The organism is Streptomyces sp. NPDC048659, assembly GCF_040650575.1.
In the GTDB taxonomy this organism is placed as follows: domain Bacteria; phylum Actinomycetota; class Actinomycetes; order Streptomycetales; family Streptomycetaceae; genus Streptomyces.
In genome coordinates this window covers 57672-100059 of sequence record NZ_JBEZHM010000030.1, presented here as the reverse complement: position 1 = coordinate 100059, position 42388 = coordinate 57672, and the positions used below count along the sequence as shown (strand labels likewise).

The following is a 42388-nucleotide window of genomic DNA, read 5'->3' as shown; positions in this document are numbered from 1 at the left end:
TGTAGATGGAGCGGGAGACGACGTCACGGGACGCGAGGTCCTTCATGACCGGCGCGTACTTCTCCATGAAGCGCTCGCCGTCCTTGTTGCGCAGGCATGGTGGGCGGAGGACCGTACTCCGCCGGGGCCCGCGCCGGGCCGTGGGGTGGGTGGGGCTCAGGCGAACCGGGCGATCGGGTTCACCAGGTCGCCGACGAGCTGGAGCGCCGCCGACGGGTCCGCCAGGTCCACCATCTGGCGGTTGTTGCGGAGCTGGAGGCGGTTGAGGGCCGACAGCGCGAAGGTCTCCGCGAACACGTCGTACTGGGCGAAGCGGTCCGCAAGGGCCGGGTTGGCCGCCTGGTAGCGCTTCACGCAGTCCGCGACCGCGCGCCAGAACTCGTCCTCCGGCACCGTCCCCTCGGCCGCCAGCGTGGCGCCCAGGAAACGGAAGAAGCAGTCGAAGACGTCCGTGAAGACCGAGAGCAGCTTCATGTCCTCGGGGACCTCGGCGCGCACCCGCTCCACCGCCGGCGGCAGGACCGCGTCCGGGTCCATCACGCAGATCTCCTCGGCGATGTCCTTGAACACCGCGCGGGCCACCGCGCCCTTCTCGTCCAGGACCAGGATCACGTTCTCGCCGTGCGGCATGTAGACCAGGTCGTAGGCGTAGAAGCAGTGCAGCACCGGCAGCAGGTACGCGTCGAGGTAGCCGCGCAGCCACTCCGCCGGGGCCAGGCCCGACTCCTTGACCAGGGCGCCCGCGAACGAGGCCCCCGCGTGGTCCACGTGCAGCAGCGAGGCCATCGTGGCCAGCCGCTCGCCCTCGCCCAGCGAGGCCACCGGCGACTCGCGCCACAGCGCCGCCAGCATCTTGCGGTAGGGCGAGTAGCGGTCGGTGGCGGCCTCGTACTCCAGGTGCCGGTAGCCGACCGCCGCGCGCTCGCGGATGATCGAGAAGCGGGCCGCCCTGAGGACGGAGTCCGACTCGATCAGGCCCGCCAGCCAGTCGTTGATGGCCGGGGTGGCCTCCATGTAGGCCGCCGAGAGGCCGCGCATGAAGCCCATGTTGAGGACCGACAGGGCCGTCTTGACGTAGTGCTTCGCCGGGTCGGCCGTGTTGAAGAAGGTACGGATGGACTGCTGCGCCAGATAGGCGTCGTCGCCCTCGCCCAGGTACACCAGCCGCTGCTGGGCCACCTCGGCGGCGAAGGTGACGGACAGCTTGTTCCACCACTGCCACGGGTGCACCGGCACCAGCAGGTAGTCCGCGAAGTCCAGGCCGCGGGCCGCCAGGACGGCCGCGAAGCCGTCCACGGCCGCGTCGCCGAGCTCCGCGCGCACGAAGGTCTCGTACTCGATCCCGGCGCCCGCCGTGAACGTGGTGCGCTCGCGGTGCGCGGCCAGCCACACCAGGTGGATCGGGGACGCCGCCTCCGGGGCGTACGCCCGGTACTCGTCCACGCCGAAGCCGAGCCGCCCGTTGTTGGCGACGAAGCAGGGGTGGCCCTCGGTCATCCCCGTCTCGATCGCCTGGAAGTCGGCGCGCGCCAGCTCCGCGGCCGTCACCCGCGGCTTGGTCGCCTTGTACGCCGTGCCGGCCAGGGTGGAGGAGATCTCCTCCAGGTAGACCGGCAGGATCTCGTCGCTCAGCCCCAGCGCGCCGCGCAGCTCGGTGATGAACCGCAGCGCGTCCAGCGGGAGCTGCTCGCTGCTCCGGTGGCAGCTGATCGAGTCCGGGTAGATCTGCCAGTGGTCCAGTGCGAAGCGGTCGGCGGTGAAGCGGTACTCGGTGCGCCCGTCGTCGCTGAGCACCCGGTAGCGTCCCTCGCCCAGCTCCTGCGGGTCGAGCAGCCGCTCGTGGGCGAACTCGGCGAGGCCCTTGCGGATCAGCGCCCGGTTGGCGTCGGCCCAGCGCTCGGGGGTGAGGTGGGCGACGGGGTCGGCGAAGGCGCTCATGCGGTGGCTCCCGTGGCGGCCGTGGCGGCCTCGAACTGGGCGCGGGTGCAGAAGCTCAGCAGCGCGGCCTTCTCGGGCTTCTGTATCTCCCGCTCCGGAACGAATCCGACGGCGGCGTTGAGCGCGTGCACGGCGGTGTTGCGGACGTCGGGCTCGACGACCACGCGGGCGGTCGCCGGGTCGGCGAACAGCTCGTGCATCACGGCGGTGATCACCAGGCGGGTGAAGCCGTGCACGGGGGTGTCGGTCGGCGCGACGAGGAAGTGCATGCCGACGTCGCCGGGCTGCGCCTCGTAGAGGCCGACGAGCTCGGCCTCGGCCGGGTCGTAGCGCTCCATGAGGAAGGCGGGCGCACCGTCCACGAGGCCGATGAAGGCGTCGTGGTGCGGGTGGGCGGCGATCTCCATGTAGGCGCGCTCCACGTCCTGGAGCTTCGCGTCCTGCATCATCCAGAAGGCGGCCTTGGGGTGGGTGACCCACGGGTGGATCAGCTCCGCGTCCTTGAGCGGATCGAGCGGGCGTATCGACACGGTCATACCGAAAACTCCTGGAAAGCGATGGTCTTCTCGACGGGGTAGTACTCGGAACCCAGCATCTCCCCGATGATGTACGCGTTGCGGTACGCGCCCATGCCCAGGTCGGGCGAGGTGACCGAGTGGGCGTGCACGGCGGCGTTCTGGAGGAAGACGCCGTGGCCCGTCGTGTCGATCGAGTAGTTGCGGGCCACGTCGAAGCGGCCCTGGGTGTCCCAGCGGAGACGGTCCTTGACCGGCTCCAGGAAGGCGGGGACGGCGTACTTGTAGCCGGTCGCGAGGATCAGGCCCTCGGTCTCGACGGTGAAGTCCTTCTCCTGCTCCTCCTGGCGGAAGCCGAGCGCGTAGCTCCCGGTGGCCTCGTCGTACGCGGCGGTGCGCAGCGCGGAGTTGGTGAGCAGGCGGGTGGGGACCGGGCCGTTCAGGTTCTTCTGGTAGAGCAGGTCGAAGATCGCGTCGACCAGCTCGCCGTCGATGCCCTTGAAGAGGCCCTTCTGCGCGGTCTCCAGGCGGGAGCGGGTGGCCTCGGGGAGGGCGTGGAAGTAGTCCACGTACTCGGGGGAGGTCATCTCCAGGGTGAGCTTGGTGTACTCCAGCGGGAAGAAGCGCGGGGAGCGGGTCACCCAGTTGAGCTGGTAGCCGTGGACGTCGATCTCGCTCAGGAGGTCGTAGTAGATCTCGGCGGCGCTCTGGCCGCTGCCCACCAGGGTGATCGACTTCTTGCGCTGCAGCGCCTCCTTGTTCGGGAGGTAGCGCGAGTTGTGGAGGAAGTCGCCGCCGAGGTCCGCGCAGGAGTCGGGGATGTGCGGCGGGGTGCCGGTGCCGAGTACGAGGCGGCGGGAGCGGAACGTTTCGCCGGACTCGGTGGCCACCACGTACTCCTCGGCGGCCTCGTCGAAGGCGACGGCCGAGACGGTGGTGGAGAAGCGCACGTTGGAGAGTTTCGCGGCGGCCCAGCGGCAGTAGTCGTTGTATTCCGTCCGCAGCGGATAGAAGTTCTCGCGGATGTAGAAGGAGTAGAGCCGGCCCTTCTCCTTCAGGTAGTTCAGGAAGGAGTACGGGGAGGTCGGGTCGGCCATCGTGACCAGGTCCGACATGAACGGGGTCTGGAGGTGGGCGCCTTCGAGGAACATCCCCGAGTGCCACTCGAAGTCCGGCTTGGACTCCAGGAACACGCCGTTCAGCTGGTCGATGGGCTCCGTCAGGCAGGCCAGGCCGAGGTTGAACGGACCGAGACCGATGCCGATGAAGTCGTAGGTCGTCTCAGGCGTGGACAAGGTTCTCTCCCAGGTACTGCTCGGCGTGGCCGGCTATCAGATCGAGGACGGCGGCGATGTCGGCCACGGTCGTCTCGGGGTTGAGCAGGGTGAACTTCAGGTACTGGCGGCCGTCGACCTTGGTGCCCGCGACCACGGCCTCGCCGGAGGCGAACAGGGCCTTGCGGGCGTAGAGGTTGGCGCGGTCGATCTCCTCGGGCGAGGTGACGGCCTCGGGGATGTAGCGGTAGACCAGGGTGGACAGCTGCGGCTCGACGACCACGTCGTAGCGCGGGTCGGCGGCGAGCAGCTCGAAGCCGGCCCGGGCCAGGTCGCAGACCTCGTCGAAGAGCTCGCCGACACCGTCGGCGCCCATCACGCGCAGGGTCATCCACAGCTTGAGCGCGTCGAAGCGGCGGGTGGTCTGGAGGGACTTGTCGACCTGGTTGGGGATCAGCTCGGTGACCGCCCGGCGCGGGTTCAGGTAGTCGGCGTGGTAGGTCGCGTGGCGCAGGGTGGCGCCGTCGCGGACCAGCAGGGCCGAGGAACTGACCGGCTGGAAGAAGGACTTGTGGAAGTCGACGGTGACCGAGTCGGCCCGCTCGATGCCGGCCAGCAGCTCGCGGCGGGTGCGGGAGGCGAGCAGCCCGCAGCCGTAGGCGGCGTCGACGTGCATCCAGGCGCCGTACTCGGCGGCCAGGGCGGCGACCTCGGGCAGCGGGTCGATGGAGCCGAAGTCGGTGGTGCCGGCGGTGGCGACGATCGCCATCGGGACCAGGCCCTCGGCGCGGCACGCCTCCAGCTCGGCGGCGAGGACGACGGACTGCATCCGCTTGTCGCGGTCGACCGGGATGGAGATGACGGCGTCGGCGCCGAGACCGAGGAGGGTGGCCGACTTCTGGACGCTGAAGTGGCTGCACTCGGAGGAGAAGATCCGCAGTTTCGCCAGGTCGGCGGGGCCGGAGAGGCCGGCCGGGGCCTTGGCCTCCTCGCGGGCCAGCAGCAGCGCCTGGAGGTTGGACTGGGTGCCGCCGCTGGTGAACACGCCGTCGGCGGCGGGGCCGAGGCCGATCCGGCCGGTGGTCCAGTCGATCAGCTTGCGCTCGATCAGGGTGCCGCCTGCGCTCTGGTCCCAGGTGTCCAGGGAGGAGTTGACGGCGGAGAGCACGGCCTCGCCGAGGACGGCGGGGATGACCACGGGGCAGTTGAGGTGCCCGAGGTAGCGCGGGTGGTGGAAGTAGACCGCGTCGCGGAGGTACACGTCCTCCAGCTCGTCGAGGACGGCGGAGGCGTCACCGAGCGGCCGGTCGAGGTCGACGGCGTCGACGACGGGAGCCAGTTCGGCGGGTGTGACGCCGGTGAACGGGCCGCGCGTCGTGGCGAGTTTCCTCGCCACCCGCTCCACTCCTTCGGTGACGGAGCGTCGGTATGACTCCGCCGTCGTGTCGTTGAGCAGGTGGGAACGCATGTGGGGGCCCTTCCGGGTTTGGGGGACACGGTCGGTCAAGGCGAAAGTAAGGTTAGCCTAACCTAATGACCACGCACAACAACGGCCCCCCAACCCGCGAGGGTTGAGGGGCCGTCGGCCCTGTGGGGGGATCGAGGATGCCGAAGGGTGCCGAGTGGTACGGCGCTCCCGGCGCTCCCGGGACGGCGCGGCTACACCGCCGTCGGGGTGCCGTCCCGCTCCGCGTCCTGGACCGTCTCGTCCGGCACCTCGCGCAGGGAGTCCTCCGAGAGGCCCTTGCGCCAGTAGCCGACGAAGGTGACCCGCCGCCGGTCGAGACCGCGCTCCCGCACGAAGTGCCGGCGCAGCGCCTTCACCGCGCCGGACTCGCCCGCGATCCACACGTACGGGGCCTCGCCCGGGAGTTCGGCGCTCGTCACGGCCTCGACGGCGGACGGCGCGCCCTCCTCCCGTACCAGCCAGGTGATCGTCGCGTCGGCCTCGGTCGCCAGCTCCATGCGGTCGCCGGAGTAGGGGACTTCGAGGTAGACGTGGGCGCGGGTCTCGGCCGGCAGCCACTCCAGGATCCCGGAGACGGCGGGCAGGGCCGTCTCGTCGCCCCAGATCAGCACCGAGTCCGCGTCCTCGGGGAGCCGGAAGCGCACCCCGGTGTTGTCGGCGACCGCCGGGCCGAGCACGACCACCCGGTCGCCGGGCTTCGCGTGCTGGGCCCAGCGGCAGGCGGGCCCGCCGTCCTCGTGCACGGCGAAGTCGATGTCCATCTCGGGCACGGGGGAGTGGCGCTGCTCGCGGACGGTGTACGAGCGCATCACGGCCCGCTCGTCGTGCGGCATGGCCCGCCAGGCGCCGAGGATCGCGTACATGTCCGGGTCGTCCAGCGGCGGCAGGACCGGGGCGTCCTGCCCCGGGTGCGGCAGGAAGAGCGAGAGCGACTGGTCGCGGCCCCCGGCGGCGAAGCCCTTCAGGTCCTCACCGGTGAAGGTGACGCGGACCAGGGTGGGGCCGAGCCGCCGGGTCCGGTCGACCTGGAGGCTGAAGAACTGGAACGGGGCGGTCTCGGCGTGCGTCATGGGTCAGGACACCTTCTTGGCGTTCTCGAGGGCCTTGGCCAGGTCCTCCAGGAGCGGGGCGCACTTGGCGTACGAGTAGATGGGCTCGGTCACGCGGGGGATGACCTGGCCGGCCTTGACGGCGGGCAGCGCGGCCCAGGTGGGCTTCGACTTCAGGGCCTCGGGCTGCAGGGCCGAGCTGCGGTTGTCGAGCATGATGACGTCGGCCTTGTACTTGTCGACGTTCTCCCAGCTCAGGCCCTCGAACCAGCCGGCCTGGTCCAGGCCGGTGGGCGTCACGATGTTGACGCCGAGGCTCTGGAAGAAGAGCGTGTCGGTCGGGCGGACCGGGGTGGAGACGTAGAAGAGGTCCGGGGAGGCGGAGCCGATCAGGACCTTGATGTCCTTCTTGCCGGCGGCGGCCTTGCGGACGCGCTCGGCGGCGGCCTCGAAGCGGGCCTTGTCCTTCTTGATCTGCTCGGTGTTCACGTCGGCGCCGAGCGAGGCGGCGAGGTCGGCGTGGCGCTGGAGGACCTCGGGCATGGTCTTGTCGGCGGCCCACAGGGCGACGCTCGGCGCGATCTTGGCGATCTTGTCCTTCTGCTCCGCCGGGACGTACCAGAGGTCGTTCTTCTCCCACATGTCGGTGACGAGCAGGTCGGGCTGGAGCTTGAGGTACTCCTCCGTCTTGAACTCGCCCCAGACGTTGCCGATGACCTTGACCTTGTTGATGTCGAGGTCGCCGGCCTGCACGTCGGCGGTGACCGCGCCGGTCTTCGGGTCCTTGACCGTGGTCGGGCCGAAGACGCCCTTGACCTCGACGCCGAAGTCCTTGAGGGCGGCGGCGGTGCCGGTGAAGGCGACGATGTTCTTCGGGGTGCTCTTCGCCTCGACGACGGTGCCCCGGTCGTCGGTGAACTTCCACGGGCCGGACTTCTCGGCGGCCTTGGCGGGCGCGTCGCCGCCCTTCGCGTCGCTGCCACCGCAGGCGGTGAGCGTGGCGACGAGCCCGAGGGCGCCGCCCGCGGCGATCAGGCCGCGGCGGGTGAGGAGGGAGGCTCGGGCGGTGCTGGGCATGGCGAAGTCGCTTTCGGTACGAGCCGGGGTCGGCCGGGGGTAGACGAAGGTAGGTTAGCCTAACCTCATCAGGACCGACAGGGGCGGGTCCGGAAGCGGCCCGGGAGCGGCCCGGAGGCGGCTCGGAATCGGCCCGGAAGCGGCCGGGAACAGCGGGAAGCCCGCCGCCCCGAAGGGACCGACGGGCTCCGCCGCGCGCGTACGGGTCAGGCCGACAGGCCCAACTCCCGCGCGATCAGCATCCGCTGGACCTCGCTCGTGCCCTCGCCGATCTCCAGGATCTTCGAGTCCCGCCACATCCGCGCCACCGGGTACTCGTTCATGAAGCCGTAGCCGCCGTGGATCTGGGTCGCCTCGCGGGCGTTGTCCACCGCGACCGTCGACGAGTACAGCTTCGCCAGCGCCGCCTCCTTCTTGAACGGCTCGCCCAGGACCAGCCGCGAGGCCGCGTCCCGCCAGCCGACCCGGGCCATGTGGGCCCGCAGCTCCATGTCGGCGATCTTGAACTGGATCGCCTGGTTGTCGCCGATCGGGCGGCCGAAGGCGTGACGTTCCTTCGCGTACTTCACCGACTCGTCCACACAGCCCTGCGCCAGCCCCGTCGCCAGCGCCGAGATCGCGACCCGGCCCTCGTCCAGGATCCGCAGGAACTGCGCGTAGCCCCGGCCCTCCTCGCCCAGCAGGTTCGCCGCCGGGACGCGCACGTCCTGGAAGGACAGCTCACGGGTGTCCGAGGCGTTCCAGCCGACCTTCGAGTACGGCGCCGCGACCGTGAAGCCCGGCGTGCCCGAGGGCACGATGATCGACGAGATCAGCGGGCGCCCGTCCGGCTTCCGCCCGGTCACCGCCGTCACCGTCACCAGACCCGTGATGTCCGTACCGGAGTTGGTGATGAAGCACTTCGAGCCGTTGATCACCCAGTCGTCGCCGTCCCGGACGGCCGTCGTGCGGGTGCCGCCCGCGTCCGAGCCGGCGCCCGGCTCGGTCAGGCCGAACGCGCCCAGCGTCTCGCCCGAGCACAGCTTCGGCAGCCACTGGCGCTTCTGCTCCTCGGTGCCGAAGCGGAAGACCGGCATCGCGCCCAGCGAGACCCCCGCCTCCAGGGTGATCGCCACCGAGGAGTCCACCCGGGCCAGCTCCTCCAGCGCGATGCCCAGCGCCAGATAGTCGCCGCCCATCCCGCCGTACTCCTCGGGGAACGGCAGCCCGAACAGGCCCATGCGGCCCATCTCGCGGACGATCTCGTACGGGAACTCGTGACGCTCGTAGAAGTCGCCGATCTTCGGGGCGACGACGTCGTGGGCGAACTCCTCGACAGTGCGGCGGAGTTGCTCGTGCTCTTCGGAGAGCCGGTGGTCGAGGGACATGCTCAGGACTCCTTGTGGGAGAGCGCGCGGACGGTACGGGACGGACTCGGCCGCCCCAGCTGTTCGGCCATCCACCCGCTGGTGGCGGTGAGGGCGGCCAGGTCGACCCCGGTCTCGATGCCGAGGCCGTCGAGCATCCACACGAGGTCCTCGGTGGCCAGGTTGCCGGTCGCGCTCTTCGCGTACGGGCAGCCGCCGAGGCCGCCCGCGGACGCGTCGACCGTGGTCACGCCGTGCCGGAGCGCGGCGAGCGTGTTGGACAGGGCCTGCCCGTACGTGTCGTGGAAGTGCACCGCGAGCCGGGAGGTCGGCACCCCCGCCTCGTTCAGCGCCGTCAGCAGCGTCTGGACGTGCCCCGGGGTGGCGACGCCGATCGTGTCGCCCAGGCTCAGCTCGTCGCAGCCCATCTCGGCGAGCGCCTTCGTCACCCGCACGACCTGCCCGATCGGCACGGCGCCCTCCCAGGGGTCGCCGAAGCACATCGACAGATAGCCGCGGATCGTGAGGCCCTGCTCTATCGCCCGGGTCACCACCGGCTCGAACATCGCGAGGGCCTCGTCCACGGTCCGGTTCAGGTTGGCCTTCGCGAAGGACTCGGTGGCCGACGCGAACACGGCGACGTGCCGGGCGCCCAGCGCGAGCGCCCGGTCGAGCCCCCGCTCGTTCGGCACCAGCACCGGCAGCCGCGCCGGGAGGCCCGAGACGAGGGGGAACAGCTCCTCCGCGTCCGCGAGTTGGGGCACCCACTTCGGGTGCACGAAACTCGTCGCCTCGACCGTCGAGAGGCCCGCCGCCGCAAGACGGCGCACGAACTCGGCCTTCACCGCCGTCGGGACGACCGTCTTCTCGTTCTGCAGCCCGTCCCGGGGCCCCACCTCGTGGATCCGCACCCGGGCCGGCAGCGCCGGATCGGCCACCCGCATCGGCAGACCGCTCATGCCGTCTCCTCCACCTTCTCGTCGGGCCTCGCGGACGCCTCGGGCCGCGCGGGCTCGTCGGGCTTCGCGGGCTCCTCGCGCGGGGCGACGACCGCCAGGACCTGGTCCATCGCGACCGTCGTGCCCGGAGTGACGTCGAGCTCGGTGACCGTGCCGTCGTGCGGGGCGGAGATGACGTGCTCCATCTTCATCGCCTCCACCACCAGCAGGCTCTGCCCCGCCACCACCTCGTCGCCGACCGCCACCTTCACCACGGTCACCGTCCCCGGCATCGGCGCGGCCAGCGTGTCCGCCCCGCCGTGCCGCGCCCCCGACAGCGCCGCGGCCACCGGGTCGTGGTCCAGCACCTGCCAGGAGTCGCCGTCCCGGCCGAGCCAGCCGCCCGCCCGGTGGAAGCGGTGGGTGACGCCGTCCACGGTGACGGTGACCGACCGGTCGGCGACCGTGGCGTGCGCGGGCGCCTCCACCGTCACCGGCTCCTGCCCCGGCACCCGCAGCGGGAACGCCGTCGGCGCGGGCGTCCCGCCCAGCCGCCAGCCGCTCGGCACCGAGAACGGATCCGTCCAGCCGTCCCGCGCCACCGGCGCCAGACCCGCCAGCCGCACCGCCGCCGCAGCCGCGTACACCTCCTCCGGCACGCCCTCCGGGATCAGGGACCCCGCGTCCCGCTCCACCAGACCCGTGTCCAGCTCGCCCGACACCACGTCCGGGTGGGCCAGCAGCCGGCGCAGGAAGCCCGCGTTGGTCGGCACACCCAGCGTCACCGTCTCCGCCAGCGCCGCCCGCAGCCGGCGCAGCGCCGTCGCCCGGTCCGGCGCGTGCACGATCACCTTCGACAGCATCGGGTCGTACAGCGAGGACACCTCCGTGCCCTCGCTCAGCCCCGAGTCCGTCCGCGCCCCGCCGCCCCGCGGCTCCCGCAGCGCCAGCACCGTGCCGCCCGAGGGCAGGAAGCCGCGCGCCGGGTCCTCCGCGCAGATCCGCGCCTCCACCGCCCAGCCGTCCAGCCGCACGTCCTCCTGCGCGAAGCCCAGCGGCTCGCCCGCCGCCACCCGCAGCTGCCACTCCACCAGGTCCAGGCCCGTGACCAGCTCCGTCACCGGATGCTCCACCTGGAGCCGGGTGTTCATCTCCATGAAGCAGTACGCCGAGGGGTCGCCGCCCGGCACGATGAACTCGACCGTGCCCGCGCCCACATAACCGCAGGACCGCGCCGCCTCCACCGCCGCCGCGCCCATCGACGCCCGCAGCTCCTGTGTCAGCAGGACGCTCGGCGCCTCCTCGATGACCTTCTGGTGCCGCCGCTGCAGCGAGCACTCCCGCTCGCCCAGGTGCACCACGTTGCCGTGCGCGTCCGCCAGGACCTGGATCTCGATGTGCCGCGGCCGGTCGATCCAGCGCTCCACCAGCAGCGTGTCGTCGCCGAACGAGGACCGCGCCTCGCGCCGCGCCGCCGCGATCTCCTCCTCCAGGACCGACAGGTCCCGCACCAGCCGCATCCCCTTGCCGCCGCCGCCCGCGCTCGGCTTCAGCAGCACCGGCGCGCCCAGCTCCCGGGCGGCGTCCACGATGTCGGGGTCGGCGGCGCCCGGCACGACGGGCACGCCCGCCGCCTTCACCGTCTCCTTGGCCCGGATCTTGTCGCCCATCAGCGCGATCGCCTCGGCGGACGGCCCGATGAAGACCAGGCCCGCCGCCGCGCACGCCCGTGCGAACCCGGCGTTCTCCGCGAGGAACCCGTACCCCGGGTGCACGGCCTGCGCGCCCGTGCGCCGGGCCGCGTCGAGCAGCGCCGGCACGCTCAGATACGACTCGGCGGCCGGCGGCGGCCCGATCCGCACCGCCGTGTCCGCCTCCCGTACGTGCAGGGCGTCGGCGTCCGCGTCGCTGTAGACGGCGACCGAGCGGACGCCCAGCTCCCGCAGCGTGCGGATGACCCGGACGGCGATCTCGCCGCGATTGGCGACGAGGACGGTGTCGAACATCTGCTGCATCTCCTGGGGGCCCTTCACATCCGGAAGACGCCGAACTGGGGGTCACCCAGGGGCGCGTTGGCACAGGCGGTCAGGGCGAGGCCGAGGACCTGCCGGGTCTCCATGGGGTCGATGACCCCGTCGTCCCAGAGCCGGGCGGTGGCGTAGTAGGCGCTGCCCTGCGTCTCGTACTGCTCGCGGATCGGCGCCTTGAAGGCGTCCTCCTCCTCGGCGCTCCACGCGTCGCCGAGCTGGTCGCGCTTGACCGTGGCGAGGACCGAGGCGGCCTGCTCGCCGCCCATCACCGAGATCTTGGCGTTCGGCCACATCCACAGGAAGCGCGGCGAATACGCCCGGCCGCACATCGAGTAGTTGCCCGCGCCGTACGAACCGCCCACCACCACCGTCAGCTTGGGCACCCGCGTACTGGCCACCGCCGTCACCATCTTGGCGCCGTGCTTGGCGATGCCGCCGTGCTCGTACGCCTTGCCGACCATGAAGCCGGTGATGTTCTGAAGGAAGACCAGCGGGATGCCGCGCTGGTCGCACAGCTCGATGAAGTGCGCGCCCTTCTGCGCCGACTCCGCGAACAGGATGCCGTTGTTGGCGACGATGCCGACCGGGTGCCCGTGGATCCGGGCGAAGCCGGTGACCAGCGTCTGCCCGTACTCCGCCTTGAACTCCTGGAAGCGGGAGGCGTCCACGACCCGGGCGATCACCTCGCGCACGTCGTACGGCGTCCGCGAGTCGACCGGCACCGCCCCGTACAGCCCCGCCGGGTCCACCTTCGGCTCCTCGGCCGGCTCCACCGCCCAGGGCAGCGGGCCGCGCTCCGGGAGGGTCGCCACGATGTTCCGCACGATCCGCAGGGCGTGCGCGTCGTCCTCCGCGAGGTGGTCGGTGACGCCGGAGATCCGGGAGTGCGTCTCGCCGCCGCCGAGCTCCTCCGCCGTCACGACCTCGCCGGTCGCCGCCTTCACCAGCGGCGGGCCGCCGAGGAAGATCGTGCCCTGGTTCCGGACGATCACGGCCTCGTCGCTCATCGCCGGCACGTACGCCCCGCCGGCCGTGCACGAGCCCATGACCGCCGCGATCTGCGGGATGCCCGCGCCGGACATCCGGGCCTGGTTGTAGAAGATCCGCCCGAAGTGCTCCCGGTCCGGGAACACCTCGTCCTGCATCGGCAGGAACGCGCCGCCCGAGTCCACCAGGTAGAGGCAGGGGAGCCGGTTCTCCAGCGCCACCTCCTGCGCCCGCAGGTGCTTCTTCACCGTCATCGGGTAGTACGTGCCGCCCTTGACGGTCGCGTCGTTCGCCACGATCACGCACTCGCGCCCGCTCACCCGGCCGATGCCCGCGACCACCCCGGCCGCCGGGGCCTGCTCGCCGTACATCCCGTTCGCCGCGAGCGGGGCCAGCTCCAGGAAGGGCGAGCCCGGGTCGAGCAGGGTGTCCACCCGGTCCCGGGGCAGCAGCTTGCCGCGCGCGGTGTGCCGGGCCCTGGCCCTCTCGCCGCCGCCCAGCGCGGCGGCGGCCAGCTTGGCGCGGAGCGTGGCGGCCAGCTCGTGGTGGGCCGCCTCGTTGGCCTGCCAGGCCGGCGAGGCGGGGTCCGCCGCACTCGTCAGCACAGGTGCCTGCTGCATCCGTCGAGCTCCCTTGCTCGGTCCACTCGGTCCGCTTGGTTAATGAGCGTTAACGCGTAGGGCTTCAGGTTAACGAGCGCTAACGGGGTTGTCTAGAATCGAATCCATGACCACGACGCCGACCCCGACCGGACGGACCGACGCCCCGACGCGACGCGAGCAGATCCTCAAGGAGGCCGCCCGCCTCTTCGCCGAGCGCGGCTTCCACGGCGTGGGAGTGGACGAGATAGGAGCAGCCGTCGGCATCAGCGGCCCCGGGCTCTACCGCCACTTCCCCGGCAAGGACGCGATGCTCGCCGAGCTGCTCGTCGGCATCAGCGAGCGCCTCCTCGACGGCGGCCGGCTGCGGGTCGCCGAGTCCGCCGGGGACCCCCGCGCCCTCCTCGGCTCCCTCATCGACGGCCACATCGACTTCGCCCTCGACGACCGGCCGCTGATCACCCTCCACGACCGCGAGCTCGACCGGCTCAAGGACGAGGACCGCAAGCGGGTCCGGCAGCTCCAGCGGCAGTACGTCGAGCTCTGGGTCGCCGTCGTCCGCGACCTGTACCCGGCCGCCCCCGAACCCGAGGCCCGCGCCGCCGTCCACGCCGTCTTCGGCCTCCTCAACTCGACCCCGCACCTCGGCGCTCCGCTGGGCCGCACCGACACCGAACGCCTCCTGCGCGCGCTCGCCCACGGGGCCTTCGGCTCCCTGGCCTGACGCCGACGACGGCGGGGAGGGGTACGGGTGCGGAGCGGGGGCAGGGGGTGTCCGGACGTGGCGGCGCCCGGAGCGAGCGAAGCGACGCGGAGGTCGCAGTCCGGACACCCCCTGCCCCCGCGGAGCGCCCGTACCCCGTCGGCCACCGGGTTCCGGGCGCGCCCGCGCCTCGCCGGGCGCCGGGTTCCGGACGCGGACCCCGTAGGGCGCCGGGTTCCAGGCGCGCCCGTACCCCGTCACGGCACAATGGCCCCCATGCCGATACTCAGCCGCCCCGCCCTAGTCGAGCACCTCGTCCGGACCCGCATCGCGGGCGACGTCGCCACGCCCCGCGACAACAACCTGGCGCACTACCGCAGCCTCGCCAACGGCGACCGGCACTACTGGCTCGGCCTGGAGTTCGGCGACCGCTGGACCGACGAGCAGGACGTGCTCGCCGTGATGGCCGAGCGCTGCGGCGTCGTCGACGACCCGGCGCACCGCGCCGGGCAGGACACCATCGACCCCGAGCTGACCGTCGGCGCCCTGGACCGCATGGCCGCCCGGCTCGCCAAGGCCGCCGCGGCCAAGGAGCGGGTGCTGTTCGCGACCGGCCACCCCGGCGCCCTGATCGACGCCCACAGCCGGGTCGCCGCCGCGCTGCGCGCCCGGGGCTGCGACATCGTGCGGATCCCCGGCGGGCTGACCGCCGACGAGGGGTACGTCGTGCAGTTCGCCGACGTCGCCGTCTTCGAGCGGGGCGCCAGCCTGTGGCACACGCACTCGCCGGAGCCCATGAACGCGGTCCTGGACGCGCTGGCCGCGTCCGGCGAGGCCGCGCCGGACCTCGTGGTCGCCGACCACGGGTGGGCCGGGCGGGCGGCGCAGCGGGGGATCGACTCGGTGGGGTACGCGGACTGCAACGACCCGGCGCTGTTCCTGGCGGAGGCGGAGGGGACCATGCAGGTCACGGTGCCGCTGGACGACCACGTGGTGGACCCGCGGTTCTACGAGCCGATGACGGCGTACGTGCTGGACGCGGCGGGCCTCACGGCCTGAGCCGGCCGAAACCCGTGGTGGGGCGGGGGCCGGAACCTCCGCGGGGGCAGAGGTGTCCGGACTGCGACCTTCACTTCGCTTCGCTCGTTACGGGCGCCGCCACGTCCGGACACCTCTACCCCCGCTCCGGCTCCGGCCCCCTCGCGTCCGGCTGCTGGGTGCGGCCCGGGGTCGGGTCGAGGTAGACGCGGCGGATCGCCGGGAAGCGGGCGCGGAGGCGGGCCTCGGCCGTCTCGCAGGCGCGTTCCACGTCGGCGGCGGTGGACACGTCGCGGAAGTCGACCTTCGCCGCGATCATCACCTCGTCCGGGCCCTGGATCAGCGTCGTCAGGTCCAGGACGCCGACCACGTGGTCCACGGCGAGCAGTTCTTCGCGGACACCCTGCCGCATGGGGCGGGGGAGCGGGCGGCCGATGAGGAGTTCGGCGTTGGCGTGGCCCAGCACCCAGGCCACGTAGACGAGGAGGAGGCCGATGAGGATGGACGCCACGCCGTCCCAGACGCTGGAGCCGGTGATCTCGACGCCCAGCAGGCCGCCCGCCGCGAGCAGCAGTCCGGCGAGGGCGGCCGAGTCCTCCATCACGACCGCCTTGACGGTGGTGTCGGGGGTCAGCCGGAGGTAGCGGGAGAAGGGGGTTCGCATGCGGCTCGCCTCGGCCTGGACCTGCTTGACGGCGGTGCGCAGGCTGAAGCCCTCCAGGAGGAAGGCGACGCCCAGGACGATGTACGAGATCAGGGGGTCGCCCACCTCCTCGCCCTCGACGAGGGTGTGGATGCCGTCGTAGAGGGAGAAGACGGCGCCGCCGACGAAGGTGGCGACGGCCGCGAGCATCGCCCAGACGTAGCGCTCGTTGGCGTAGCCGAGCGGGTGGTCCTCGTCGGCGGGCTTCTCGCTGCGCTTGAGGGCGGTCAGCAGCATGAACTCGGTGACGGTGTCGGCGAGGGAGTGCGCCGCCTCCGACAGCATCGCGCTGGAGCCGCTGATCACACCGGCGACGGCCTTGGCGACGGCGATGCCGAGGTTGGCCATCGCCGCCACGATCACTGTGAAGGTGCTCTCGCCGTTCTCCGCCATGATCGGACGGTATGTCCGGTCATGGGCGCGGGACGCGAACGACACCCTCCTGGATGACCGAGATGGCGAGCCGGCCGTCCTGGGTGAAGATCCGGGCCTGGCCCAGGCCCCGGCCGCCGGAGGCGGTGGGCGACTCCTGGTCGTACAGCAGCCATTCGTCGGCCCGGAAGGGGCGGTGGAACCACATGGCGTGGTCCAGGGACGCCCCGACGACGTCGCCGACGGCCCAGCCGCCCCGGCCGTGGGCCAGGAGTACGGAGTCGAGGAGCGTCATGTCGGAGACGTAGGTCGCGAGGGCGATGTGCAGGAGGGGGTCGTCGGCCAGTTTGCCGTTGGCGCGGAACCAGACCTGGGAGCGGGGCTCGCGGGGCCGGCCGACCGTGCCCCACGGGGGGACCTCGGCGTAGCGGAGGTCCACGGCGGCGCGGGCCTCGATCAGGCGGCTCGCGACCTCGGCGGGGAGGTGGCGGGGCAGCATCTCGGCCGCGGTCGGCAGGGACTCCGGGTCCGGGGCGGGCGGCATGTCCGTCTGGTGGTCCAGGCCCTCCTCGTACGTCTGGAAGGACGCGGAGAGGTGGAAGATCGGCTGCCCGTGCTGGACGGCGACCACCCGGCGGGTGGTGAAGGAGCGGCCGTCGCGGATGCGGTCGACCGTGTAGACGATCGGCGCGCCCGGGTCCCCGGCGCGCAGGAAGTACGCGTGGAGGGAGTGGGCGAGGCGGTCGGGCGGGACCGTGCGGCCGGCCGCCACCAGCGCCTGGGCGGCCACCTGGCCGCCGAAGACGCGGGGGACGATCGACCGGCGGGACTCGCCCCGGAAGATGTCCCGCTCGATCCGCTCCGGGTCGAGCAGATCGAGCAGGGCATCCAGTGCCGTGTGCGGTTCGGGCACCTACTTACAGGCCCATCGACTTCGCGATGATCGACTTCATGATCTCGCTGGTGCCGCCGTAGATGCGGTTGACGCGGTTGTCGGCGTAGAGGCGGGCGATCGGGTACTCGTTCATGTAGCCGTAGCCGCCGTGCAGCTGGAGGCAGCGGTCGATGACGCGGTGCGCGACCTCGGTGCAGAACAGCTTGGCGCTGGCGGCCTCGGCGGGGGTCAGCTCGCCCGCGTCCAGGGCCTCCAGGGCGCGGTCGGCGACGGCCTCGGCGGCGTCGACCTCGGCCTGGCAGGCGGCCAGCTCGAACTTGGTGTTCTGGAAGGAGGCGACCGTCTTGCCGAAGACCGTGCGGTCCGTGACGTACTGCTGGGCGAACCGGATGGCGGCCTTGGCCTGCGCGTAGGCGCCGAAGGCGATGCCCCAGCGCTCGGAGGCCAGGTTGTGGCCGAGGTAGGAGAAGCCCTTGCCCTCCTCGCCCATGAGGTCCTCGACGGGGACCTTCACGTCGACGAAGGCCAGCTCGGCGGTGTCCGAGGTGCGCAGGCCGAGCTTGTCCAGCTTGCGGCCGATCGAGTAGCCCTCGGACTTGGTGTCCACGGCGAAGAGGGAGATGCCGAAGCGGCGGTCCTCGGCCGAGGGGGCGGAGGTGCGGGCGCAGACGATCACGCGGTCGGCGTGGACGCCGCCGGTGATGAAGGTCTTGGCGCCGTTGAGGACGTAGTGGGTGCCGTCCTCGGAGAGCTTGGCGGTGGTCTTCATGCCCGCGACGTCGGAGCCGGTGCCCGGCTCGGTCATGGCGAGCGCCCACATCTCCTCGCCGGTGACGAACTTCGGCAGGTAGCGCTTCTTCTGCTCGTCGGTGGCGAGCATCTTGATGTACGGGAGGGCCAGCAGCACGTGCACGCCGGAGCCGCCGAACTGGACGCCCGCGCGGGAGGTCTCCTCGTAGAGGACGGCCTCGAACTTGTGGGTGTCCAGGCCGGCGCCGCCGAACTCCTCCGGCACGTTGATGCCGAAGATGCCGAGCTCGCCGAGCTTGTCGTAGAAGTCGCGGGGGGCCTGGCCGGCCGCGAACCACTCGTCGTAGACCGGGACGACCTCGGCCTCGATGAAGGCGCGGATGGTCTCCCGGAACGCCTCGTGGTCCTCGTTGAATACGGTACGGCGCACGGTGCGTCTCCTCCGGTGTGCGGGCGGCCGGCTGGCTAAGCGCTTGCTCAGTGTGTCCTGATTGAAGTTACCCAGCGGTCACCCGGCCTGTCCAGACTCCGGGTCTGTGATCCAGGTCCGGCGGGTGGAGTCGTACGTGTACGAGGGGCGGCCGGCCGCCCCGCTCGTCCGGAACGGCGCGCCGGACTCGTCGCCGATCCTGACCGTGCCCCGGCGCCCCTCCGAGCTCCACTCCAGCTCCAGATACCAGCGGCAGTCGCACCCCGCCGTCCGGGCGGACACCAGCAGCTCCTCCGGGTCGGTCACGCTGACGGCGTACGGGAAGGAGACCGCCGGGAGCGTCCTGCCCTCCTGCCCGGAGGCGTCGTAGCCGTCCAGCGACCGCGCCACCGGACGCGGCCGGTCCAGGTCCACCTCGAAGCGGCGCGGCGTGACGGCGCCGCCGCACCCGCCGTCCATCCGGTACGCCGCCCAGGACGGCGGCGTGCCCCGGTCCACCACCCGCACGTGCAGGGCCTGGAGCACCACCGCCGCCGCGCCCTTGCCCTGCACCGACACCCGCACCAGCGTCTCCCCGCCGTCCACGGCCCCCCGCGCCGCCGCCCAGCGCCGCGCGTCGGCCGGCTCCGGCGGGGGCGGGGGCGTCCGGTCCACGAGGTAGGTGTGGCCGCAGCCGTTCTGCCAGAGGTCGGAGGCGACCGTCCAGGTCAGTGGGAGTGGTGTGGGGGCGGGGGGCGACTGGGACTTCGTCGCCGTCGCCGTCGCCGTCGCCGTCGCCGATGCCTTCGCCTGGGGCGTGGCCGTCCCCTTCCGGGCCGTCCCGGGCAGGAGTACGGCGCCGAGTGTCACCGCCGCCACGGACGCCAGCGCCCCGGCGATCACGCCCACCCGGCCCCACCGGCGCCTCCGCCGCTCGGGCGGGGGGTTGGGGGCGGGCGGTGCGGGCTCGGGCGCGGGCTCCGGGTCGGGTCCGGGCTCCGCGCCGCTAGTCGCGTCGCCCGCCGCGCCGTCCGCCGCGCCCGGCTCCGGCGCCGGGGGGCGGCGTGTCGCGTCCGCGCGGGTCCAGGCCGTCTCCAGGGCCCGCCGCTCCTCCTCGTCCGCCCCGCACAGCAGGGCGAGGCGCTCGACCACGGCGAACTCCTCGGGGACGGTCGCGCCGGAGCAGTAGCGGTGGAGGGTGGACGCGCTGACGCTCAGCCGCCTCCCCAGCGCCTCGTAGCTCCTCCCGTCGCGCGCCTTCAGCGCGCGCACGAGCCGCGCGAACTCCTCGACGGCGGCGTCCTTCGGCATTCCATCCCCCTCGGCCCTGCGTCCCACCCTTCACGTTCTTGCACGTCAGCGGGGGTGGAATGGTTCCGGGACGGGGGACGGCGCGAGAGCGTTGCGGGGCGCCGGGCGGCGGGCCGACGCTGGTGGGGCAATCGACCGAACCACCCGACGGGGGATCCACCAGCATGAGCAAGCTCCGTACCGCCTTCGCCGCCTGCGCCACCGCCGCCCTGGGCCTCGCGGCCCTCGCCACGGCCCCGGCGCAGGCCGCCGCCCAGCCCGCCTTCCTCGCCGCCTCCCAGATGCCCCGGTCGGCGACGCCGTGGACCGCGACCCAGGTCTTCGGCGGCGTCCCGGAGAACGGCGGCGCCCTCTGCGCCCCGTACAAGATCCCGGCGCAGAACAGCCGCTACCGCGAGTTCCGCACCGAGCTCGACACCAACGGCGTCCAGATCACCACGGTCGCCCGCACCGAGGCCGAGGCCGTGAAGCTGGTCGACACGCTGCGGACCTCCCTCGCCGGCTGCGGCCCGGTGCTGGAGAAGCAGAACCCTGGCCTGAAGGCCGTCAGCGCCTTCCACGGCAAGCTCGCCGTGGAGGAGGGCGCCTGGGTCTACAGCCTGGACACCGCCGACCCGCAGGTCGGCAACACCGACATCCACCTGTTCGCCGTGGGGCGCGACGGCAAGACCGTCACCTTCGTGCGGTGGGGGCAGATGGGCGACCTGAAGGACGCGCCGCTGGCCGGGTTCAAGACCACGGCCACCACCGCCGTCAACAAGCTGTGGTGATCCCCTGGCCTCTCCGGTCCGTCCGGCTCATCTGAGGGCGAACCACAGTTCCATCCGTACGTCAGGGTCGTCCAGGTCGCGGGCGAGGAGCGCCGTGCAGCGGGCGATGCGCTGGCGGACCGTGTTGCGGTGGAGGCCCGTCGCCGTCGCCGTCCGGTCCCAGCTGCCGTGCAGCGACAGCCAGGTCCGGAGGGTCTCGGCGAGCGGCGGGGTCAGCGGGGCGAGGAGCTCGCGGGCGTACGCGGCGGCCTCGTCCTCGTCCATCAGCCCGGCCAGGCCCGAGGCCCGGTGCCGCACCAGGGGCGTCCGGGTCGCCTCGGCGCGGCGCAGGGCGCGGGCCGCTTGGGCGTCGGCGGCGGTCAGGGCGTCGGGTGCGGCGGGGGCGGCGGCGCCCAAGGTCCAGCCGGGCTGGGGGGTGAGCGGGGCGGTGGGCGGCAGGACCAGGCGGACGGGGGTCTCCTGGTCCTGCGGGGTCCCCGGGGTCCGCGGGCTCCGCGGGGGTGGGGGTGTCCGGACTGCGTCCTCCGCTTCGCTTCGCTCGCTCCGGGCGCCGCCACGTCCGGACACCCCCACCCCCGCTCCGCCCCCGGACCCCTCCCCGCCGTCGTCGGCTCCCGGGTCCATCAGGGGGGTGCCCAGGGCCGCCGCCAGGCTCGTCGCCGCGAACGGGGTGCCGTCGCCGCCCCGGGCGTGGACCACGGTCCAGGGGCCGGGGCCGAGCGCCTCGGCCGGGGCGGCGCCCAGCAGGAGGCGGGTCAGGGCGGTGTCCCGGGCCGTCACGTCGGCCGCCCGGTGCGGGGCGGTGAGCAGGGACAGCAGGACGACCGCCACCCCCGCGATCGTGTGGTCGCCCGGCTCGCGCGCCTCCGTCGCCACGCCGAGGGTCAGGTTGTTCTCGCCGCCCAGCGCGTACGCGGTGAGCCGCAGCCCCGCCCCGTCGCCGCTCGCCGTCGCCGGGCCGCCGGGGCGCGGGCCGACCACCCCGGCCAGGTCGGCGAGGGCGCGGGCCGCGCCGGCCGGGAGCTCGCGGCCGGCCGACGCCGACTCCGTGCCGTCCTGCGCGAGGAGGACCGCCCGCCCGCCGAGCCGGGCCGCGAGGGCGCTCAGCACCGCCGGGACCGGGGCGGGCCGGGCGGCGGCGGCGGCCAGCGACCGCTGGGCCTCGCTGACCCGGCGCAGCTCCGTGGTGCGGGCCTCGGCCATCAGCCGCCACAGGGCGCGCGCGACCGCGGTGAAGGGGGTCGCGGGCGGCACTTCGAGGAGCGGCAGGCCGTGCCGCTCGCAGGCTTCGACGAGGGCCGCGGGCACCGTGTCGTACACCGGGGTCACGCCGAAGCCCAGCGCCGCCGCCCCCGCCTCGACCACCCGGGCCACATAGCGCGCCGGGTCGCTGAGCTGCACGCCCGCCGTCATCAGCAGCTCGCCGCCGAGCAGGTACGGGTACGGGTCGGCCATCTCGGAGGTGTGCACCCAGTGCAGCGCGGCCTCCCGGGGGCCCGCCAGCAGCCGCAGGCCGAGCTCGGCGCGGGCCAGCAGGGCCGTCAGCGGGACGGGGGGTGTGGGCGGGGCGGGCTCCGGTGCGGGCACGGCCTGGACCTTTCGCACAGCTGACAGGTGAACAGTGGAGGAAACGTACACTTCAGCGTCGCATTCCGGCCACCTACTGTCGTGCCATCCGGAGGCCGCGGGTACGGGCGGATGTCCCCGCGACCAGCCTCCGGTCACATCCCCCGCACGACACGCCACCGAGGTGCGCGAAGGAGGGCCCCATGGCCGTCGACTACACAGTGATCGTCCTGTATCTGGCCGGGATGCTGGCGATGGGCTGGTGGGGCATGCGCCGCGCCAAGTCCAAGAGCGAGTTCCTGGTCGCCGGACGCCGCCTCGGGCCCTGGATGTACTCCGGCACGATGGCCGCGATCGTCCTCGGCGGCGCCTCCACCATCGGCGGCGTCGGCCTCGGCTACAAGTACGGGCTCTCCGGCGCCTGGATGGTCTTCACCATCGGCCTCGGGCTGCTCGCCCTGTCGGTGTTCTTCTCCGCGCGGATCGCGCGCCTGAAGGTCTACACCGTCTCCGAGATGCTCGACCTGCGGTACGGCGGCAAGGCGGGGGTGATCTCGGGTGTGGTGATGTGGGCCTACACGCTGATGCTCGCCGTCACCTCGACGATCGCCTACGCGACCATCTTCGACGTCCTCTTCGACCTGCCCCGCACGCTCGCGATCGTCCTCGGCGGCGCCATCGTCGTCGCCTACTCGACGCTCGGCGGCATGTGGTCCATCACCATCACCGACATGGTGCAGTTCGTCGTGAAGACCATCGGCGTGCTGCTCCTGCTGCTGCCGATCGCCGTCGTCAAGGCGGGCGGCTTCGCCGAGATGAAGGCCGCGCTGCCCACCGCGTACTTCGAGCCGCTCGGCATCGGCGGCGAGACGATCTTCACGTACGTGCTGATCTACACCTTCGGCATGCTGATCGGCCAGGACATCTGGCAGCGCGTCTTCACCGCCCGCACCGACAAGGTCGCCAAGTGGGGCGGCACCGTCGCCGGCACCTACTGCCTCGTGTACGCGCTGGCCGGCGCCGTCATCGGCACCGCCGCCAAGGTCATGTACCCGAACCTGCCCAGCGCCGACGACGCCTTCGCCACCATCGTCAAGGACGAGCTGCCGATGGGCGTCCGGGGCCTGGTCCTCGCCGCCGCGCTCGCCGCCGTCATGTCGACCTCCTCCGGCGCCCTCATCGCCTGCGCCACCGTCGCCAACAACGACATCTGGTCACGTCTGCGCGGAGCCGTGGCGAAGCGGGACGGGGGCGAGGCGGGCGACCACGACGAAGTGAAGGGGAACCGGCTCTTCATCCTGATCATGGGCATCGCCGTCATCGGGATCGCCATCGCCCTCAACGACGTCGTCCAGGCCCTCACCGTCGCCTACAACCTGCTGGTCGCCGGGCTGCTCGTGCCGATCCTCGGCGGGCTGCTCTGGCGCCGCGGCACCGCCCAGGGCGCGCTCGCCGCGGTCGGTGTCGGCGGGCTGGCCGTGATCGGCCTGATGTGGACTTACGGAATCCTGGCAAATGAGCCTGTTTACTATGGTTTGTTGGCCTCGTTCGCCGTCTATGTGATCGTTTCCCTGGCGACCCGCCCCACGGACGCCGCCGTGCTCGCGAACTGGCGCGCCCGGCTGGCCGGCCAGGACACCCCCGCCGAGCCCGACCCCGCGGTCCCGGCACCCGCGACCGCCTGACGGCGGCCGCGTCGCAGACGCCCGGCGGGCCCCGTGACCCGGGGCCCGCCGGAACCACCGATACACCCCAGGAGGACCCGACCATGAGCAGCAGCGACCAGAACGCCTTCCGCGGCCCGACCGACTCGTCCCGCGTCCCGCGGTACGCCGGTCCCGCGACGTTCGCCCGGCTGCCGCGGCTCGACGAGGTCGGCACCACCGACGTCGCCGTGGTCGGCATCCCCTTCGACAGCGGCGTCTCCTACCGCCCCGGCGCCCGCTTCGGCGGCAACGCCATCCGCGAGGCGTCCCGCCTGCTGCGCCCCTACAACCCGGCGCAGGACGCCTCCCCGTTCGCGCTCGCCCAGGTCGCCGACGCCGGCGACATCGCGGCCAACCCGTTCAACATCAACGAGGCCGTCGAGACCATCGAGGCCGCCGCCGACGACCTGCTCGCCACCGGCGCCCGCATGATGACCCTCGGCGGCGACCACACCGTCGCGCTGCCCCTGCTGCGCTCGGTCGCGAAGAAGCACGGCCCCGTCGCCCTGCTCCACTTCGACGCCCACCTCGACACCTGGGACACGTACTTCGGTGCCGAGTACACCCACGGCACCCCGTTCCGCCGCGCCGTCGAGGAGGGCATCCTCGACACCTCCGCCCTCTCCCACGTCGGCACCCGCGGCCCGCTGTACGGCAAGCAGGACCTCACCGACGACGAGAAGATGGGCTTCGGCATCGTCACCTCCGCCGACATCTACCGCCGCGGCGCCGACGAGGTCGCCGACCAGCTCCGCCAGCGCATCGGCGACCGCCCGCTGTACATCTCCATCGACATCGACTGCCTCGACCCGGCCCACGCGCCCGGCACCGGCACCCCCGAGGCGGGCGGCATGACCTCCCGCGAGCTCCTGGAGATCCTGCGCGGCCTGTCCTCCTGCAACCTGGTCTCCGCCGACGTCGTCGAGGTCGCCCCCGCGTACGACCACGCCGAGATCACCGCCGTCGCCGCCTCCCACACCGCGTACGAGCTGACGACGATCATGTCCCGCCAGATCGCCGCGAGCCGCGAGGCCAAGTAGCGCCACGAGGGCGGTGTGGGTGATCGTTCCGCGGGACGGAACGATCACCCCGCCCCCTCCACCGGGCCGCACCCGACCACCGAGCCACGCCAAGGGACCTCATGACCCACGACCACGACCTCGTGCTGCGCCCCACCGCCGCCCAGACCGAGGCCGCCCTCAACCCGCCCGCCGGGCGCAACGGCGGCGACCTCGTCGTCGAGACCCTCGCCGGGCTCGGCGCCACCACCGTCTTCGGCCTCCCCGGCCAGCACGCCCTCGGCATGTTCGACGCCCTGCGCCGCTCCGCCCTGCGCTACGTCGGCCTGCGCGTCGAGAACAACGCGGGCTTCGCCGCCGACGCGTACGGCCGCGTCACCGGCGAGGCGGCCCCGCTGCTGCTCTCCACCGGCCCCGGCGCCCTGATGTCGCTCGCCGCCCTCCAGGAGGCCGCCGCCGCCTCCGCGCCCGTCCTCGCCATCGGCAGCCAGGTCCCGGTCGCCGGGCTCGGCGGCGGCCGGCACGGCTATCTGCACGAGCTGCGCGACCAGCAGGCGTCCTTCCGGGACATCGTGAAGTCCGTCCACACCGTGCGCACCCAGTCCCAGATCCCGTCCGCGATCGCCGCCGCCTGGGAGTCCGCGCTCACCGCCCCGCACGGGCCCGTGTGGGTGGAGATCCCGCAGGACGTGCTCCTCGCCGAGACGGCGCTGCCCGTCGTCACCGCCATGGACGCCACGCCCGAGGAGGTCGTCCCGCGCCCCGAGCTGACGGCCGTCGCCGCCGACCTGCTGGCCCGCGCCGAGCGGCCCGCGGTCATCGCGGGCGGCGGAGTCGTCCGCGCCGACGCCTCCGGCAAGCTCCTCGCGCTCGCGGAGCGCCTGAACGCCCCCGTGGTCACCACCTTCGGCGGCAAGGGCGCCTTCCCCTGGGAGCACCCGCTGTCCCTCCAGTCCTGGCTGGAGGACCGGCACACCACCGACTTCCTGGAGGACGCGGACGTCCTCCTGGTGGTCGGCTCCGGCCTCGGCGAGCTGTCCTCGAACTACCACACCTTCGCCCCGCGCGGCCGGGTGATCCAGATCGAGGCCGACCCCGGGAAGCTGGAGTCCAACCACCCGGCCCTCGGCATCCACGCCGACGCCCGGCTCGCCCTCCAGGCCCTCCTGGAGACGGTCCCGGAGCGCCCCGACCCGACGGCGCCCGAGCGGGTCGCCGCCGTCCTCGGCAAGGTGCGGGAGCGGCTCGACGCCCAGGACCTGGGCCTGGAGCGGCGGATCGTGGACGCGGTCCGGGCGGCGCTGCCGGACACCGCGCCGAGCTTCTGGGACATGACGATCCTGGCGTACTGGGCCTGGTCCGCCTTCGACGCCCGCCACCCCAACACCATGCACTCCGCGCAGGGCGCCGGCGGCCTCGGCTACGGCTTCCCGGCGGCCCTCGGCGCGGCGGCGGCCGACCCGAGCCGCCCGGTCCTCGCGGTCTCCGGCGACGGCGGCGCCATGTACTCGATCGCGGAGCTGGCGACCGCGAGGCAGTACGGCCTCGACGTCACCTGGCTGATCGTCGACGACGGCGGCTACGGCATCCTGCGCGAGTACATGACGGACGCCTTCGGCGAGGCCACCGCCACCGAGCTGGCCCGGCCGGACTTCGTCGCCCTCGCCGCCTCCTTCGGCGTGCCGGGCACCCTGTCCTCCCCGGAGACCCTCACGGACGACCTCGCGGCGGCCCTGAAGACCCCCGGCCCCTCGGTCGTGGTCCTGCCGGCCCTGCTGCGCATGTTCGAGCCCACGCACCTGTGAGCCCCTCCCGCCACTTTGTTGCGGCGGGATGAAATCGCACGTCGCCCGCGTTGGCCCTTCCGGTAGAGCAGCACGGACGGGAGGCGCCACGTGGCGGCGGTGGGGCAGGGACAGACGGGGGAGCGGGGCTGGGCGCGCCGGCTGACCGGCTACGCGTGGCGCTACAAGGCGAACGTGGTGCTCGCGCTGGGGTCCTCCCTCGCGGGCATGGCGGTCCTCGCGCTCGTCCCCCTGATCACCAAGGTGATCATCGACGACGTGATCGGCGCGAAGAGCGGCTCGATCGGCCTGTGGACCGGGCTGCTCGTCGCCTCCGCCGTGGTCGTGTACGCGCTGACGTACGTGCGCCGCTACTACGGCGGGCGGCTCGCCCTCGACGTGCAGCACGACCTGCGCACCGAGATGTTCCGGACGATCACCCGGCTCGACGGGCGCCGCCAGGACGAGCTGTCCACCGGGCAGGTCATCGGCCGGGCCACCAGCGACCTCCAGCTGATCCAGGGCCTGCTCTTCATGCTCCCGATGACCATCGGGAACGTGCTGCTGTTCCTCATATCGCTCGCCGTGATGGCGGTGCTCTCGCCGCCGCTGACCCTCGTCGCCGTCGCCGTCGCCCCCGCCCTGTGGTGGATCGCCCGCCGCAGCCGCACCCGCCTCCACCCCGCCACCTGGTACGCGCAGGCGCAGGCCGCGAGCGTCGCCGGCGTCGTCGACGGGGCCGTCAGCGGCGTCCGCGTGGTCAAGGGCTTCGGCCAGGAGGACCAGGAGACCGGCAAGATCCGGGAGGCCGGGCGGAAGCTGTTCGCCGGGCGGCTGCGCACCATCCGGCTCAACGCGAAGTACACCCCCGCCCTCCAGGCGGTGCCCGCGCTCGGCCAGGTCGCGGTCCTCGCCCTCGGCGGCTGGCTTGCCTACCAGGGCCAGATCACCCTCGGCACCTTCGTCGCCTTCTCCTCCTACCTGGCGTCCCTGGTCGGCCCGGTCCGGATGCTCGCCATGGTGCTGACCGTCGGCCAGCAGGCGCGGGCCGGCGTGGAGCGGGTCCTGGAGCTGATCGACACCGAGCCGAGCCTGACGGACGGCACGAAGGAGCTCCCGGCCGACGAGCCCGTCGGCGTCGAGTTCGACGACGTGTCCTTCGCGTACCAGGACGGGCGCCCGGTCCTGGACGGCTTCTCGCTGGAGATCCGGCCCGGCGAGACCGTCGCCGTCGTCGGCGCCTCCGGCTCCGGCAAGTCCACCGTCTCGCTGCTGCTGCCCCGCTTCTACGACGTGACCCACGGCGCCGTCCTGGTCGGCGGGCGCGACGTGCGCGAGCTCACCCTCGACTCGCTGCGCGCCGCCGTCGGCCTGGTCCCCGAGGACAGCTTCCTGTTCTCCGACACCGTCCGCGCCAACATCGCGTACGGCGTCCCCGACGCCACCCGGGAGCAGATCGAGACGGCGGCCCGCGCCGCCCAGGCGGACCGTTTCATCGCCGAGCTGCCCGAGGGCTACGACACCAAGGTCGGCGAGCACGGCCTGACCCTCTCCGGCGGCCAGCGGCAGCGGATCGCGCTGGCCCGCGCGATCCTCACCGACCCCCGGCTGCTGCTCCTCGACGACGCCACCTCGGCCGTCGACGCCAAGGTCGAGCACGAGATCCACGAGGCCCTCAAGTCCGTCATGGCGGGCCGCACCACGCTGCTGATCGCGCACCGCCGCTCCACCCTCGGCCTCGCCGACCGGATCGCCGTCCTCGACGGGGGCCGGCTCGCCGACCTCGGCACCCACGAGGAGCTCGCGGAGCGCTCCGAGCTCTACCGGCGGCTGCTCACCGACCCCGACGAGCTGGGCGCCGTCTCGCCCGGCCACGCGCCGCCCGCCGAGGTGCCCGAGGACCGCACGCTGCGGGCCGAGCTGGACGCCGAGTTCGACGCCGAGCGGGGCATCACCCCCGCCCTGTGGGTGCGCGGGGAGACCGACGACCGGGACGCGCCGGCCCCCGGCGCCACCCCCGAGCTGCTGGCCGCCGTGGCCGCGCTGCCGCCCGCCGTGGACACCCCCGGCATCGACGAGGGCCGCGCCGTCGCCCCCGAGGAGTCGTACGGGCTGCGCCGGCTGCTGCGCGGCTTCGGCAGGCCGCTGCTGATCAGCCTCGGCCTGGTCGCCGTGGACGCGGGCGCCGGACTGCTGCTGCCGGTGCTCATCCGGCACGGCATCGACAAGGGCGTGAACCAGCTCGCGATCGGCGCCGTCTGGGCCGCCTCCGCGCTGGCGCTGCTGACGGTGCTGGTCCAGTGGGTGGCGCAGACCGCCGAGACCCGGATGACCGGGCGCACCGGCGAGCGGATCCTGTACGCGCTGCGGCTGAAGATCTTCGCGCAGCTCCAGCGGCTCGGCCTGGACTACTACGAGCGCGAGCTGACCGGCCGGATCATGACCCGGATGACCACGGACGTCGACGCGCTGTCCACGTTCCTCCAGACGGGCCTGGTCACCGCCTTCGTCTCGGTCGTCACCTTCTTCGGCATCATGGGCGTCCTGCTCGTCCTCGACGTCGAGCTGGCGCTGGTCGTCTTCGCGACGCTGCCGGTGCTGGCCGTCGCCACGTACTACTTCCGGCGCGCCAGCGTGAAGGCGTACGAGCTGGCCCGCGAGCGGATCAGCGGGGTCAACGCCGACCTCCAGGAGTCGGTGACGGGCCTGCGGATCGTGCAGGCGTTCCGGCGCGAGCGGGCGGGCGCGGAGCGCTTCACGGCCCGCAGCGTGGAGTACCGCGAGGCCCGGGTGCGCGGCCAGTGGCTGATATCCGTCTACTTCCCGTTCGTGACGCTGCTGTCCTCGGTGGCCGCGGCGGCCGTCCTGATCGTCGGGGCGAACCGGATCGAGGCGGGCTCGCTCACCACCGGCGCCCTGGTCGCCTATCTGCTCTACATCGACCTGTTCTTCGCCCCGGTGCAGCAGCTCTCCCAGGTCTTCGACGGCTACCAGCAGGCCGCGGTCTCGCTCAAGCGGATGCAGGAGCTGCTCCAGGAGCCGACCTCCACCGTCGCGGCGGACGCCCCGCTCGACGTGCTGTCGCTGCGCGGCGAGATCGCCTTCGAGGACGTGTCCTTCGCGTACGGGGGCGAGGCGGGCGACGCCGAGGAGACCGCGCTGACCGGCATCGACCTGCGCATTCCGGCGGGCCAGACGGTCGCGTTCGTCGGCGAGACGGGTGCGGGCAAGTCGACGCTGGTGAAGCTGGTGGCCCGCTTCTACGACCCGACGGGCGGCCGGGTCACCGCCGACGGCACCGACCTGCGCGACCTGGACCTCACCGCGTACCGGCACCGGCTGGGGGTCGTGCCGCAGGAGGCGTACCTGTTCGCCGGGACGGTCCGCGACGCCATCGCGTACGGCCGTCCGGACGCCGGCGACGCGCAGGTGGAGGCGGCGGCCCGCGCGGTCGGCGCCCACGACATGATCGCCACCCTGGACGGCGGCTATCTCCACGAGGTCGCCGAGCGTGGCCGGAACCTTTCGGCCGGCCAGCGCCAGCTGATCGCCCTGGCCCGCGCGGAGCTGGTCGACCCGGACGTGCTGCTCCTCGACGAGGCCACCGCCGCCCTGGACCTGGCCACCGAGGCGCAGGTCAACGCGGCCACCGACCGCCTCGCCGGCCGCCGCACCACCCTGGTGGTCGCCCACCGCCTCACCACGGCGGCGCGCGCCGACCGGGTGGTCGTGATGGACCACGGCCGGGTCGCCGAGGACGGCACCCACGAGGAGCTGCTGGCCCGGGACGGGGTGTACGCGGGGCTGTGGCGCACCTTCATCGGCGAGAACCCCGAGAGCCCCGAGAGCGCGGGGGACGCGGGCGAGCCGGAGCCGGAGCCGGTGCGGTAGGTCCTTCCGCTCCCGTGGGCCGGACGGTACGGGGGAGCGGGCACCAGCGGATCTGAGTACCCGGGCTCATGTGCCCGGGGCCCGGCGCGCGGTGTGATCGGGGCATGACCAACCCCGTCCCCGCCGCTCCCGCCCCCGCCACCCGCCGCCGGATCCACGTCTGGGCCCTGGTCTCGGCCGGTCTGCTGGTGCCCGCCACGATCCTCGCCGGGATCCTCGCGCTCACCGCCGAGAACGCCGGCCGCTGCGTCGGCTACGGCGAGGAGTGCGGCTCCAACCCGGGCTGGCTGTACACCGTGAGCCTGGTGGTCGCCCTCGTCGGCCTGGTCGTCGCGCTCGCCGCCTCCCGCGAGCGGGTCCGCCTGCTGGCCTTCCGCGTGCAGGTGGCCGCCGAGCTGGTCTTCCTGCTGCTGGTCGCCACGACCTTCGTCTAGGGCCTGCCGGTCGGCAACCGAACCGTCCAGGGCCCACCGGTCGGCAACCGAACGGCCCCCGGCCGCGTCGTAAGCGTGTACGACGAACGTAAGAGACGGATCCAGACGACCGGACGAGAACGTGAGGGAGGGGCGCGGATGCGCGGTGCGCGGCGGACCGGTGCGGGCCGGCGCCTGTCCGGCTATGTCCTCGCCCTGCTGCTCGCCGCCGGGACCCTGGTGGCCGTCGGCCCCGCCGCGGGCCCGGCCGAGGCGGCCTCCGTCTGCCACGGGCGCCCCACCCGGGTCCTCGGCTTCGCCACCGGCGAGCTGCGCCTCTTCCGCACCCGGCACTACGTCTGCGCGCTCGTCGTCGCCGCCCGGCCCGGCGTCCCGCGCGCCATGGCGGTCTCGCTCCAGCCGCGCGGCGGCCGGGCCGCCGTGACCTCGGGCCGCTTCGCCCGGCAGGCGGGCCCGGTCACGGTGCACGCCCTCAACCGCTGCGTGCGCGCGTCCGCCACGGTCGGCGGGCGGTCCGTCGCGACGGGCTGGATCCTGTGCTGAAGCGTATGTAATGCCCAACCGGGTCTGGCGGTCCGCACGTCGGCCCGGCTAGGTTCACGACACCGTTGTGAACCAAGGGGAGGGTGAATGCGTAAGTCGCTCAGATGGCTGGTGTCGCTTTCGGTGCTCATAGGCACCGTCGGATCCACGGGCGTGGCCACCGCCGCGGACACGGAGACCGGCAGCACCGCCGTCGCCGACGCGCAGAGCACGGACATCAAGGACCGCCTGCTGGCGATCCCCGGGATGAGCCTGATCGAGGAGAAGCCGTACGCCGGCTACCGCTACTTCGTCCTCAACTACGAGCAGCCGGTCGACCACCGCCGCCCGTGGGCCGGCACCTTCCAGCAGCGGATCTCGGTCCTGCACAAGGACTCGGACCGCCCCACCGTCTTCCGCACCAGCGGCTACGGGCTGAGCACCACCCCCAGCCGGGCCGAGCCGACCCGGATCGTCGACGGCAACCAGATCTCCATGGAGTACCGGTTCTTCACGCCGTCCCGGCCGCAGCCCGCCGACTGGTCGAAGCTGGACATCTGGCAGGCCGCCAGCGACCAGCACCGCATCTTCAACGCGCTGAAGCCGATCTACACCAAGAAGTGGCTCTCCACGGGCGCCTCCAAGGGCGGCATGACGGCCACCTACTACGAGCGCTTCTACCCGCGTGACATGGACGGCGTCGTCGCCTACGTGGCCCCCAACGACGTGGTGGAGAACGAGGACTCGGCCTACGACCGGTTCTTCGAGAAGGTCGGCACGAAGGACTGCCGCGACCGCCTGAACGCCATGCAGCGCGAGGCGCTGGTGCGCCGCGCCCCGCTGGAGAAGAAGTACGCGGACTGGGCGAAGACCGAGGGTGTCACCTTCAACACCATCGGCTCGGTCGACAAGGCGTACGAGGCCGTCGTCCTCGACTTCGTCTGGGGCTTCTGGCAGTACTACGGCCAGGACGTCTGCGACCAGATCCCGGACGCGAAGACCGCGACCGACGACGTCGTCTACGACACGATCGACGCCTACTCCGGCTGGTCCGCCTACACCGACCAGGGCCTGGAGGGCTACACGCCGTACTACTACCAGGCGGCGACCGAGCTCGGCTCGCCCAGCATCAAGCAGCCGCACCTGCGCGGTCTGACCCGCTACGGCTACCAGCCCGCGCGCAACTTCGTGCCGCGCGAGATCCCGATGAAGTTCAAGCCGTGGGTCATGCGGGACGTGGACCAGTGGGTCCGCAAGAACGCGAACCAGATGCTGTTCGTCTACGGCGGCAACGACCCGTGGGGCTCCGAGCCCTTCCACCTCGGCAAGGGCGCCCGCGACAGCTACGTGTACTACGCGCCGGGTGCCAACCACGGCGCCAACGTGGCCGGTCTGGTCGAGGCCGAGAAGGCCAAGGCCACCGCCCGCATCCTCGCCTGGGCCGGAGTCGACGCCCCGGCGGTCGCCGCGGCCAAGCCGCTGGCCCGCTTCGACGCCCGCATCGACAAGGCGGTCGACGAGGACGCGACCCGCGAGCACGGGCTGCGCCCGTAAGCCCGTAAGCCCGTAAGCCCGTAGGCCCGTAGGCCCGCAAGCCTTGTAGGCCCGTATACGCCGTGAGCCGGCACCCCGCCCGTACGGGGGGGTGCCGGCCCACGCCGTTGGTCAGCGAGCGGTGCTCATCGGCGATACGAGAGGCCGTAGCCCACCGGGTACAGCACCCGCTCCGGGTCCGCCGCGCTGCGCACCGCCACCGGCAGCCGGCCGCGTGGCCTCGCCCGGCCCGCGATCACCCGGACGGCGGCGCGCAGTTCGACGTCGGTCCAGGAGTACGCGGCGAGCGTGGCGCGCTGCCCGGTGGTGCGGGCCACGTCGTACGGGTTGCGCAGCGCGACCGTCACCACCGGCACCCCGGTCGCGGCGAGCCGCGCCAGCAGGGTGAGCTGGCTGCTCGTCGCGCTCAGGTTGTACGTGCCGACGACGACGACGTCCTGCCCGGCCGAGGCGGCCACCGCCTGCTCGATCAGCGCCGGGGTCGGGGTGATCCCGGTGGACAGCGCCCGCGCGGTGTACCCGAGTTCGGTGAACGCGGCGGCGAGGACGCCGGTCGGCGGCCCGGTGGTGCCGGACGGCGAGGCCGGGTCGGCGCCGACGACCAGCACCCGGGGATGGGTGCGGCGGCTCAGCGGGAGGAAGCCCTCCTCGTTGACCAGCAGCGTCGTGGTGCGCTCGGCGATCCGGTCGGCGTGCGCCAGATGGGCCCGGGTGCCGACCGTGCGGTCGACCCCGGCGGAGGAGACGTACGGCTCCTCGAAGAGGCCGAGGCGCCGCTTCAGCCGCAGGATGCGCAGGATCGATTCGTCGAGCCGCGCCTCGGTCAGCTCGCCGCCCTCGACGGCCTTCAGGACCGCGTGCCAGGCCACGGACAGGTCCGGCGGGTTGAGGAGCTGGTCGGCGCCCGCCTTGAGGGCGAGGACCGGGACCCGGTCGTCGCCGTACTTGGTGCGCACGCCCTCCATGCCGAGCGAGTCGGTGACCACCACGCCGTCGAAGCCGAGGCGTTCGCGCAGGATGCCGGTGAGGATCGGCCGGGAGAGGGTGGCGGGGTCGCCGCTGGGGTCGAGCGCGGGGACGACGATGTGCGCCGTCATGATCGACTCGATGCCGGCCCGGATCGCGGCCCGGAACGGCGGGGCGTCCACGGCCGCCCACTCCTCGGCGGTGTGGGTGATGACGGGCAGCCCGTTGTGGCTGTCGACGGCCGTGTCGCCGTGGCCGGGGAAGTGCTTGGCGGTGGCCGCGATCCCGGCCCCCTGGTAGCCCTTGACCTGGGCGGCGACGAGGGCGGCGACGGCCTCGGGGTCGGCGCCGAAGGAGCGGACGCCGATGACCGGGTTGGCCGGGTTGACGTTGACGTCGGCGACCGGCGCGTAGTCCTGCCGGATGCCGAGCGCGGCCAGTTCGGCGCCCGCGATCCGGCCGGCGGCGCGGGCGTCCTCGGCGGAGCCGCCGGCGCCGAGCGCCATGGCGCCGGGCAGCAGGGTGGCGGGCTTGCCGACGCGGGCGACGATCCCGTGCTCCTGGTCGGTGGAGACGAGCAGCGGGACCGGGGTGTCCTGGGCGAGGGCGGCCCGCTGGAGGCCGTTGGAGAGCCCGGCGATCTGGTGCGGGTCGCGGGTGTTGTGCGCCCAGGCGAAGTAGATGACGCCGCCGACGTGGTAGCGCTCGACGAGCTCGGCGCCGGTGCGGACGCCGATCTCCTTGAGGTTGGCGTCGATGTCGGCCTGGTCGGGGTCGGTGGCGGAGTGCCCGTACACCCGCATGACGAAGAGCTGGCCGACCTTCTCCGCGAGGGACATCCGGGCGATGAGCTCCCGGAGGCGGCGGTCGCCGCGGTCCCGCTCCTCGGCGGGGACGGGGGCGGGGGCGGGGGCGGCGTGGGCCGTGGGGACGGTCACGCCGGTGACGGCGGCGACGGCTGCCGCCGCCGTCACCGTGAGCAGGGTGCGACGGGACGGGGCGGGGGCGCGGTGGTGCAACTGTTGCTCCTTCCGGCCGTGCTGGGTGGGAGGAAGAGTGAAGGAAACTTCCAAGGAGCCACGGATAGCCGGAAAGTAACTGCCAGGTCAAGGACCCGCGCAAGAAACGCGTGAGGCGGACGGGACCGCTCAGGCGGCGGAGGCCACCTGGGGCCACAGCTCCTGGAGGGTGCGGACGGTCTCGGTGATCGCCGGCCGGCGCGCCGCCCCCGCCCGCCACAGCGCCCGCAGCCGCCGGGTCGGCACCGGGTCCAGGCGCACCGGGGCCACCTCCGGGGGCAACGGTCCGCGGCCCAGGCGCGGCACGAGCGCGACCCCGAGCCCGGCGGCGACCAGGGCGACCTGGGTGTGGTTCTCCTCCGCCTGATGGGCGATCAGCGGCTCGCAGCCGGTCGCCCGCAGGGTCCGCATCAGCCAGTCGTGGCACACCGTCCCCGGCGGCTGGGTGATCCAGCGCTCCCCGGTCAGCTCCTCGCGCCGCACCGCGTCGCGCGCGGCCAGCGGATGCCCGCGCGGCACGAGCACGTCGCAGCGGTCGTCGCCGATCACCTCCTGCTCCACGCCGGGCGGTACGGGGAGCGGGGCGATGTCCCAGTCGTGCGCGACGGCCAGGTCGATCACGCCCCGGGCGACCAGGTCCACGGAGAGGTGCGGGTCGACCTCCGACAGGCGCGCGTCCAGCTCGGGGTGGCGGCGGGCCAGGTCGGCGAGCGCGCGCGGCATCAGACCGCGCGCCGCGCTCGCGAAGCAGCCGATGGTGAGCCGCCCGGCGGGCAGCCCCCGGCGCTCCTCCAGGCGCACCTCGGCCGCCTCCACCAGCGACATCAACTGCTGGGCCGTGTCCGCGAGCTGGCGGGCGTCGTCGGTGAGCCGGACGCCCCGCCCGCTGCGTTCGAGGAGGGTCGTCCGGGTCTCCCGCTCCAGCTTGGCGATCTGCTGCGAGACGGCCGAGGGGGTGTAGCCGAGGGCGGTGGCGGCGGCGCCGACACTGCCGTGGACGGAGACGGCGTGCAGGGCGCGCAGACGTCCGAGATCGAGCATGACCCGGATCCTCTCTGTAGCAGTCCTTCATCCAACCATGAAGGAATCCGTGCTGGTGCTACATGGTTCGGCCGGGTGATCCTCATCGGTATGCGCCCCGCCCACTTCGCCCTCGCCGCCCTGGTCGCCGCCGTCTGGGGAGTCAACTTCGTCGTCATCGAGATCGGTCTCGACCACTTCCCGCCGCTGCTCTTCTCCGCCCTCCGCTTCCTCGTCGCCGCCCTCCCCGCGGTCTTCTTCGTCGGGCGCCCCAAGGTGGCGTGGAAGTGGATCGTCGGTGTCGGACTCGCCCTCGGCGTCGCCAAGTTCGGCCTGCTCTTCACCGGCATGAGCCTCGGCGCCCCGGCCGGCCTGTCCTCCCTGGTCCTCCAGGTGCAGGCCGTCTTCACCGCCCTCTTCGCCTTCCTCGCGCTCGGCGAACGGCCGGGCCGGATCAAGCTGCTGGGCATGGGTGTCGCCTTGGCGGGCATCGGCGTCGCCGCCGTGGACGAGGGCGCCTCGGGCGCCTCCTTCACCGGCTTCGCCCTGATCGTCGCCGCCGCCGTGTGCTGGGGCGTCTCCAACGTCCTCACCCGCAAGGCCGCCCCGCCCGACGCCCTCAACTTCATGGTCTGGGTCAGCACCGTCCCCGTCCTGCCGCTGCTCGCCCTCTCCCTCCTCCTCGAAGGCCCCGAGCGGGACCTCGCGGCGCTGCGCGGGCTGGACTGGACCGGCGCCGGGGTCATCGTCTACGTCGCCTGGATCACCACCGTCTTCGGCTTCGGCGCCTGGGGCTGGCTGCTGCGCCGCCACCCGGCCTCCTCGGTGGCCCCCTTCTCCCTGCTGGTCCCGGTCTTCGGGATGACCTCGGCCGCCCTCTTCCTCGGCGAGGGCGTCGGCCCGCTGCGCTGGTGCGCCGCCGCGCTCCTGGTCGGCGGCGTGGCCCTGGCCTCGGTGAACCTCGGCGCCCGCAGGGCCCCGGAAACGGCTGGCGCACGGTCGCCCGAGCCCCGTAACGTGCCCGCGCCGGTATCGGCACGGGTATCGGCACCGGCACCGGTATCGGCACCCGCCCCGGCGCCGTCCTCCTCATAGGCATCCCGGGCAGCGGCAAGAGCACGGCGACGGGCCTGACGACGGGGGAGTAGGGCCTCAGTCCTCGGCGCGGGGGAAGCCGCCGGTCTTCACGACGATCTCCCGCCCCTCCAGCGGCAGCACCAGGTCCTCGCCGAAGGGGACCTCGTACCGCTCGGTGTAGGTGCCGGTGCGGGAGGGGGAGGAGTGGACGGTGCAGACGTTCTCGGACGGGTCGATGATCACGTAGAGGGGGATCGCGCACTCCGCGTACATCCGGAGCTTCTTCTCGAAGTCGTTGTCCCGGGTGCTGAGCGAGATGATCTCCAGCACCGCCTCCAGGCTGTGCCACTCGAAGCGGCCCCGCTTGTTGCGCTCGGCGCCGGGGGCGACGATGGCGAGGTCGGGGGCGTAGCCGAAGAGGCTGGGGGGAAAGTCGATCATGACGTCCGAGAGGACCTTGCCCTGACCCGCGAGCTGCCTCTTGATCTGCGGGGCGGCCTCGATCAGGACATCGGACTGGTGCTCGCCCCGCGGCGTCATGATGATCTTTCCGTCCGTGATCTCTACGCGGAAGCCCTTGGGCAGCGGAATGCCCTCCAAGGCGTCCCAGGCGCTGGGAGCGTCCATCAGTACGGTCGCCATGTCATCCTCCATGTGCCGTCCGTCACCACGATAGCGGCCCGCTACCCCCGCGGCCGTCCCGTAGAGCCCCGGACCACCAGCTCCGCCGGGACCGGGGGCAGGCCCTCCGGCGGGGTGGCCTCCGCGCCCATCGCCAGGCGGCCCGCGCGCAGGCCCGCCTCGTGCAGGGGGAGCCGTACGGTCGTGAGGGCGGGGACCGCGTCCAGCGCGAACGGCAGGTCGTCGAAGCCCGCCACGGAGACGTCGTCCGGCACGCTCAGGCCCCGCTCCCGCAGCGCCGCGCACACGCCCAGGGCGACCGTGTCGTTCGCGGCGACCACGGCGGTCAGCGCCGGGTCGCGGCGCAGCAGTTCGGCGGTCGCCTCGTAGCCGGACGGGCGGTCGTAGCGGCCGTACACGGCCGGCCCCTCGGGCACCCCCGCCGCCGCCAGCGCCGCGCGGTGGCCCTCCAGGCGGTGCCGGGTCGTCGTCCGGTCGGCGGGCCCCGCCACGTAACCGATCCGCCGGTGCCCGAGCGCCAGCAGGTGCTCGGTGAGCAGCCGTCCGCCGGTCCGGTTGTCGAAGGCGAGCGTCGTGGCCGTCGTGTCCCCCGGCACCGGCGGCCGGCCGCACAGCACCACCCGGGTGCCCGCGTCCGCGAGCCGCGCCAGCTTGGCCGCCGTCGCCGCCAGGTGCGCCGGGTCCTCCAGGGTGCCGCCGGTGAGGATCACGGCGGCGGCCCGCTGGCGCTGGAGCAGGGTCAGGTAGGTGAGCTCGCGCTCGGGCGAGCCGCCGGTGTTGCAGACCACGGCCAGTTTCTCGCCGCCGCCGCGCCCCGAGCCGTGCTCGCCGATCGCGCTCTGCGCCGCCCCGGCGAGGATCCCGAAGAAGGGGTCGGCGATGTCGTTGACCAGGATCCCGACCAGGTCGGAGGTGGCGGCGGCGAGCGAGCTCGCGGGCCCGTTGGGGACGTAGTCCAGCTCCTCGACCGCGCGCAGCACCCGCTCCCGGGTGGCGGCGGCGACCGGGTAGTTGCCGTTGAGGACGCGCGAGACGGTCGCCGGGGAGACGCCCGCGCGATCGGCCACGTCCGCCAGGGTGACGGTCATCGCGTTCGTACCTCCAGGGCCTTGTCGGCGGTGATGTCGGCAGGCTAGCGTCACCGCCTGTAGAAAGCGCTTTCTATGCAGGTCCGGGGCGACCGTACGGGGCCGGGGAAGCGCGGCACAGCCGTGCCGGTGAGCAGGGGAGAGGGCAGCGCCGTGACATCCACCCGCAGAACCATCCGGATCGCCATGAACGGCGTCACCGGCCGCATGGGCACCCGCCAGCACCTCGTCCGCTCCCTCCTCGCCCTGCGCGAACAGGGCGGCCTCGACCTCGGCGACGGGCGCGTCCTGTGGCCCGAACCGGTCCTCGTCGGCCGCCGCGAGCCCGCCCTGCGCGCCCTCGCCGAGCGGTACGGCCTCGCCGACTGGTCCACCGACCTCGACGCCGTCCTCGCCGACGACACCGTCGAGGTCTACTTCGACGCCCAGGTCACCGCCGCCCGCCCCGACGCGCTCCGCAGGGCCATCGCCGCCGGCAAGCACGTCTACACCGAGAAGCCCACCGCCGGCGGCCTCGCCGAGGCCCTGGAGCTCGCCCGGCTCGCCCGCGCCGCCGGCGTCCGCCACGGCGTCGTCCAGGACAAGCTCTTCCTCCCCGGGCTGCGCAAGCTCAAGCGCCTGGTCGACGGCGGCTTCTTCGGCGAGATCCTGTCCGTACGGGGCGAGTTCGGCTACTGGGTCTTCGAGGGCGACTGGCAGGAGGCCCAGCGCCCGAGCTGGAACTACCGCGCGGAGGACGGCGGCGGCATCGTCCTGGACATGTTCCCGCACTGGGAGTACGTGCTCCACGAGCTCTTCGGCCGGGTCACCACCGTCACCGCCCACGTCGCCACCCACGTCCCGCGCCGTTGGGACGAGCGGGGCGCGCCGTACGCGGCGACCGCCGACGACGCCGCGTACGGCATCTTCGGGCTGGCGGGCGGCGCCGTCGCCCAGATCAACTCCTCCTGGGCGGTCCGCGTCCATCGCGACGAACTCGTCGAGTTCCAGGTCGACGGCACCCACGGCTCCGCCGTCGCGGGACTGCGCGGCTGCCGCGTCCAGCACCGCTCGGCCACGCCCAAGCCGGTCTGGAACCCCGACCTCCCGCTCGGCGCCGGGGATTCCTTCCGCTCGCAGTGGAACGAAGTCCCGGACAACGCCGAGTTCGACAACGCCTTCAAGACCCAGTGGGAGCTCTTCCTGCGCCATGTCGTCCTCGGCGAGCCCTACCACTGGGACCTCCTCGCGGGCGCCCGGGGCGTCCAGCTCGCTGAACTGGGCCTCCGCTCCGCCGCCGAGGGCCGCCGCCTGGACGTCCCGGAGGTGACCCTGTGACCGAAGGCCCGGGAGACCCCGGAGCACCCGGAGCACCCGGAGCACGCCGTACGGGTACGGGGGCCGCGCCTGCCGCTCGTACCGTCTCCGCTTCCCGTACCGTCCCCGCCTCCCGTACCGTCTCCGCTTCCCGTACCGTCTTCGCCGCCGCGCACGTCGTCGTCGATCCGTGCGCCGACACCAGCCCGGACGGCCCCGCCGCCGTCGACTGGGACGCCACCCTCGCCTTCCGGCGGCACCTCTGGGCGCACGGACTCGGCGTCGCCGAGGCGATGGACACCGCGCAGCGCGGCATGGGACTCGACTGGGCGGGGGCCGCCGAGCTCATCCGCCGCTCCGCCGCCGAGGCGAGGGCCGTCGGCGGCCGGATCGTCTGCGGGGCGGGCACCGACCAGCTCACCGGCCCCGCCGGACTCCCGGCGGTCGCCGCCGCGTACGAGGAGCAGCTCGCCCTCGTCGAGGACACCGGCTCCCGGGCCGTCCTCATGGCCTCCCGCGCGCTCGCCTCCGCCGCCGCCTCGGCGGAGGACTACCTCGACGTCTACGGGCGCCTGATCCGCCAGGCGCGCGAGCCGGTGATCCTGCACTGGCTCGGCCCGATGTTCGACCCCGCCCTCACCGGCTACTGGGGCTCGGCGGACCTCGACACCGCGACCGGGACCCTTCTGGAGCTCGTCGCCGCCCACCCCGGCAAGGTCGACGGCGTCAAGGTCTCCCTCCTCGACGCGGGCCGCGAGGTCGCGCTGCGCCGCCGCCTCCCGGCGGGCGTCCGCTGCTACACCGGCGACGACTTCCACTACCCCGAGCTCGTCGAGGGCGACGCGCACGGCTTCAGCGACGCCCTGCTCGGCGTGTTCGACCCGCTCGCCCCACGGGCCGCCGAGGCGCTGCGGCACCTCGACGCGGGCGACCCCGAGGGCTTCCGCGCCGTCCTCGACCCGACCGTCCCGCTCGCCCGCCACCTCTTCGAGGCCCCGACCCGCCACTACAAGACGGGCGTCGTCCTCCTCGCCTGGCTGGCCGGCCACCAGGACCACTTCACGATGGCGGGCGGCCTCCAGTCCGCCCGCTCCCTGCCGCACCTCGTCCGCGCCCACGAACTCGCGGCCGAGCTGGGCCTGTTCCCCGACCCGGAGCTCGCCGCCGCCCGGATGCGCTCCCTGCTCGCCGTGTACGGGGCGGCCCGGTGAACCGCGACCGGCTCTCCCTCAACCAGATGACCGTCAGGCAGCTCCCGCTGCCCGAACTCGTCGCCCACTGCGCCCGCCTCGGCGTCCCCGGCGTCGGCCTGTGGCGCGAGCCGGTGCGGGCGTACGGGACCGGGGCCGCCGCCGCCCTCGTACGGGACGCGGGGCTCACCGTCACCAGCCTGTGCCGGGGCGGCTTCTTCACGGCCGACGACTGGGAGGCGGACAACCGCGCGGCGGTCGACGAGGCGGCGGCACTCGGCACCGACACCCTCGTCCTGGTCTCGGGCGGGCTCCCCGAGGGCGGCCGCGACCTGCCCGGGGCCCGCGCGCGCGTCGCCGACGCGATCGGCGCCCTCGTCCCGTACGCGGCGGAGCGGGGCGTCCGGCTGGCGATCGAGCCGCTGCACCCGATGTTCGCCGCCGACCGCTGCGTCGTCTCCACCCTGGACCAGGCCCTGGGGATCGCCGAGCGCTTTCCCGCCGCGCACGTGGGCGTCGTCGTGGACACGTACCACCTGTGGTGGGACGACCGGGCCCCGGCGGCGGTGGCCCGCGCGGGCGCGGCGGGCCGTATCCACGCGTTCCAGCTCGCCGACTGGACCACCCCGCTCCCGGCCGGAGTCCTCAACGGCCGGGGCCAGTTGGGCACGGGCGCGATCGACCTGACGGGCTGGGCGGCCCTCCTGGAGCGGGCCGGGTACACGGGCCCGGTGGAGGTCGAACTCTTCAACGAGGCCCTGTGGGCGCGGGACGGGGCGGAGGTCCTGGAGGAGACGGTGCGGGCGTTCGAGGAGGTGTGAGGGGGGCGGGCCTACTTCTTCGCCCCGCCCCCGCCCAGCAGGTCCCCGAGGCCCCCGCCCTTGCGGGTGGCCGCGCGCTTGGTGAGGACGGCGAGGACCACCGGGACGAGGAGTTCGACGGCCCGGTTGACGGTCGGGGCGGGGATGCCGGTCTTCTTGGCGACCGCGTCGGCGGCGGGCTTGGCCAGCTTCGCGAGGACCCCGGCCATCAGCCCGCCGCCCACCAGTCCGCCGAACGCGGCGACGCCCTGGAGCGGCGGTTCGGCCGTGGAGACCTCGGTGACGGCGGCGCGGACCTCGTCGGCGCTGGCCGGCTCCGCGGCGGCCGAACGCAGCTCGCCGGAGAGCTCGGTGACCGAGCTGCCCACGAGCTCCCGGGCCCCGCCGGAGTCCGTGCCGAGCAGCCCGGCGATCTCCTGGAGCCGGTCGTCGCCGAGCTCGCTCAGGACCTCGTCCTGGAATGATTCGTCACTCATGCCGGAAACGCTACGGTTCCTCACCCGGCCCGGCATCCCGGAGTTGTCCACAGGGGGAGGGTCCGGCCGGTCGCCGGTTGTCCACAGGCCCGGCGGGCTGTCCGAGCCCTTCGCTACCGTCGGGGCATGTCCAGTCTGGCAGTGC

Annotated in this window: 35 protein-coding genes (1 of these 35 running past the window's edge); 15 read left to right on the top strand and 20 right to left on the bottom strand. The window is 73.3% G+C overall.

Annotated features, from left to right (window positions below):
• Positions 1-156 precede the first annotated feature (156 nt).
• The 10 genes from AB0C99_RS22880 to AB0C99_RS22835 form a co-directional block, all read right to left on the bottom strand.
• A complete protein-coding gene (locus AB0C99_RS22880) occupies positions 157-1938 on the bottom strand; it encodes an IucA/IucC family siderophore biosynthesis protein (RefSeq protein WP_362477907.1) in 1782 nt (593 codons plus the stop codon).
• The gene (locus AB0C99_RS22875; protein ID WP_362477904.1) at positions 1935-2474 is read right to left on the bottom strand and encodes a GNAT family N-acetyltransferase; all 540 of its coding nucleotides are present in this window, start codon (positions 2472-2474) and stop codon (positions 1935-1937) included. Before AB0C99_RS22875 ends, AB0C99_RS22880 begins: the two co-directional genes overlap by 4 nt.
• Positions 2471-3748, bottom strand: coding sequence for a lysine N(6)-hydroxylase/L-ornithine N(5)-oxygenase family protein (locus AB0C99_RS22870; protein WP_362477901.1), 1278 nt, complete (start codon positions 3746-3748; stop codon positions 2471-2473). Before AB0C99_RS22870 ends, AB0C99_RS22875 begins: the two co-directional genes overlap by 4 nt.
• Positions 3735-5195, bottom strand: a complete 1461-nt coding sequence (locus AB0C99_RS22865) for an aspartate aminotransferase family protein (protein WP_362477899.1) — start codon at positions 5193-5195, stop codon at positions 3735-3737. The genes AB0C99_RS22870 and AB0C99_RS22865 overlap by 14 nt, the downstream gene beginning before the upstream one ends.
• A gap of 191 nt (positions 5196-5386) precedes the next feature.
• A complete protein-coding gene (locus AB0C99_RS22860) occupies positions 5387-6265 on the bottom strand; it encodes a siderophore-interacting protein (RefSeq protein WP_362477896.1) in 879 nt (292 codons plus the stop codon).
• A 3-nt stretch (positions 6266-6268) separates the two neighbouring features.
• The gene (locus tag AB0C99_RS22855; protein WP_362477894.1) at positions 6269-7321 is read right to left on the bottom strand and encodes an ABC transporter substrate-binding protein; all 1053 of its coding nucleotides are present in this window, start codon (positions 7319-7321) and stop codon (positions 6269-6271) included.
• A gap of 206 nt (positions 7322-7527) precedes the next feature.
• Positions 7528-8688: an acyl-CoA dehydrogenase family protein gene (locus tag AB0C99_RS22850; RefSeq protein ID WP_362477891.1), complete on the bottom strand. Its 1161-nt coding sequence runs from the start codon at positions 8686-8688 to the stop codon at positions 7528-7530.
• A 2-nt stretch (positions 8689-8690) separates the two neighbouring features.
• Positions 8691-9626 (bottom strand): hydroxymethylglutaryl-CoA lyase, encoded by a 936-nt coding sequence (locus AB0C99_RS22845; RefSeq protein WP_362477890.1) that lies wholly within the window; start codon positions 9624-9626, stop codon positions 8691-8693.
• Positions 9623-11611, bottom strand: a complete 1989-nt coding sequence (locus AB0C99_RS22840) for a biotin carboxylase N-terminal domain-containing protein (RefSeq protein WP_362477887.1) — start codon at positions 11609-11611, stop codon at positions 9623-9625. Before AB0C99_RS22840 ends, AB0C99_RS22845 begins: the two co-directional genes overlap by 4 nt.
• Before the next feature lie 23 nt (positions 11612-11634).
• Positions 11635-13242: a carboxyl transferase domain-containing protein gene (locus tag AB0C99_RS22835; RefSeq protein ID WP_362477885.1), complete on the bottom strand. Its 1608-nt coding sequence runs from the start codon at positions 13240-13242 to the stop codon at positions 11635-11637.
• A gap of 106 nt (positions 13243-13348) precedes the next feature.
• Here AB0C99_RS22835 and AB0C99_RS22830 point away from each other — a divergent pair, with 106 nt between their 5' ends.
• Positions 13349-13945, top strand: coding sequence for a TetR/AcrR family transcriptional regulator (locus tag AB0C99_RS22830; RefSeq protein WP_362477883.1), 597 nt, complete (start codon positions 13349-13351; stop codon positions 13943-13945).
• A 255-nt stretch (positions 13946-14200) separates the two neighbouring features.
• Positions 14201-14983: a phosphatase gene (locus tag AB0C99_RS22825; protein ID WP_362477881.1), complete on the top strand. Its 783-nt coding sequence runs from the start codon at positions 14201-14203 to the stop codon at positions 14981-14983.
• Between the two features lie 115 nt (positions 14984-15098).
• On the opposite strand, the gene AB0C99_RS22820 is transcribed toward AB0C99_RS22825, so the two are convergent.
• The 4 genes from AB0C99_RS22820 to AB0C99_RS22805 all read right to left on the bottom strand — a co-directional run bounded on the left by AB0C99_RS22820 (position 15099) and on the right by AB0C99_RS22805 (position 19402).
• Positions 15099-16058 (bottom strand): cation diffusion facilitator family transporter, encoded by a 960-nt coding sequence (locus AB0C99_RS22820; RefSeq protein WP_362477879.1) that lies wholly within the window; start codon positions 16056-16058, stop codon positions 15099-15101.
• A gap of 19 nt (positions 16059-16077) precedes the next feature.
• Complete coding sequence (locus AB0C99_RS22815; RefSeq protein WP_362477876.1) at positions 16078-16950, bottom strand: acyl-CoA thioesterase II; 873 nt, start codon at positions 16948-16950, stop codon at positions 16078-16080.
• Between the two features lie 4 nt (positions 16951-16954).
• On the bottom strand, positions 16955-18112 hold the full coding sequence (locus AB0C99_RS22810; protein WP_362477873.1) for an acyl-CoA dehydrogenase family protein: 1158 nt from the start codon (positions 18110-18112) through the stop codon (positions 16955-16957).
• A 78-nt stretch (positions 18113-18190) separates the two neighbouring features.
• Complete coding sequence (locus AB0C99_RS22805) at positions 18191-19402, bottom strand: helix-turn-helix transcriptional regulator (protein WP_362477871.1); 1212 nt, start codon at positions 19400-19402, stop codon at positions 18191-18193.
• A gap of 164 nt (positions 19403-19566) precedes the next feature.
• On the opposite strand from AB0C99_RS22805, the gene AB0C99_RS22800 reads away from it, so the two are divergent.
• Positions 19567-20172: a hypothetical protein gene (locus tag AB0C99_RS22800; RefSeq protein ID WP_362477868.1), complete on the top strand. Its 606-nt coding sequence runs from the start codon at positions 19567-19569 to the stop codon at positions 20170-20172.
• Between the two features lie 27 nt (positions 20173-20199).
• On the opposite strand, the gene AB0C99_RS22795 is transcribed toward AB0C99_RS22800, so the two are convergent.
• A complete protein-coding gene (locus AB0C99_RS22795) occupies positions 20200-21759 on the bottom strand; it encodes a PucR family transcriptional regulator (protein WP_362477865.1) in 1560 nt (519 codons plus the stop codon).
• A 182-nt stretch (positions 21760-21941) separates the two neighbouring features.
• On the opposite strand from AB0C99_RS22795, the gene AB0C99_RS22790 reads away from it, so the two are divergent.
• The 7 genes from AB0C99_RS22790 to AB0C99_RS22760 all read left to right on the top strand — a co-directional run bounded on the left by AB0C99_RS22790 (position 21942) and on the right by AB0C99_RS22760 (position 32648).
• Positions 21942-23423, top strand: a complete 1482-nt coding sequence (locus tag AB0C99_RS22790) for a sodium:solute symporter (protein WP_362477863.1) — start codon at positions 21942-21944, stop codon at positions 23421-23423.
• Positions 23424-23506: 83 nt separating this feature from the next.
• Positions 23507-24484 (top strand): agmatinase, encoded by a 978-nt coding sequence (speB, locus tag AB0C99_RS22785; RefSeq protein WP_362477860.1) that lies wholly within the window; start codon positions 23507-23509, stop codon positions 24482-24484.
• 101 nt (positions 24485-24585) lie between these two features.
• Positions 24586-26268 carry a thiamine pyrophosphate-binding protein gene (locus AB0C99_RS22780; protein WP_362477857.1) on the top strand — a complete coding sequence of 561 codons (1683 nt, stop codon included), beginning with the start codon at positions 24586-24588 and terminating at the stop codon, positions 26266-26268.
• A gap of 90 nt (positions 26269-26358) precedes the next feature.
• Positions 26359-30138, top strand: a complete 3780-nt coding sequence (locus AB0C99_RS22775) for an ABC transporter ATP-binding protein (protein ID WP_362477855.1) — start codon at positions 26359-26361, stop codon at positions 30136-30138.
• A gap of 104 nt (positions 30139-30242) precedes the next feature.
• Positions 30243-30572 carry a hypothetical protein gene (locus AB0C99_RS22770; RefSeq protein ID WP_362477852.1) on the top strand — a complete coding sequence of 110 codons (330 nt, stop codon included), beginning with the start codon at positions 30243-30245 and terminating at the stop codon, positions 30570-30572.
• 138 nt (positions 30573-30710) lie between these two features.
• Complete coding sequence (locus AB0C99_RS22765; RefSeq protein ID WP_362477850.1) at positions 30711-31115, top strand: hypothetical protein; 405 nt, start codon at positions 30711-30713, stop codon at positions 31113-31115.
• Positions 31116-31202: 87 nt separating this feature from the next.
• The gene (locus tag AB0C99_RS22760; protein ID WP_362477848.1) at positions 31203-32648 is read left to right on the top strand and encodes an aminopeptidase; all 1446 of its coding nucleotides are present in this window, start codon (positions 31203-31205) and stop codon (positions 32646-32648) included.
• A gap of 125 nt (positions 32649-32773) precedes the next feature.
• Here the strand turns inward: AB0C99_RS22760 and AB0C99_RS22755 are convergent, their stop codons facing one another.
• On the bottom strand, positions 32774-34633 hold the full coding sequence (locus AB0C99_RS22755) for a glycoside hydrolase family 3 protein (RefSeq protein WP_362477845.1): 1860 nt from the start codon (positions 34631-34633) through the stop codon (positions 32774-32776).
• Positions 34634-34762: 129 nt separating this feature from the next.
• A complete protein-coding gene (locus AB0C99_RS22750; RefSeq protein ID WP_362477842.1) occupies positions 34763-35674 on the bottom strand; it encodes a LysR family transcriptional regulator in 912 nt (303 codons plus the stop codon).
• Positions 35675-35764: 90 nt separating this feature from the next.
• Here AB0C99_RS22750 and AB0C99_RS22745 point away from each other — a divergent pair, with 90 nt between their 5' ends.
• A complete protein-coding gene (locus AB0C99_RS22745; RefSeq protein ID WP_362477839.1) occupies positions 35765-36748 on the top strand; it encodes an EamA family transporter in 984 nt (327 codons plus the stop codon).
• Positions 36749-36805: 57 nt separating this feature from the next.
• Here AB0C99_RS22745 and AB0C99_RS22740 read toward each other — a convergent pair whose 3' ends face one another.
• Together AB0C99_RS22740 and AB0C99_RS22735 are read right to left on the bottom strand one after the other, a co-directional pair.
• Positions 36806-37372, bottom strand: coding sequence for a Uma2 family endonuclease (locus tag AB0C99_RS22740; protein ID WP_362477836.1), 567 nt, complete (start codon positions 37370-37372; stop codon positions 36806-36808).
• 41 nt (positions 37373-37413) lie between these two features.
• Positions 37414-38460: a LacI family DNA-binding transcriptional regulator gene (locus AB0C99_RS22735; protein WP_362477833.1), complete on the bottom strand. Its 1047-nt coding sequence runs from the start codon at positions 38458-38460 to the stop codon at positions 37414-37416.
• A 186-nt stretch (positions 38461-38646) separates the two neighbouring features.
• Between AB0C99_RS22735 and AB0C99_RS22730 the strand changes: the two genes are divergently transcribed.
• From AB0C99_RS22730 to AB0C99_RS22720, 3 genes are read left to right on the top strand one after another with little or no spacing between them, the layout of a single operon-like run.
• Positions 38647-39777, top strand: a complete 1131-nt coding sequence (locus AB0C99_RS22730) for a Gfo/Idh/MocA family oxidoreductase (RefSeq protein WP_362477916.1) — start codon at positions 38647-38649, stop codon at positions 39775-39777.
• Positions 39774-40967 (top strand): dihydrodipicolinate synthase family protein, encoded by a 1194-nt coding sequence (locus AB0C99_RS22725; protein ID WP_362477831.1) that lies wholly within the window; start codon positions 39774-39776, stop codon positions 40965-40967. Before AB0C99_RS22730 ends, AB0C99_RS22725 begins: the two co-directional genes overlap by 4 nt.
• 26 nt (positions 40968-40993) lie before the next feature.
• Positions 40994-41767 (top strand): sugar phosphate isomerase/epimerase family protein, encoded by a 774-nt coding sequence (locus AB0C99_RS22720; RefSeq protein WP_362477914.1) that lies wholly within the window; start codon positions 40994-40996, stop codon positions 41765-41767.
• A gap of 11 nt (positions 41768-41778) precedes the next feature.
• Here AB0C99_RS22720 and AB0C99_RS22715 read toward each other — a convergent pair whose 3' ends face one another.
• Entirely contained in the window at positions 41779-42243 is a 465-nt protein-coding gene (locus tag AB0C99_RS22715; protein ID WP_362477828.1) for a DUF937 domain-containing protein, read from the bottom strand.
• A gap of 126 nt (positions 42244-42369) precedes the next feature.
• Between AB0C99_RS22715 and AB0C99_RS22710 the strand changes: the two genes are divergently transcribed.
• On the top strand, positions 42370-42388 hold the 5' end (the start) of the coding sequence (locus AB0C99_RS22710; RefSeq protein WP_362477825.1) for an ATP-dependent RecD-like DNA helicase. It continues 2210 nt past the right edge of the window; only the first 19 of its 2229 coding nucleotides appear in the window; it begins with the start codon at positions 42370-42372; its stop codon lies beyond the right edge, outside the window.

Bases quoted from the DNA above. Each gene is read 5' to 3' on its own strand.
- AB0C99_RS22855 (WP_362477894.1), bottom strand. From the start codon at position 7,321: ATGCCCAGCACCGCCCGAGCCTCCCTCCTCACCCGCCGCGGCCTGATC.
- AB0C99_RS22820 (WP_362477879.1), bottom strand. From the start codon at position 16,058: ATGGCGGAGAACGGCGAGAGCACCTTCACAGTGATCGTGGCGGCGATG.
- AB0C99_RS22720 (WP_362477914.1), top strand. From the start codon at position 40,994: ATGACCGTCAGGCAGCTCCCGCTGCCCGAACTCGTCGCCCACTGCGCC.
- AB0C99_RS22830 (WP_362477883.1), top strand. From the start codon at position 13,349: ATGACCACGACGCCGACCCCGACCGGACGGACCGACGCCCCGACGCGA.
- AB0C99_RS22745 (WP_362477839.1), top strand. From the start codon at position 35,765: ATGCGCCCCGCCCACTTCGCCCTCGCCGCCCTGGTCGCCGCCGTCTGG.
- AB0C99_RS22765 (WP_362477850.1), top strand. From the start codon at position 30,711: ATGCGCGGTGCGCGGCGGACCGGTGCGGGCCGGCGCCTGTCCGGCTAT.
- AB0C99_RS22750 (WP_362477842.1), bottom strand. From the start codon at position 35,674: ATGCTCGATCTCGGACGTCTGCGCGCCCTGCACGCCGTCTCCGTCCAC.
- AB0C99_RS22825 (WP_362477881.1), top strand. From the start codon at position 14,201: ATGCCGATACTCAGCCGCCCCGCCCTAGTCGAGCACCTCGTCCGGACC.
- AB0C99_RS22835 (WP_362477885.1), bottom strand. From the start codon at position 13,242: ATGCAGCAGGCACCTGTGCTGACGAGTGCGGCGGACCCCGCCTCGCCG.
- AB0C99_RS22780 (WP_362477857.1), top strand. From the start codon at position 24,586: ATGACCCACGACCACGACCTCGTGCTGCGCCCCACCGCCGCCCAGACC.
- AB0C99_RS22850 (WP_362477891.1), bottom strand. From the start codon at position 8,688: ATGTCCCTCGACCACCGGCTCTCCGAAGAGCACGAGCAACTCCGCCGC.
- AB0C99_RS22760 (WP_362477848.1), top strand. From the start codon at position 31,203: ATGCGTAAGTCGCTCAGATGGCTGGTGTCGCTTTCGGTGCTCATAGGC.
- AB0C99_RS22840 (WP_362477887.1), bottom strand. From the start codon at position 11,611: ATGTTCGACACCGTCCTCGTCGCCAATCGCGGCGAGATCGCCGTCCGG.
- AB0C99_RS22845 (WP_362477890.1), bottom strand. From the start codon at position 9,626: ATGAGCGGTCTGCCGATGCGGGTGGCCGATCCGGCGCTGCCGGCCCGG.
- AB0C99_RS22770 (WP_362477852.1), top strand. From the start codon at position 30,243: ATGACCAACCCCGTCCCCGCCGCTCCCGCCCCCGCCACCCGCCGCCGG.
- AB0C99_RS22865 (WP_362477899.1), bottom strand. From the start codon at position 5,195: ATGCGTTCCCACCTGCTCAACGACACGACGGCGGAGTCATACCGACGC.
- speB (WP_362477860.1), top strand. From the start codon at position 23,507: ATGAGCAGCAGCGACCAGAACGCCTTCCGCGGCCCGACCGACTCGTCC.
- AB0C99_RS22790 (WP_362477863.1), top strand. From the start codon at position 21,942: ATGGCCGTCGACTACACAGTGATCGTCCTGTATCTGGCCGGGATGCTG.
- AB0C99_RS22715 (WP_362477828.1), bottom strand. From the start codon at position 42,243: ATGAGTGACGAATCATTCCAGGACGAGGTCCTGAGCGAGCTCGGCGAC.
- AB0C99_RS22805 (WP_362477871.1), bottom strand. From the start codon at position 19,402: ATGCCGAAGGACGCCGCCGTCGAGGAGTTCGCGCGGCTCGTGCGCGCG.
- AB0C99_RS22860 (WP_362477896.1), bottom strand. From the start codon at position 6,265: ATGACGCACGCCGAGACCGCCCCGTTCCAGTTCTTCAGCCTCCAGGTC.
- AB0C99_RS22740 (WP_362477836.1), bottom strand. From the start codon at position 37,372: ATGGCGACCGTACTGATGGACGCTCCCAGCGCCTGGGACGCCTTGGAG.
- AB0C99_RS22730 (WP_362477916.1), top strand. From the start codon at position 38,647: ATGAACGGCGTCACCGGCCGCATGGGCACCCGCCAGCACCTCGTCCGC.
- AB0C99_RS22880 (WP_362477907.1), bottom strand. From the start codon at position 1,938: ATGAGCGCCTTCGCCGACCCCGTCGCCCACCTCACCCCCGAGCGCTGG.
- AB0C99_RS22735 (WP_362477833.1), bottom strand. From the start codon at position 38,460: ATGACCGTCACCCTGGCGGACGTGGCCGATCGCGCGGGCGTCTCCCCG.
- AB0C99_RS22875 (WP_362477904.1), bottom strand. From the start codon at position 2,474: ATGACCGTGTCGATACGCCCGCTCGATCCGCTCAAGGACGCGGAGCTG.
- AB0C99_RS22800 (WP_362477868.1), top strand. From the start codon at position 19,567: ATGAGCAAGCTCCGTACCGCCTTCGCCGCCTGCGCCACCGCCGCCCTG.